The sequence below is a fragment of the Cytobacillus sp. FSL K6-0129 genome (genome assembly GCF_038007625.1).
GTDB lineage: Bacteria > Bacillota > Bacilli > Bacillales > Cytobacillaceae > Cytobacillus > Cytobacillus kochii.
Window position 1 is genome coordinate 1,557,127 of the sequence record NZ_JBBOXM010000001.1, and the last position, 57,671, is coordinate 1,614,797.

Sequence of the window (57,671 nt, forward strand, 5' to 3'; positions counted from 1 at the left end):
GGTAAAGAAACTTGCGTAGAAGTAACACCTGAAAGATCTTTTTTCGCTTTTTCAGCTGCATCTTTCAAACGTTGAAGAGCCATTTTATCTTTAGCTAAATCAATACCATTTTCTTTTTTAAATTGTTCCACTAAGTAGTCAATGATCACTTGGTCAAAGTCATCTCCACCTAGTCGATTATCACCTGCAGTTGCTTTTACTTCAAATACGCCATCTCCTAATTCAAGGATAGAGACGTCAAAAGTACCACCACCAAGGTCATATACTAAAATCGTTTGATCTTCGTCCGTTTTATCCATACCGTAAGCAAGTGCGGCAGCAGTTGGTTCGTTAATGATACGTTCAACTTCTAACCCCGCAATTTTACCCGCATCTTTTGTCGCTTGACGCTCAGCATCATTAAAATAAGCAGGAACAGTGATAACAGCTTTATCAACTGTTTCTCCAAGATAATCTTCAGCATAGCCTTTTAAGTATTGAAGGATAGCTGCAGATACTTCTTGTGGAGAAAGCTCTTTACCTTCTGCTTCTACTTTATAATCTGTTCCCATATGGCGTTTAATTGAAATAATTGTATTCGGGTTCGTAATTGCTTGTCGTTTAGCTACTTCCCCTACTTGACGTTCACCATTTTTGAAAGAAACAACTGATGGCGTTGTTCTATTTCCTTCAGGATTTGGAACTACCTTTGCTTCGCCGCCCTCAAGCACAGCAACACATGAATTTGTTGTTCCTAAGTCAATACCAATAATTTTGCCCATGATCTATACCTCCATTACATAATATGTAGTTATTGATTTACTTTAACCATTGCCGGTCGAATGACACGGTCTTTCAGTAAATAACCTTTTTGAAATTCTTCAACGACTACATTAGAATCGTAGCCTTCTTCTTCCACCTGCATAACAGCTTGATGGAATTGAGGGTCAAATACTTGGCCTACAGCTTCAATCTGTTCAACGCCTTCTTTTTTCAACGCCTCGATTAAACTGCGATAAACCATTTCCATACCTTGTAGCAATGATTGCACGCTACTATCGTCTGAATTAGATTGCAGTGCTCTTTCAAAGTTATCAAGGGCTGGTAATAAATCTGATACTAAGCTTTGCGCTCTATATTTTTCAGACGCTTCACGATCTAACTTCGCACGACGTCTGCTATTATCAAAATCCGCTTGTAATCTTAAATAACGATTATCGGCCTCTTCCACCTTTTTCTCAAGCTCTGCCACCTTAGCTTCCAGCGCAGAAACCTCACTATTTACTTCAGATGAATCACCTTCAGATTGAGTGTCAGCAGCTTCACCAAAAACTTCTTCTGGTTGAATGTTTTCTTGCTCGGATTTGTTTACCTCTTCTTGTAGAGTCTCTTTTTCTTCTGCCAACTTTTTCACCTCCCTTAAATGCTATTGGGTTCATAGTTAAAGGGGTGGAAGCGAATTCCACCCTTATTCAATATTTCCAGGGTTATTCGTTTTGATACAGCCTTGTCAACTCATAAGATAAGCCTTTACTTAAAAATTGTAGCAAACTGATGACTCTGGAATATTCCATTCTGGTTGGTCCTAATATAGCAATCGTTCCCAATTGTTCTGCACCAATAGAATAGCTTGCGGTAATTAAACTACAATTATCCATCGCAGAATTTTTATTTTCGGTACCAATTTTCACTCGAATACCTGAGGAATGATTACGTATTAAATCATATATTCCTTCTTCCTGCTCAATCATATAAAGTAAGTCCTTTACCTTGTCTATATCATGAAACTCGGGTTGACTTAATATATTCGTTTTCCCACCAAAGAACAATTTCTCATTTGCAGGCATTTGAATCGTATCGATAATTGAGTGGTAAAGAAAGTCATAATGTTGGATATGCTGGCGTAAAACTATGGCAACTTCTTTATAAATCGTTTGATTTAGATGTTCAATTGGTACACCCACTAAACGATCATTTAAAATATTTACCATCATTTCAATATCTGCTGGGTTCATGGATTCAGGAAAATGAAACATTCTATTTTCCACATGCCCAGTATCTGTCACAATTATTGCAATGGCTGTGTGATCATTCAATGGAACGATTTGAATTCTTTTTAACCTATTCTCCTTCACTGCCGGACCTAAAACGATTGAAGTGTAATTCGTCATTTCTGAAAGGATTTTAGCTGATTTTTGTACAATTTTTTCTAATTCGTACATCTTATCACTGAAAATACTTTTCATTTGTACTACTTCACGTTTATTTAGTCGCTGCGGGGATAAAAGATGGTCGACATAGTATCTATACCCCTTCTCAGAAGGTATTCGTCCTGATGAGGTATGTGTTTTTTCTAAAAAACCAAGCTCCTCTAAATCAGCCATTTCATTCCTAATTGTCGCCGAGCTAAAAGAAATTTCATCTTTCTTAGATAATGTTCTTGAGCCAACCGGCTGTGCCGTCTGAATAAAATCATCAACAATCACTTGGAATATCAACAATTGACGATCTGTTAACACAGTAATCACCTCTGTTAGCACTCTCATTTAATGAGTGCTAAATCTAATAATAAATTATCAAATCTAGGAGCGAGTGTCAATCATTTGCGCCTTATCTCCATCATAATTATTAAAAGAAAGACAACAAACCATCATTCAAGGAAGAATGTTGAATGTACCACTCGTTTGATCATTGTTTAGAATACAATGATTTCAACATATTTTGCTTCTTTCTACGTACCACCTGATCAACGAAATAGAGCGGTAGCTTTTACCGTTCTAATCATTTAATAAATGATTGAAAAACTTCATTGCCTAACAGTCGGCCTTGCTTTGTTAATTGAATAGAATCACCTTTTATTTCTAGTAAAGACTTCTGTTCATGTCCTAGTAATTCTTCGCGAAATACCTCCATAATATCTATATCGTATTTATCCTTAAACTCTTTCATAGAAACACCTTGTGTTTTCCGAAGTCCAAGAAACATTTCTTCCTCCATTTTCTCCTTCTTCGTTACTTCATGTTTATCCATAATAGGCAACTCATTTTGATCTAATGGTTCCATATATTTTTTTAAAGGACCGTAATTCGAGCGACGATAACCTTCCACATAGCTATGGGCACCAGCACCAAACCCAAAATAAGCTTCATTATTCCAATAGGTCAAATTATGTTTACTTTCAAAGCCAGGTTTAGAAAAATTACTAATTTCATACTGCTCAAAGCCATTCTCTTTCATTTTTTCCATTAATAACTCATACATGGCTGCCTCAACATCCTCCCCAGGGGTATGAAGTTTACCTTTACGCATAAGGTTATAAAATACTGTTTTTGGCTCTATGATGAGAGAATAAGCAGAATAATGCTGAACATCTAATTGAAAGGAAGTGGTTAAAGTTTCTTGGAAGTCTGCCATCGTTTGAGTAGGCAAACTATAAATAAGGTCTATACTCATATTTTTAAAGCCAGCTTTTTTTGCTGATTCCACTGACTGATATACATCTTTCGCCCGATGTACTCTACCAATTTTCTCTAACAATTGATCATTAAATGTTTGTACACCTAAGCTTAATCGATTGACCCCATAATCATACAAAAGCTTAAGTTTTTCGTATGACAAGTCCCCTGGATTAGCTTCAAACGTAAACTCATACTCACCAGCAAGAGGTAATCTTTTGCGAATTGACTCTAGAAAAGTTGCAAGTTGCTTTTCATTCAAAGCAGTCGGTGTACCTCCTCCGACAAATATAGTCTTAAAAGGAGCGTAGTCGCTGCTGTTCATCGTAATTTCCATTTCTTTATCTAAATATTGTAGATACTCATCTACTGGTTGTCCCTTTAAGAACACTTTATTAAAATCACAATAGTGACAGATATGCTCACAAAACGGTATATGAAGGTATGCCGCTTGAATCATTACTTTCACAACCTTACTTTTTTAGGTTTCTCATCATCTAGTGATGAGTCTAGCAAAAACAATCTTTATACTCTCCAATTTTAGTCTCTTTGTTTCTGCTTCTATTTTAAAATTAAAAACGGAAAAAAATAGGCTAGGATACGCCTATGGGAAAGCATACCTAACCTATCCTAATAAAGCAATTTATTTTATTTCTTTGTATTATTATCATCCATTTTTAATACAGCCATAAATGCTTCTTGCGGTACTTCAACCGACCCCACTTGTTTCATGCGTTTTTTCCCTTCTTTTTGCTTTTCAAGCAATTTTCTTTTACGGGAAATATCCCCACCATAACATTTTGCAAGGACATTTTTGCGCATCGCTTTTATTGTTGAACGAGCAATTATCTTTTGTCCAACAGCTGCTTGAATAGGGACTTCAAACTGTTGACGCGGAATAAGTTCTTTTAATTTTTCAACTATCACTTTTCCTCGTTCGTAAGCAAAGTCACTATGAACAATAAAGCTCAAGGCATCAACTTTCTCTGCATTTAATAAAATATCCATTTTCACTAGCTTGGATGGGCGATAACCGATTAATTCATAATCAAAAGACGCATACCCTTTTGTATTTGATTTTAATTGATCAAAAAAGTCATAAACAATTTCTGATAAAGGAATTTCATATACAATATTCACGCGTGATTCATCCATATATTGCATATCAATGAAATTGCCTCGTTTTAATTGACACAGTTCCATAATCGCCCCAACATATTCATTTGGTGCCATCATCGTTGCTTTTACATAAGGTTCTTCTACTCTGTCAATTTTTTGTGCATCCGGCATATCTGATGGGTTATCAACTTTCAACTCTGTCCCATCTGTTAGCATGACGTCATAGATTACACTTGGTGCAGTTGTAATCAAATCAATCTTAAATTCGCGCTCAATTCTTTCTTGAATAATCTCCATATGCAATAAACCTAAAAATCCACAACGGAACCCAAATCCAAGTGCCTGGGAAGTCTCAGGCTCGTACTGAAGAGCAGAATCATTCAGTTCTAGTTTTTCAAGTGCTTCACGTAAATCATTGAACTTCGCACTATCAATCGGATAAAGTCCACAATAGACCATCGGGTTCAGTTTACGATAACCAGGCAACGGGTCTGTTGCACCATTCTTTGCACTTGTAATCGTATCACCAACACGTGTATCGCCTACATTTTTAATTGCTGCCGTTAAGAAACCAACATCTCCAACGGAAAGCTCATCCATTGGTGTCGATTTAGGTGTAAACACACCAACCTCGGTCACTTCGAACTCTTTACCAGTAGCCATCATTTTAACTTTGTCGCCTACTTTAACCGTTCCATCAACGACGCGGATATAAGCAACAACCCCACGATAAGCATCATATAACGAATCGAATATTAACGCTTTAAGGGGTGCATCGGGATCTCCAGTAGGTGCCGGAACCTTTTCTACCACTTGCTCTAGAATATCTTCAATCCCAATTCCCGCTTTGGCAGATGCTAAAACAGCTTCAGAAGCATCGAGTCCAATGACTTCTTCCACTTCATTTCTCACACGTTCTGGATCGGCACTAGGTAAATCTATTTTATTAATAACAGGTAATATTTCTAAATCATTATCTAATGCCAAGTATACATTAGCTAACGTTTGCGCCTCTATTCCTTGAGCAGCATCAACGACTAATACTGCACCCTCACATGCAGCTAAACTTCTGGACACTTCATATGTAAAATCGACGTGCCCTGGCGTATCAATTAGATGGAAGGTATAAATTTCTCCATCCTTAGCTTTATATTTGAGTTGTACAGAATTTAATTTAATCGTAATGCCACGTTCTCTCTCTAAATCCATAGAATCTAGGAGCTGGTCTTTCATTTCCCGCGCAGTAAGTGCATTTGTTTTTTCCAAAATACGGTCAGCCAACGTAGATTTCCCATGGTCAATATGAGCAATAATGGAAAAATTACGGATCCTAGATTGCCTATTCAGTCTCTCTTCTCTGTTCATGTAACTTTCTTCACTCCTATATAAAAGCGCAAATCACACATATGTGTATGGTTCACAACAGTTTTCACTAGTAAGTACACTAATTGTCTGGGCTCCACAAAGTCTCTATACGATACGATCCTTCTCTCAACGATTACCAATCATTATTGTTAGCCAAGTTTCTTAGCACTTAAAAAGTGGATGATATGTACTTCATTTATTTACTCGCTTCTCTTTCTAATCGAAAAGACATACATATTGTTGATTATAGCAGTACAAAATGGAAGATTCAACGAAATTCATGAATGGGTGTACAGATTCAATCGGAGTTTCATTTCTTGTGTAAGAATTGAAAAGCTAGTTGGGGAATTGTTTCATCTGAGATTATTGAACTTTTTTATTAGGCCTAGGCGGATCCTCGAATCCACCTAGGGAATGCTCTATTACTCCTCATCTTTTTCTTGTACCTTATCAACTACCATATCAATACCTGTTCTTGTAATGGCTTGAGTTCCTTCTGATATGGACTTACCTATAGATGAAAAGAGATTAAAGGACTTCATCTCCTCTAATTGTTTTTGCTTACCTTGTAAGTCGTGTGTGGATGCGCCCGTATCGTCCCCGACTGTAAGCGCACTCATCTCTACCATTGCATGATTCGCTTGCTTCATACCAAACAAAACAGAAATGAACATAAGAGATATAATTAATATAGTTGCGACCATGAATCTTTTCATTCGAATCACCTTTCCCTCATTCTAGTAATAGATTGTATGAAAAGAATAGAAAAGATAGAACCTTTTTATCGCGTATAAAAGCCTGTATTCTCTTGATTTACTTTAGAATGGAGAGCTGCATTTAATCCATTAGCTAGTAAATTAGCCATATCTTCTATAAATACATCTACTTCTTTTGGGGTCACCATCAAGTTATGTCCCAATGGAGATAATACTTCTCCGATTAATTTACGTTTTTCTTCCTCAGGTAAAGTACCCACAATACCCATAAATGTTTGTCGCTCTTTCTCCTCGGGTAAATCTTCTTCAGATAGCTTTCGCTTTTCTCCAAATGTCATTCCGGCCGGTATTAGTGAGCGAGAAGGCTTGTCCCCTTCTTTCAGTTCCTTTCCGAAATGCTTGAGGATAAAATCAATTGTGTCACTTGTAATTGAAACGGCATCAACAACAGTTGGTACTCCAATTGCAATAACAGGTACACCTAAAGTTTCTTTACTAATTTCCTTTCGTTTATTGCCTACACCTGATCCGGGATGAATCCCTGTATCAGAAATTTGGATAGTAGAATTGACCCTTTCAATTGACCTTGCTGCTAGAGCGTCCAAGGCAATGACAAAATCCGGCTTCGTTTTCTCAACAATGCCAAACAAAATGTCACTCGTTTCAATACCCGTTAAACCCATTACACCAGGCGAAAGCGCACTGACAGGACGATAGCCATCTTCTACACTCTCTGGCTGTAACTCAAATAAGTGCCGAGTAATTAGTAGGTTTTCACATACTTCGGGTCCAATCGCATCTGGGGTAACATTCCAGTTCCCTAAACCAACAATTAAACATGAATCATTAGGGCCAATACCTAGGTCTTTAATAAAGTAGGCCATTTCTTTAGCAAATAGCTTTTCCACTTGCAGTTGCGTTTCCGTATCTTGTTGTCTAATCCCCTGTACCTCTATTGTTAAATATTTACCTGGTTTTTTCCCTAGCATTTCACTTCCTTGTTCAGTCACTTCAACATAAGAGATTTTCATGCCCTCTTTTTCTTTTTCTTTAATAATAACGCCTTCGATTTGGGACTGATTATCTTCACCTTGTATTCCTTGGTTTTCTAATACGACCTCACGAGCTTCTATTGCTAAGTCCGTTCTTATCCCATATTTGCTTAGATCCAACTTCTCATTCAAAGCCAAACGACCACCTTTTTTGCGTATTATTGTAGTTTTAGGATGACCACCACTTGTTCAAATCATGCATGTTTTATATGTGAACAATATGTTTCTACAGTGAAGGAGAAGATGGATTTCCTCGTTTTGTATTGATTTATTGTCTCAGTTTTGATAGAATATCACTTGTTCTGAATTTATATTAATGATGAATACAAATATCGAGTTCATAAAAATTCGATGCCTTTTTTGTAGGAGGTGAATGGAATGCCAAATATTAAATCTGCTATCAAACGTGTTAAAACAAACGAAGCACGCTATGCACGTAACATTCAAGCTAAGTCTAACATGCGTTCTGCAGTGAAAAAATCTGAAGCTGCGATTGCTAATAACGATGCAAATGCTGCTGAAAGCTTTGCACTAGCTGCAAGCAAACTAGATAAAGCTGCTGCAAAAGGACTTATCCATAAAAATGCTGCTGCTCGTAAGAAATCTCGTTTAATGAAAAGAATGAATACTGCAAATGCTTAATTTGTAGAAATCATAAAAAGCTATCCGCATGATGGATAGCTTTTTTTCATTACATATAAAAGATTATTTATAGAACTTCCATATCCCGTTTATTTAATTTAAATAAGAATAACTCAATTAATAATTGCTTGTTCATTCCTCCGGTTTTCATTTGATAATCCGCATCTGCGAGAATATCCATGATTTGCGATAACTCTTCTTCACTAAAAAGTCTCGCTTGACCGGCGGCAAGTTTCACTCTAAAAGGGTGCGTTTTAATATATCCAGCTATCTGATTTTGTCCGTAACCTCTTCTAGACAATTCTTTCACTTGGTAAATGAGACGAAACTGATTTGTAATGACTGCCAAAATTTTGATAGGTTCCTCATTTAACTTCAATAAATCATAAAAAATTCTTAATGCTGCTTCTATATCTCTATGGACGACTTTTTCTACAAGTGTAAAGATATTTTGTTCTAAAGACCGCGACACTAATTGATCCACCATTTCAACCGTAATACGTCTTTCATCACTTCCATATAAAGCAAGCTTATCCATTTCGCTCGTTAACATAAATAAATTCATACCTGATAGTGTAAGTAGAAGATTGATTGCTTCTTCATCAATCTGTACGCCATTTTTGGATGCACGATCACGCATCCAAACATGTAGCTCTTTCTCATTCAATTGTTTCGCTTCTAACACTGCAGCGCTTTTTTTGATTTGTTTCGTTAACTTTTTACGTTCGTCTAGCTTTTCATATGCGCCTGAAAATACGAGAATCGTGTAAGGAGCAGGATCTTTCAAATAATTCTCAAGTGCATTTAATTGATGCTCTACCTTCGCTTTCCCTTTATCCGCTGTTAGAAAATAGGGATTATGTAAAATAATAAGACGGCGCTCCCCCATAAAAGGAAACGTTTCAGCGTCTTCAAGCGCAACTTCAATAGGCGTTTCTTCTAAATCATAGGTAGACAAATTGAAGTCAAGTTCTTCTGGCAGTAACGCATGATTTATTAATAATTGTTTCGTTTCATTTATAAGGTAAGGCTCGGTACCGTATAATAAATATACAGATGAGAAGCTTTTTGCTTTAATTTGCTTCCATATATCAAAAACCACTTTTTCTCGCTCCGATCATTTTTTATAAGTACTATCTATCCTATAGAAGCAAATCGATTTTGACAAGTGGAATGAAAAGAATGTACGCTGCTTATAATACCAATAAATATAAAGAAAAGCGCTTTTTAAGGCGCTTCTCAAACAATCTATATAGAAACGCTTGCAAGCAAGAGGCCTAGGATACTCTTGCTGAAGCGGTGCACCCTTATACTTATAATATGTCATGACAGTCGCTGAATTATCGCTGTCAACTCATGTAAGTAAAGGAAAAGCATTTCTAGAAGTGTAGATTTTTTCATGGAAATCACTTATACTAATTAAGGAAATAGGAGGGTTGACTGTGAACGAATTTGAAAAAAATGTCCAATCGAAACGTCACGATATTGGTGACTCCGCAATGGGATTCGTTGCTTCTTTCGGATTCTTTACCATTCTATTTGTCATTGCGGTCGCAATTAAAGCAATCGGCGCATAACCCTTGAAGGCTCATTAGCAGATACATACTTCTGCAATTTTGCATTGACATCGAGCTTTCGGAAGAGACTGCATTACGCTTGCAGTCTTTTTTATTTTTTGAAAAGAAAGTTAAGTTGTTTTCTATTGTCTGGGCATAACATATCCTATGGTAGGACAGTTGAAAAGGTTCCGTTACCTTTGAAAAAAACATAAGTAATTCCGCCATGACGATCAGTTCTTACTATTGGAATTTGATGATTTCTTAACCTCTGCAACACTTCCTCTGTTGGATGACCGAAACGATTGTTTCTACCAACTGAAATAACTGCCAGTTTAGGTTTTACTCCATCAAGAAACTTCTCAGTCGTCGAAGTTTTACTTCCGTGATGTCCCACTTTTAATACATCAACAGATAACCTTTCATATTTATTGACTAGCTTCGCTTCCCCAGCTTCTTCTAAATCACCAGTAAATAACCATGTTAATCCTCCTATGACAGCATAAAGCACGATAGACCCATCATTTTTATTATTTGTTGTTTTATCAAACGGCATAAGAATTTGAAATTCCTCAGTCTTCATACGCCAACGTACTCCAGCACTTACCTGCCGTACATTAACCTGTTTTGTGTGAGCTATCTTTATTATCTCTGTTTCTAACGCACTTCTTTCCTTCGTAATCGGGAGTAATATCTCACTTACTTCAATCATAGACAAAACAGCTGGTGCACCACCCATATGATCACTATCACCATGTGTAAGAATCAGTTTATCAATTTTCCTAATGCCTTTACTTTTCAAAAAAGGCACAACGATATCTTCCCCAGGATCAAATGCGCCGGTTCTTTCCTGCCATTCCTCTTTATCAAACGAAAGTACTCCCCCAGTATCAATTAAATAATTCCCCCTGTTATGAGGTAAACGAATGAAAATACTGTCCCCTTGCCCTACATCAATAAAGGATACTTCACCTGTAAAATAAAAATAAGGAGTGAGATAGTGAATGAAAAAGACGAAAAAAGGTGCAATGCTTGCTAATAGAAAATTCTTTCTCCCCTCCCCTTTCTCCCATTGTAAGAAGAAAAGATTGATTGCAATTAAATAGAGCAGAATAAGCCACAAAGAGGGTCTTCCTAATGTTAATACAGCCTGGGGAAAATCCGCTATTGTTAAACTCAAATCATTCATTCGCTCTAGTAATGTATTTATCCATTGAATCGGAAACCAAGCCCAAGTTCCAACAATCATATGATAAGCCAATAAGAACAGAAATAGCGGGAGAATAACAAAAGAAAAAATGGGTACAAAGAGTATATTAGCGACGAGGGAGAAGATTGAGATTTCATAGAAGGAATAAAGTAATATTGGCGTTGCTGCTAATTGACAAATAAAGGATATTATAAAAAGAGATCTTATAGGAGAGGTACGTCTTTGGAGGAGAGAATAAGAAGACAAAAGTAAAACATAAGTAACTGTGAAAGAAAGCTGAAAACCAACGTCATAAAGAATAAATGGGTTAATTAATAAATAACAAACAAATACAATACATAACACATCTTGCGTTCTCATAGCTGACAAAAAAATCTTAAAAAGCGCTGCGAACATAAGCATTGCTACAGCTCGAATCACTGAAGGTGTTCCTCCGGCAAGGATGCCATAGATCGGTAACAAACCCACTAAAATCATCAACATATGCTGTCTTGTCACACCTAGCCTTAAGCCCACAAATAAGAGCATTCCAGCTAATAAACTTACATGCATACCTGAAATAGCTAATAAATGAATAATGCCTAATCTTTGATAAGCTGTTTCAACGGTTTCATCTAATTGCGATCGGTCTCCATAAACTAGAGCATTCACTAGTGGTGCGGTCTCATTTGGAAAATACTTACTCACGTATTGGATCCCTTTTTCCCGCAATTGCCAAATTTGTGTAACGATATTCGTATTGCCCATTTGGCAGCTTCGTAAATCAAATTGGTCAGTTTGAATTTGCCAGTGAATACCTTTGCGCTCTAAATATTGTTGGTAATCAAAGCTATGAAAATTTGTTGCTTTTTGCGGAGTTTCTAGTTTGCCCATCACATTACATATCAGACCTGTACTCGTTACCTTCTCCAGTGAGTCTTTCTCTTCCTTAGATGGAATATAGTATGTAAATACGAGCTTTTCATTTGAAGGTTGATCGATCGCTTGAGCAGAGAGATGATCTCCATCAATGACCCATCCATGAGTAAAGGTCAGCGTGAAATCAGTCCTTTCACTTCTTATATCAGTCCCATTATCATAAGAAGCAACATAACCTCTAATGAAAAATAACACACTACATAAAATAAATAATAATGTCAGTCTTCGAGAAAGATACCTTGTAAAAATACTAAAGAGAAAAAATAGGAAAAGGGGAATGAAATAAAAATAAGAGGAGAAAGAAGATAAGAGTGAAAAAATCGCGACAAGGGAGCAAAAAAACCATTTCCCTGGCAAAGAAATCTCACCACCCATTTAGAATAGTATTGTACACCAAGAGGATGAAACGGCTCGCTACCTAATAAACCGTTTCATCCATCAATTATTTTAAAATTGTTTCTACTTCTTCTTTTAATTGAGCATCTAGAGCGTTCTCACCTTTTAAGTCTCTAATTTCAACCAATAACTTCTTAATTAAGTCGTTCTTTTCTGTTGCTTTTGCATCTAACTGTTGTTGATCGAAAGGTACTTTCTTTAACGAGACTCCAGCTTGTTGAAATAGCTCGATCCCATATGGATGATTTTTATAGTCCTCTGCATAGTATACCTTTTTAATGCCTGCTTGAATAATCGCTTTACAGCATTGTAAGCATGGAAAATGAGTTACATAAATTTCTGCATTCTCTGTTGGTACACCAAATTTCGCGCACTGTAAAATCGCATTCATCTCCGCATGTATTGTTCTAACACAATGATTGTCAATGACGTAGCACCCTTCATCAATACAATGATCGCCACCTGTGATTGACCCATTATATCCACCTGCGATCATTCGTTTATCGCGAACAATTGTTGCCCCTACAGTTAATCGTGTACATGTACTTCTTAATGCTAGTAAATGGCTTTGTGCCATAAAATATTGATCCCAAGAAATTCTGTCCATTGTACGTCTCTCCCTTTTTTAAAAACATCCTCATATTTTAGTTTAATCACACCATACATGTATGGTCAAATCCATTTTCATCTAATCAATTAACACTTATTAGATCTTTTAGTTTTTCAAACGTTTTTTCTCCAATTCCTGATACTTCTTTTAAATCTTCAATAGCTTTAAAAGAGCCGACTTCCTCTCTATACGAAAGAATATCTTCTGCTTTTGAAGGGCCAATCCCTGGCAGTGTTTCAAGCTGTTCAATCGTTGCTTGATTCAAATTGATTTTCCCATCATTACCCTCGTTTAACGGCGGTAATGACGACACGCCCTCTTCCCCCACTTTTGGAATATAGATAACCATTTCGTCTGTCAGTTTCTGAGCAAGATTGACTTGTTTTTGATCCGCTTCACTTAGAAACCCTCCTGCAACTTGAATAGCATCTACAATACGCTGAGTGCTTTTTAATTCATAGACGCCAGGGTCTTTGACTTCTCCTTTAATGTCAACCATAACATCATCATCTGAATAATTCTCTTCTTCTTCTTGAGATATTCCCCCCCCTTCTTCAAAACCTTTATCATCAAGCAACCATTCATTTTCCACTTCAACCGTATTGTTTTGATTTAGAAGTGGGGAGAGCAACCACATACATAAAGCACCAACAATGAATCCAGCAGCTATTACAATATACAGGGCGTATTGCTTCACCCATTCCATTTTCATCAATTCCTTTCAATAGACATAATTTCAACTGGTGCTTCATATTTTTAATAGGAGTCATTTTTTGTTGGCGAAGGAGGGATGTATTTTGAATATCGGTATAATTGGCACAGGCAATATGGGGAGAATTTTGACAGAAGCCTTGCTTGATAGCAAAGCTGTTTCCCCTTCTTCCATTACCATTACAAACCGTACCATTGCAAAATCATTGGAGATAAAAAAAGCATATCCAGATATCAATGTGGCACGAGATGCACTGACAACTGCAAAGATGTCTTCGCTTATTTTCGTGTGTGTCAAACCGCATGATGTTTACGAAGTCATTCAAACCATTCAACCGAGTCTAAATAGAGACAAATGCGTCATCTCTATTACAAGTCCTATTGCAGTAAATCAATTAGAGTCTGTCTTGTACTGTTCAAGTGCAAGAGTCATTCCGAGTATTACGAACCGAGCATTAGCTGGTGTCTCTCTAGTCACATATGGAGATCATTGCTCAAAAGAATGGCGAGAAAGTATTCAATGGCTGTTTGAACAAATTTCTGTCCCTACCATTATTGAGGAGAATATTACAAGAGTGGCTTCAGATATCGTTAGCTGTGGTCCTGCATTTTTTAGTTACTTAACCCAACGATTTATCGATGCCGCCGTTAAGGAAACAAAGATAGATAATGATACAGCCACAAAATTAGCTAGTGAAATGCTGATAGGTTTAGGGGAATTGTTGCGCCAAGGACATTATACATTACCTACTTTACAAGAAAAGGTGTGTGTAAAGGGCGGAGTTACTGGCGAAGGCATAAAGATACTTGAAAAAGAGTTAGGAGATATGTTTGAACACTTGTTCCAAGCGACTCACTCAAAGTTTACTGAGGATATAAACCTGGTTAAAACGCAATATACAACTATTTAATAGTTCTATAAAAAATGCCATAACCCTTCTAACAAAAAAAGAGTCTCGGAATTTTTTCCGGGACTTTTCTTTGTTTATATTCTGTTTTTCAGCTTTTTACAAATAAAAAACAATCTTTCAGCATCGTTCATTTCTCTATTTTTCTCATTAAAATCAACGAAAAAAGTAGTTATTTCAAAACCTGCCTCTTTCAACCACTGTCTGTATACGTCAAATTCATACGTTCTCTGAAAATGGCATTCATCATATCGTTTGTATGTGCCTATTTTTTCATCAAGGACGAAGAATGACAAATCATGTTCCACACTATGAGGAAATTCCCCTTCAAAACTTTGCCAAATATAACTTACGTCTTCTTCATTCAGGGCAAACGTTTGATTAACAAACAAATCATCAATTTTATGAACGGTATGCACGTCAAACATAAACAAACCGTCATCAGCTAAATGTTCATATACACCTGAGAAGGTAGATTTTACTTCATCTTCTGATTGGAGATAGTTCAATGAATCACAAAAAATAGTAATGATATCATAGCAACCAATTTCATCTAATTGGGACATATCCTGCTCTAAAAATTGAATTGACAGGGCTTCGCTCGCTGCTTTTCTTTGTGCAACCGCAAGCATATTGTCTGATAAATCAGCCCCAGTTACTTCATATCCTTTTTTAGCCAATCGCAAAGACAGCTCACCTGTTCCACAAGCAAGATCTAGGAGGCGCTTACCTTTTAATTGATGAAGATTACACTGTGATGCAACAATGGATACCCACTTTTCATAAGGTGCATCTACCATTAATCCATCATAGAGATAAGCAAATTGCTGATAACTCATTACGGTTGCAGCTCTCTTTTAATATCTTCCGTTTTTGCATCGCCCCAAAGACGTTCTAAGTTATAATAACTTCTTTCATCACGATGGAACACATGTGCAACGATATCCCCTAAGTCAACTAAAACCCAGCGTGCTTCATCAAACCCTTCCATTCTTTTGACTTCATAGCCGCTTTCTTCAGCTTTGTCTTTTACCTCTTTAGCAATAGCTTGCACTTGCTTATCTGAATTCCCGTGACAAATAACGAAATAATCCGCTATTAACGAGATTCCTTTCATATTTAGTGCCACAATATCTTCTGCTCTCTTACTGTCTACTGCTTTAACAACTGTTGTAAGTAATTGTTTTTCTGACATATCATCAACCCTTTCTATTCATCACTAAATCATTGTACATCGTTAATGTGAGCGGATAGACTGATTGATTTTTTTTCATTAGAAAAAGAATAGAGTTTTTCACAGCTTGAATTAATGCTTCATCCAAATCACGCTGTGCAAGTTCTCTCACTTCTTCAACACCAGGAAAATGCCTACCCGGCTCAATATAGTCCGCTAAATACACAACTTTCTCTAATAATGACATATTAGCTCGCCCTGAAGTATGATAGCGTATTGCCTCTAATATTTCACGATCAGTAATACCAACTTTCGTTTCGACTAAATATGCGCCCACTGGTGCATGCCATAACTCACTATTATATTCTAGTAAGTCTGAAGGCATGTCTTTTGCTATGATACACGCTTTCATTTCTTCCTTAGGATGAAATTTAGCATAATCATGAAAAATGGCGGCTATCTCAGCTTTCTTCACATCTGCTCCGAATCTTTCTGCCAATTCAATGGCACTGTTCATCACACCAATAGTATGTTGATATCGATGGTCTGTTAATTGTTCTTTGACAATCTCTAATGCCTGTTCACGGTTCATATAGGTGATTCTCCTCCATGTATGTGCGGACATTTTCTGGCACTAAATACTTAATTGTCTTTCCATTTTGCATGCGTTCTCTAATCAAAGTAGATGAAATGCCAATCTCAGGAATCTCAACATAATCAACGGGATATTTGGTCGTTAATTGATAATCTGGTCTCTTTACACCTACAAAAGTAACAAGATCAAGTAAATAATCTATATCACGCCATTTATGCAGATACTCAACCATGTCCGCGCCAATAATAAAGAAAAATTTTGTATCTTTCTCTCTTTCATGTAAGATCTTGATCGTATCAACAGTGTAAGAAGGACCTTTTCTTTCTAATTCTACTAATTCTATTTGAAATTGTGGATGATCACTAACCGCTCTTCTTAATAATGCTACTCTATCTTCATTACTTAAAAAGTAACTCTTCTTTTTATGAGGTGGCTCTTGGTTAGGCATAAACCAAATCTCGTCTAAGTCTTTTGCATGCAATACTTCATTAGCGATAATTAAGTGACCTAAGTGAGGAGGATCAAATGTACCTCCTAGGATTCCTATTCTTTTCATCCTTTTCCCCCCACAGGATCGTTTAAGGTAATTTAATTTGTTTATTCTCTTTTGATTGTTTATAAAGCACAATCATATTGCCAATCACTTGTACAAGTTCCGCTTTAGTTCCTTTAACTAACAATTCGGCTACAGTATCCTTATCTTCATCACAGTTTTGTAAGATGCTTACTTTTAATAGTTCTCTTGCTTCTAATGCTTCCGCAATTTGCTTCACCATATTATCATTTACGCCGCCTTTTCCCACTTGGAAAATCGGGTTTAAATGATGTGCTTCTGATCTTAAATATCTCTTTTGCTTACCTGTTAACATAATTTCCTCCTAATTGTTGCTCCACATTTCTTCTCATTCGTTCCGTGTCTGGCATTTGAGAAGTCCATAACTCAAACGCTAACGCTCCTTGATAAACAAACATCTCTAGTCCATTTTGTACACGGGCTCCCTTTGCTTTTGCTTCTGCTAAAAAGGCTGTTTCAAATGGATTATATATAATATCGCTAACAAAAACGTCTTCACGCATAAGATTAAGATTAAGTGGTTTTTCATCCATTCTCGGTGACATTCCAATCGAAGTCGTTTGAATGATACAATCATATTCGTCCAGTTTATGTGCTGCATCATCCAATGTCAATGCTCGCATATCTACATCATACGGACAATCAGCAATCAATTGCGCTGCACGATTAACGGTGCGATTGGCAATTGTGATATGTGAAACACTCGCTTGTGCTAAAGCATAGACAATAGCTTTAGCAGCCCCTCCTGCACCTACTACCAATATTTTATTTTCACTAAACTGTGGTTGATGGTTTTTCAGCCCCCGGAGGAAACCCGTTCCATCCGTATTATAGCCAATTAACTTTCCATCCCTGTGAATGACAGTATTTACTGCCCCTATTGCTTCTGCTAAAGGATCTAGTTCATCTAAATACGCCATAATAGTCTCTTTATGTGGCACAGTCACATTAAATCCTGCAATACCACATGCCCTTAAGCCCTTTATGGCATCCGATAGATTTTCCGATTGAATATGCAACGGTAAATAATGCGCATCCATTTCGTAGTACTGAAATAAATCATTATGCATCACAGGTGACATCGAATGTGCAATAGGATCCCCAATTACTGCATAAAACTTCTCCACTCTTCTTCTCCCCTTTGACAATAAGGATTATATCAGTGATTTTCTTAGTGAAACATTAACACCCTTAGGTACATATGCTGCGATTTTGCACCCTGCTGTAGGTACTGTTATCCAACCTAAACCTGAATAAACGACATCTGTCTTATCTTCTTTTATTGTAAATTCATGACGAATGAGTTCAGGAAACTCGTCTAATTCATCCTTACGAGGTGGTGTCAACATTTCTCCAGCATGCTTTTCGTATAATTCATCTGCTTTTTCTAATTTTGTCCGATGAATTTGGATTTCATTAGAAAAATGACAAATAAATGATGTCCGGTCACCATGAATAAAATCAAATCGACTTAATCCACCAAAATAAAGGGTTTGACCATCATTTAATTGGTATACTTTCGGTTTTATTTCTTTTTTCGGTGTAATGATTTTCAAGTCACGTTTGTCAATATAATGTGCCATTTGGTGATGATTAATAATACCTGGTGTATCGATGAGGGCTTTTCCATCCTCTAAAGGAATTTCAATCATATCTAATGTTGTTCCTGGAAAATGAGAAGTAGTAATGATATCTCCTTCTCCAGTTACCTCTTTTATTATCCTGTTAACAAACGTTGACTTTCCAACATTCGTGCAACCGACAATATATACGTCCTTACCTCTTCTATACCGATCAATTTCTGCTGCTATTTCTTTCATTTGTTGACCTTTCGCAGCACTAACTAAAAAGACATCTTCAGGTTTCAAACCAAGTTCCTTCGCCTGCTGTTTCATCCAGTGAATTAATTTATTATGATTCACTGATTTTGGTAGTAAATCTACTTTATTACCAACTAATAATACTTTATTATTACCTACAAACCTGTGCAATCCAGGCAACCAACTGCCATTGAAATCAAAGATATCAACAATCTTTACAATTAAAGCATCTTTATTTCCTAAGCCATTTAGAATTTTCAAAAAGTCGTCATCTGTTAAACTGACATCCTGTACTTCGTTATAGTGTTTTAGGCGAAAGCAACGCTGACAAATAATTTCTTCTTTTTTTAATGCTGAATTTGGCGCATAACCTATTTCATTCGGATGCTCAGTTTGAATATGCACACCGCATCCTATACAAACGTATTCTTCTTTCAAAGTTAATCCTCCCAATTAATCATACCTTTTTTCTTAAACCAGTTGAGTATTCTTCTTTCTATCGTACGATTGATTTTCGTAAAAAACCCATCTGTTTTTGCAACAGGTACTACTAAAATCGTGTTAAATCCACTTCTATTTCCACCTAATACATCTGTTAATAACTGATCACCAACGACAACAACTTCATGCTTTTCCAGTTGCATTTCTAGTAACGCGCGTTTAAAAGCTCTTCCCATCGGTTTTCTTGCTTGATAAATAAATGGTGTTTTTAAAGGATCAGAGAAATTTTTCACTCTGCTCTCATTATTATTAGATACAATCGTTACTTTAATATCACTTAAGCGCATTTGTTCGAACCAATTAATTAATTTTGGAGTAGCATTAGGTCGATCCCATTCAACTAACGTATTATCTAAATCAGTAATAATCCCTTTAATTCCTTGTTCTTTCAAGATATCTGGAGTAATTTCAAAAACATTCTTTACATGTTGATCCGGTAGAAAATTCTTTAGCACGACCGTTTAAACACCTCATTCTTCATTATTTCAAGCTATCATCTTATTCTGACCTAATATGACATATCACAATCAAATGGTCAATTAGCATTATTCTATATTCGAAAATGAATAATCGAATAAATAGAACTAAAACTTTTCGACAAATTCCAACATTACCCTTTTTGTGGATAACTTTATACACATTATACACTGTGAGATTATTTACTCGTACAGAGATATGAACAGTTTAATCACACTTTATCCACTTTCCACTGTGGATAAACGAACGATTGTTCTATCTTACTCATTCTGCTATGGTAGAAGTAACAACAAGAACTTCTTTTAAAATAGCCCTGTTCTTTAGATAAACGAGAACGAATGAGACGTAATGGAGGTGTGATCCTACATGCGAAAGTTATCTGATGAGCTATTAATAGAATCTTATCACAAAGCTATTCAACTTCAATTATCATTGGATTTCATCCGCCTTATCGAAACTGAAATTCACAGAAGATCCTTATCAAATAGAATAAAAGCTTCTTCCTAGCAGAATCATCGCCCTCCACAATTGTAGGGCTATTCTTTTTGTCTACACAATATGACCAATTACTTCTCCAACTTTTATTGGGGCTGGAAACTGTATTGTCGGTACCAATTGAAAGGCATCTTTTTGAAATAACAAAATCACTGTCGAGCCAAATGAAAAATAAGCAACCTCTTCACCTTTTTTCAATGAGTCATTTTGATACGTCCGCTCAATTGAATTGACAAACATGGCCCCTACTTTGACCATTGCTAATTCGCCACCGTCATATTGAATTTCTGATATTTTGCGATAATTTTTAGATAAAGTATCTTTACCAAGAGTTAAACCCCATTTATTCACTGGGTAAGATTTCTTTCCTAAAGTCCATTGCCTCTTTACTTGACCATCTACGGGACTATGAATGCGGTGATAATGACTAGGACTTAAGTAGAAAATCATATACGTCCCACCTTTATATTTCTCCGCTTCTTCAACCCCACCAAGCATTTCTGCAATAGAGTAATCTTTCTCCTTCACAGTAATCACATGTTTACTATCCACCATACCTATATCCTCAATCATAGCATCAACAGGGCTAATAATTGTATCCTCCCCTTGATGAATAGGCCGGGCATCTTCCTTCAATAGACGTATAAAGAATTCATGTAATGTATGGAATTGATCCAAATCTCCTTTAATTTCATCTTCGTTAATACGATACGTCTTAGAAAACGGTTTAATTAAAAATCTACTCATTTTAGATCTTGCAAATTTATATAATATCGATGAGGTCATTCGACCATTCGTTAATTCAATCAAAGTTCGATATATCGCTTGCTTCATCTTTAACACCTTTCTATACTTTTTTTCCAAGGAATAAGCACCTATTTCGTAAAGGTGTCTCTCTTCATTTTAAATTTCTCTAATTCTACTACTCGTTCTTCATTTCTTAAAGTTCATCTATCGTCACTGAATATTTATCATAAATAAAGTCAATTATGTTTATGTTTTTTCTTTATGCATTAAAGAAAGGGGTGTCTTTCATATATAATAAACCCACCCTCACCGACTGCTATTATATCACTAGTTAACAGTCCAGCCTATTAAAATTATCGTAAGGAATGATGATTGTAAAGAGGAAAGAATGAATATGTTGTAAACTTGAGATGATTTACATAGATAGAAGGCATCATTCTAGAGATTTTCGAAGATAGTGAAGATTCATCTTTTGATAGAGGCTAAGCAAAAATCGTATATTAATTGGTCATACTATCCCTAGCCTCTATTCTTTCTTTTATAATGAAGTAGTCAACTGCATAAACTCCTCAATATCCTTTATACAAAGGCTCGCAGCGTTTTCCCAAAAGTCAGGTTTTGTTAAATCCTCATTTAGATGCTTCATCGCAAGAGATTCAACGGTCATAGAACCAGTATCTTTTAATAAATTTACGTATTTCTTTTCATAACTTGGGCCTACTTCTTGTGCTTGTTTATAGATACCCAATGAGAAAAGATAGCCAAATGTGTAAGGGAATTGATAAAAAGGTGTATGGGTATTATAAAAATGCAATTTGGAAGCCCAAAAATACGGATGATAATGTTCTAACGAATGACCATATGCTTGTTTTTGCGCACTTGTCATCAATTCATTTAATCGCTCTCGTGTGACTGTACCTTTTTTTCTTTCTTCATAAAAAGCGGTTTCAAACAAATAACGTGCATGTATATTCATAAACATCGTAACAGTCCGACTAATTTTATCATCCAGAAGAATCACTTTTTCCATTTTTGTTTCCGCCTGCCTTACTGAAGCATCAGCGACAATTAGCTCCGCAAAAGTCGATGCTGTTTCTGCTACATTCATGGCATATTTTCGATTAAAGAAAGGGATATCTTTCATTACAAAACTGTGAAATCCATGTCCAAGCTCATGCGCAAGTGTAGAAACATTACTAGGTGTCCCAGAATATGTCATAAAAATCCGTGACTGCCCACTGTCGGCAAAATATGTGTGAAATCCTCCTGGACGCTTATTCGGACGATTCTCAGCCTCAATCCAACGGCCTTCAAAAGCTTGTACTGCAAATGTTTTCATTAAAGGACTAAATGTACCAAATTGTTCAATGATAAACTTCGCGCCCGCTGTGAAATCTTTCTTTGTATCTACTTTACCGATCGGTGCATCTAAATCAAACCAGCTTAATTTATTTACCCCAAGTAATTTTGCCTTTCTTTCTAAATAACGCGTAACTGGTTCTTTATATTTCTCTACCGCTGCCCACATACTATGTAAGGTTTCTTCTTTCATTCGGTTATTAAGAAGCGGCTCTTTTAAAGGGCTATTCCAACCTCTTTTCTTATTTGCCATTAATCGATACCCTGCTATGTGATTTAATGCTTTTGCAAAGATAGGAGATTTCTCCTCCCATGCCTGTTCCATTTGATTAAAGACCTTTTCTCTTAATGCTGCATTTGACTGTCCCATTATATTATTCGCTTGTCCTACAGATAATGTTGTTTGGCCATTCTCATCTTCATATGGAATAGCAATCATACTAACAGTTGTATGATATAACTCTCCCCAACTGTGAAATCCATCCATACTTAATGATTGAATTAAATCTTCTTCTTGGATTGATAATTTTTCCTGAGCCATCTGTCGCCATTCGTCTAAAACAAAAGCTACCGGAGTAAGAGTTTTACTACTTACATATTGCTTCCATTCATCATTACCTATAAGTGCCAATTTATTTTGAAAGGTTAATAGCACTGTCGAAAAAGTGGATGATTGTTGCATGACTTGCATTTGTAACCGTTCAACCAAAGGATCTACCGTATTCTCAGCTTTTAAACAACTGACGAAGGCGCTTGCCTGCATGAGCTTTTTAAATACTTCTTCAGATGACCTTAAAACTTGTCCTATACTATTTATAGTATGTTCTTCATTTTCTGTTTATTCCATATCGTTAGCCAGTGAAGCGAATTCTTCCATCAAGATATCTATTTGCTCTAGATAATTTTGAAACGATTGTGATTGACTACCTCCTTCAAAAAAGCTTTCTAAATCCCAAACCTCAGTATAAGTTGTATGAGTCATTCTAATCTCTCCCTTCTAATATTTAAATACTATCAGAGGTTTCAGATTATTAATACTTTTTGGAACGGTTTATATGGCATAAAAATACTCCCTTATAAGTACCAAGCTTATTACTTGTCTACCTATAAGGGAGCGTATCCTAGTGTTTTTCCGTTTATTTTTACTTGACTATGCAAAATGTAGAAGGTTATTTTGCTTCGATTGCAGGTGTTTTAATTGTTTCAACATGATATAGACTGCCTTCAGTTTCTAGAATAAATTCAGGCTTTGGTTTTCCTCTACTTGCTTTATGTCCAGCAATGTGTGCTTCGCTTTTCTCCCAGTTCTTCCAATCCTGTTCCGATTCCCAACGAATTTGCAATATAACTTCTTCATTTCCTCTACGTACTTTTTTTACCATAACTGTGATGTCAATAATCCCTGGTTGTTCATCAATAATGCCTTTTTGGCTGAATTTTTCCACAAGGTGATGGGCATTACCTTCAGTTACAGTAAATTTTTTCATTTGAACGAACATATTTAAATCCACCTCTATATTTAATGATATAACTTCATTTTAATCGATAATGATTATCATCGTCAACCATATGATCTATTTCACTACAATCTTATCACTGTAGGTATAAGATACTGATTCATTGGTAAATTGTCTCTCTCTTTATAAGGAAAAGTTTTATGCATGTTGAGAAAATCCAGTCTGTGCAGCTCTCATTTGAGGTCTTGAACGCGCCGCTATTGCCGTTTACAGCATTCTGAGGAAAAAACGGAAATAAGTGCGCAGTCAACATTAAACAAAGCTTTATGTTGAGTTGAACATTCATAAAATAATCCAATCGATGCGGGGTTCCCTTGATAATCACACAGGTTACAGTGGTTCTTCATTTTGCGATACTCTCGACTTCCTTTACTCACTTGCATTAGGCAAGTTATATGCGGAAATCAATCATTAGAAATCCGCTTTTATGTGGGCAATCGATAATATTCACACATCTCAAATTCATATTATACTAGTAATTAAAAGTACTTGGTTTAAATTTATTGTGTCAATGATTAAACGACCCTTTTCTTCATAAAGCTCGTTCATTTCAATACTATCTTTTACATAGCTCCTACCTTACATTGCAGTCATTTTTCTATACTACAAAGAAACCACAGCATGGAAACTGTGGTAAATACATACGGTATTCTTAATTCTTCTTCTTCTCTTTTTCCGCTCGATAAAACTCATGAAACATTTTCATTAATGCTCGTTTTTCAATACGCGAAACATAGCTCCGTGAAATACCTAATTCTTTTGCTATCTCTCTTTGCGTCTTTTCCTTCTTTAAATCCAACCCAAACCGTCCCACAATCACTTCTTTCTCTCTTTCGTCCAATACATCAATGTATTCTCGCACCTTCTCAAGTTCCATATTTAGTTGAATCGTATTAATCACATCTTCTGATTCTGACTTTAGCACATCAATCAACGAAATTTCATTGCCTTCTTTATCCTGCCCGATTGGATCATGAAGAGAGACATCCTTCTTTGTCTTCTTTAATGCTCTCAAATGCATGAGAATTTCGTTTTCTATACATCTTGCGGCATAAGTAGCAAGCTTTGTTCCTTTGCCTTCAGAATAGCTTTCAATCGCTTTAATTAACCCTATTGTACCGATAGAGATAAGATCCTCAGCATCTTCTCCTGTGTTCTCGAATTTTTTTACAATATGTGCGACAAGTCGAAGATTATGCTCAATTAGCATATTGCGTGCGTGTGAATCCCCTTCTGCCATTTGCCTTAAGTATTTTTTTTCGTCACTTGAAGATAAAGGCTGAGGAAAAGCATTATTCTTCACATATGAGACAAGAAAAACAATTTCTTTAACTAAAAATCCAAGTGCTGTCATAATTCCAGACATAGAGCCACCCCCGCTAGTTTGAACTTTTCGCCTATTAACCATTTCTATGTAGTGGAAAAGCTGTTATTGTCTGTCCTAGCGTATTAATTTTCAATTACAGTGTTTATTGTTTAGTGGAATTGGACGAGGTGTATGCCAATCAGTTAATATGGAGATATAAGAAATGGATAGAAAGTGGGAACGCTAGTTTGGGAGTGAATCGTTTAGTATTAGGGATTGTTTTTCTTATCATCGCCATGGTTAGTATTGCTGAAATTATATTTGAAGGCTTTTCTTGGAAACCAGTTGTCATTTTTGTCATTAGTTTATTTTTAATTATGTTTTTATGGAAACGACCTGATAAATAAAATCATGATGGGACATCTAAAAGCTAGAGGTCCCATCAATTCTGTCTTTATATTTTTCACTTTTGATTTCTATATCTTTTTGTAAAATAAACTGTGAATAGAGTTATTTTTATCGCCACATACTCTCCCCCTACAAAACTACGTTAGGTTGAGTCCTTCTCAACCCAGAAATAAACCTTTCTTCCTTGTAATAAAAACATCATGATCTCCTCCACCTTTCTTTATTTCCTTTATCCTTAGTAAAAATTGCGATAGATTTCTTCTTGTCGTGCTTTATGGTCTTCAAGAAGACGGTTTACATATTCATCATGCATACGTTCTTCAACCGAGCGTTTTCTAGCTTTAATTGTCACCGTTAGAAAAATTAGATTTAATGTCATCCTGCAGCACCTCCTCTCTTTATCTATCCAAAAAATGCACACAAAAATGCCGCAAAGGGGCACTCACCCCCTTACGGCATTAAGAAATAAACATAAAAATGCCGCAGGAGATGACAATTCCTCCCTGCGGCATGGATAGACAAAAAATTAAATGAAGCGATCCATTCCAAATAGGTCGAAATTGATTTGTATTTGAGTTTCATTTACTGCTGTAGTTAAATTGCATAAGTTTTTCATTGTTTCCGACCTCCCTTTTCTTTAGAATATTTTCGCTTACATTGGTAAGTATATCCAAGAAATAGCCATTTGTAAACGGCTTTTTGCAAAAAATTTTAAAAAGGGCGAAAATAATTATTTTTCTCCCTAGAACGCCCTACCTTTCTTTGAGAACAGAAAAAAGCCCACCCCTTAGGTGAGCCTCAACTTTACTTTTCTAAAGCTAACTTTAAATCTTCAATTAAATCCTCAACATCCTCTAAACCAACAGAAATTCTTACAAGTCCGTCTGTGATACCTAGTTCATCTCGACGTTCTTTCGGTATAGATGCATGAGTCATTCTTGCTGGAACGGAGATTAAGCTTTCAACAGCACCGAGGCTTTCTGCAAGAGTAAAGTATCTCACATTTTCAAGTAGCTTATCAGCATTCTCTTCACTGCCAACATCAAAAGAAACCATTCCTCCAAAACCATCAGCCTGTTTCTTGGCGATGTCGTGATTTGGATGAGACTCAACCCCAGGATAATACACTTTTGATACTGCAGGATGCTGTATAAGAAACTCGACAATCGCCTTTGTGTTACTTTCCGTTTCCTCCATTCTGATTCCTAATGTTTTAATCCCTCTCATTAGCAACCATGAATCTTGTGGCCCTAACACTCCACCGGTTGAATTTTGAACAAAGTGTAATTCTTCTGCGAGCTTATCACTATTTACAACCACTAACCCTGCAACAACATCGCTATGTCCACCTAAGTACTTCGTCGCGCTGTGAAGCACGATATCTGCACCTAACTCAATTGGAGTTTGCCAATATGGTGTTGAAAATGTATTATCAACAATTGTTAAGAGATTATTTTCTTTAGCTAATTTTGCTGCTGCTTCAATATCCGTGATTTTTAGAAGTGGATTTGTTGGTGTTTCAATATATACAGCCTTTGTATTTGGCTTTATGGCAGCTGTGATATTGTTTAAGTTACTTGTATCAACAAATGTCGCTTCAATACCGAATCGATTAAGCACTTTCGTAATCACACGATAAGTTCCACCGTATACATCATCAGTGAGGATGATATGATCCCCACTATCAAAAAGCATCACAGTAGCAGTGATTGCTGCCATCCCTGAGCCAAAAGCAAAGCCTGCATGCCCAGCTTCTAAATCTTTAATAAGCTCTTCTAATGCATGTCTTGTTGGGTTACCTGTACGTGAATACTCAAAGCCTTTATGATTACCTACTCCGTCTTGTTTATAAGTACTTACTTGATAGATAGGTACAGATACTGCACCTGTTGTTGGATCACCAGCAATTCCGCCATGAATTAATTTTGTTTTTCTTTTCATATCAAATACCTCCTTCATAAATCTTTTTACTTAAATAACGCTCACTGCCATCTGGAAAAATCACCACAATATTCGTACCTGCTGGAGCTTGTTCTGCTTCTAATAATGCTGCATGCAAAGCTGAACCAGATGAACTACCGACAAGCATTCCTTCTTTTTCAGCTAATTGCTTTACTCTATTAAAAGCGTTCTCATCACTTATTGTATGAATGCTATTAAAATAAGTGGTATCCATATAATCTGGTAAAAATTCCATACCGATTCCCTCTGTTTTATGCGGACCAGATTCGCCACCATTTAAGATGGAGCCTTCTGGCTCAACAATGACGGTTTTTATTTGTTCTCTTTTTTCTTTCAAATAACGAGCAGTGCCCATAAATGTGCCACCTGTACCTGCACCGGCTACAAATATATCAACATTCCCATCAAGATCATCCCATATTTCAGGGCCTAAAGTTCGGTAATAAGTATCCGGGTTAGCCGGGTTTGCAAATTGCTGTGGACAAAATGCATTAGGGATTTCCTTTAAAAGCACTTCTGCTTTGGCAATGGCACCTTTCATGCCTTCTTCTGTAGGTGTTTGAACGACTGTAGCTCCTAAAGCTCTCATCAGATCTTGCTTTTCAATACTAAACTTCTCAGGTACACAAACAATCACATTCACATCTTCTTTTAATGCTGCTAGCGCTAGACCTATACCTGTATTGCCTGCTGTAGGCTCAATAACTGTTCCACCTTTTTTTAACTTACCACTTTCAAAGGCGTTTCTTAATAATTCTTGTCCTAGGCGGTCTTTTACACTGCCACCGGGGTTCATGTATTCTAACTTAGCAAATAAACGCACACCTTCTGGTAAGTCAAACTGCGAAATTTCTACCATTGGCGTTTGTCCAATTAATTCATGAATGCTTCGGTAAACCTTCATAACTTCCCGTCCTTTGTTGATTATTTACTTTTGATTCCTTCTACTATTTTCATAACAAGATTTGCAGAGTGTAGTGCTGCTTTCTCTAGGAATTGATCAAAAGAAATATTAGATTCTTTACCAGCAATATCAGATAAAGAGCGAATAATCACAAAAGGTGTATCAAAGGCATGAGCAACCTGCGCAATCGCTGCTGCTTCCATTTCTACTGCTTGCAATGCCGTGAATTTATCTTGTATTAGTGCCGTTTGCGCTGGGTTGCTAATAAATGAATCTCCAGTCGCAATCAGTCCTCTTATAACTGTTATACCTTCTAACTCTTTACCACTCTCTTCAGCAATTTCCAATAACGCCTCATGTGCAATAAAGGCAGGAGGTTGTTGTGGTACTTGACCATATTCATAACCAAATACAGTTGCGTCGACATCATGATGTCTAACTTCAGATGAAATAACGACATCACCTACATTTAATTCAGGGTTGAATCCTCCAGCAGACCCTGTATTGATAACATAATCCGGCTTGAACTTCTCCAAAAGAATGGTAGTGGACATTGCTGCGCTCACTTTACCAATGCCAGAACGAAGAAGAACAACGTCTGCTCCGTTCATTTTACCTTCTGTATATTCACAGCCAGCAATCACTTGCTGTTGCTTCTCATCCATATGGTCCCTTAAAATTGTTACTTCTTCTTCCATTGCTCCGATAATAGCTATTTTCATTACTTTCCCTCTTTCTAAGCTTTGACACCTTCCATAATCCAAACAAAATCATTGCAGCGATTAAATGAAACTGTAAAACCATTCACCCGCATAATCTCTCTTAATACGGGGATTGTCGTATAGTATTCTCGCTTTAAATCTTCAGCTAGATTATGATAACCCTTTTCAGTGGCATCAGTAATAGCCTTTTGATAAGCATCTACAGATTCATACATTGTATCCGCAAACACTATTTTACCACCTGAAGGTAACATCTTTCCATACTGTTCAATCGCCAAAGACTTTTCTTCATCTGTTAAATGGTGAAAGGCATAAGAACTTACTATAGTATCTACGTTTTCATCTATTTGAAAGTTTAAGAAATCACCATCGAGCACTTTTGCTTTATCTTGTAACTTGTTGATAGCAATCTCTCTCATTGATTTCGACGGTTCAATCCCGATAACAGTTAAATTACGTTTTAATAATTTTGCAGTTAAATTGCCTGTACCTGGGCCAAATTCTAATACATTACCTGTTGCTCTATCTGCCACCTCTTGTAGCAATTGATCATAGTATAAGAAAACATCCTTATATTCTTCATCATGGCCTGTTACTGTATCATCATATGTTTTAGCCCACTCTTCGAATAATTCAATAAACTCTTTCCCCATTTTGCACCCTCCTGCACGTAATTACAATAGCAATAATTCCTATGAGTATACTATGAATTAATTTGTAACATGTTCCCAATCTACCACACCCCTTCTTAAGTTTCAAGAAAAATCAATATCCACTTTTCTCATTGCACAGAAAATGAAATTTACTTAAAATTAGGAGTGATAGCGTATGAAGGGATGATTAACTTGAACTTTCAATTAGATTTTATTGAGGATAAAGTAGAATTTTTCGAAGCAACAAAGCTGGACGATTTAGAAAAGAAAATAAATGACCAAATTGAAACAAATAAAGCCATTATGCTAGAAGTTCATCATGTCGCTCACCAAATGCATATAGATGAAAACGGCAAAAGGTTCTATTCAGCTGTTGTTCATTTTAAACTGAAGAAAAAGTAGAATAAAAATTGCATGCGAAGCAAATGATCCTTTGTGGCAAGTGGACACTTAGAATTCACCACTTTCTAATATGCAGCCATATGTTGACTCTCGATGCAAAAAAACGCGAACAAATGAATGTTCGCGTTTCATTCTGGCTAGGAAAACCAGTTTTTCTTATATACTATTTAATTCTTCTACCTTCGTTGGTTTCCATCCTTTTCCGTCTACCCATTCAATATATACACGATACATTTCATCTTTATTAGGTGAAGCGACTGTACCAACAGAACGATTTACACCGTCATTACCAAGGAAATAAACAGTCATAGCTGAACGATCTAATCCAGTAGCATAAGTGATTGCACGAAGCATTTCATCCCAATCCACATGACTCTGATCATACACAGCTGTCGGATGGTCGTCTTGTACTGTACCTACAGGTTGCCAAGCCGGATTTTCTACCGTTCTATTGACATCAGCACTACTGCCGCCTTCAGTGACAATCTCTTCCTCTTTTACTTTTTCTTCATTGTTTTCTTCTTCATTACTTTCTTCATCTTTATTCTCTTCATTATCTTTATTTTCTTCTTCCTCACTGTTACCTTCTTGACTTCCCTCATTTGTTGCATCATCTTTCTCATCACTGCTATTTTCTTTAGAAGTTTCTTCATTATTTACTTCTTCATTCGCAGCAGAATCCGCTGGTTGATCCTCGTCTTTTCCACCGGAGAAAATAATCGTACCAACAACGATGATGAGCAGAATAACGACGCCAATTAAGCCATTTAAGATTATGTTTGTTTTTTTCCTTTTCGATCTTTTATCATAACGGGATGAACCATTATCAGTATTATTCAAAGGAATACCTCCTAATTTAAAAAAGAAATATCATAGCTGAAAACATTTTAACATGTCTTTTAAAAAACTTGAAGGGATAACCATTACGTGGAATGATCTAATCTATGTATTTCTTTCACAATATCAGCGAATAAAGAAAGTGGTGATGGGTCGGTACTTTTGGCATCTAACCGGACGGTTACTAGTGCATATCTTGGGTGATCATATGGAAAATAGCCAGCAAACCATTTATTTTCTAGTTGCTGCCCATTCACTTTTTTCCCTGTTTCCCCTGTTCCAGATTTGCCTGCTACTTGATACGGTAAATTTTGTAGTTGCCTACCTGTCCCCAAATCATGATTGACAACTTCAAGAAGAAGCTTTTGTAATGATATGGCTGTATATGGCTTAATATTTTTACCAACAATTTTTTTAGACTGAAAGCTCTTTACTTTCGTCCCATTTTTATATTCTAGTTGTGAGGCGACACGTACCATCTGCTTTTCTCCACCTCTTGCGATTGTTGCCATCATATTCGCCACAGCTAACGGTGTACTGCGGACATCTAATTGACCAATGGATGTTAGAGCAATTAGATTTGTATCTTTTCTATTTCGCGGATCACTAAAGACCTGGCCTTGTTCTTCATCTGCCAATTGCTGAAAGCCTTTTAAATGATAGAAATCTCCTTGCCATCCTACTTTTATCGATAGGCCTAATTTATTGGCATAGCTATCCACCACCAATGGTTCTATAGACATCAGCTCTTTGCCGACCGTTGCAAATGTATAATTACAACTTTTCGCAAAACTATCTTTAAAATTAAGCATGCCGTATTGATAATTTTCATCGATTTCTCCATTGATTGACCGATTACAATCAAACATACGACTTTTTGCATCTAGCCCATAATCTATCGCTGCTGCAGCGATAACAGTTTTAAAAATAGACCCTAGTACTTGATTTTGTACCATAAAATTATTTGTACCTTCTTCGCCATGAGCGAAAGGGTTGACTGGGTTCACTTTCGGACGAGAAACCATCGCGACAACTGAATTATCCTCAATATCTATTAACACCATCCCCCCTTTGGTAACCTCGTTTTTATCGACTAGCATTTCCATTCGTTGCTGCCATTCAAAATCAAGCGTCGTTCTAATATTCAATGGATAAAAAGGGTTCGCAGGGTGAACATACTTTACATTCGAGCCAAATAAAGGCCTTCCTTTTCCATCAACATGATAAATGAGCTTTGTTTCACCTTCTCCAGACAAAAGTTCATCAAAGCTTTTTTCCATACCAGTTGCACCTAGTCTTGTTATATTAGATAAGTGTTTATTAGGATATCTTTTGGTTAGTAAAAAATCCCTATTGGCAATCCCTAATAATTGTCCTGCTGGTCTCTCATAAATCGGGTATGATTTTCTCACTGCAAATACACCTGGTATTTGCAACTGATTAATCTCCTCCATTTGTTCATTAGACAAAATGAAAGGTTCTCGCTCACCATATACAATAGGATCCTTTATTGCTTGAACTATTTGACGGAATTGACTATTATCAACTTTAAGAATTTCAGCTACACTCGAGACATCCCATTCTATATCTTTCAGGAACGGAAAAAGGATTAAGACCGTTTTATAGGCTACAGTTAATTGTTTGCCATCTCTATCAAGCAAATTCCCTCTCTCGGCATCTATAGCTATTTCCTTAGAGCGTTGTGCGACACTTTGACTGATCAAGTTAATGTCTCTATTTGTAAAATGCTTTGTTTCAAACAACTGTATTTGAGCCAGTCTAACAATAAGTATTGATAAAATAATCATCATAACAGAAACAAACAGAATGACTCGTTTTCTTTGCATAAAAACACCTCGTCAAAAGTGTTGACGAGGTGTTTCTATTTCAAACGCTAAAACACAATAATTTTATTAGTTAATACTTGTTATCTTAACACTCATTTCTCCACCTGGTGTTTGCACAGACACTTCTTCGCCTACTTTTTTACCAATAAGGCTTTTAGCAATCGGAGAATCATTGGAAATTTTGCCCTCAAAAGGATCTGCCTCTGCACTACCTACGATAGAATAAGTCTCTTCTTCACCATCAGGTAATTCTACGAAAGTAACAGTTGAGCCTAAGCTAACTGCGTCGCCTTTCATCTCATCCTCAGTAATGATTTTAGCATTACGAATCATGTTTTCAAGAGTCGTAATACGACCTTCTACAAAAGCTTGTTCTTCTTTAGCAGAATCATATTCTGAGTTCTCAGATAAGTCACCAAAACTACGAGCTATTTTTATACGTTCAACCACTTCTTTTCGTTTAACGGTTTTTAGGTTTTCTAGTTCTTGTTCTAATTTCGTTTTACCTTCTTGTGTCATTGGAAATACTTTTTCTGTACTCAAAACACCCACTCCTTTACCATATATAACCAATTATTGGTCAAAAGTATGTATAAATTTTATAAACAATGCATTTACAGCGCGTCCTTTATCGAACGCGCCTATCTATGCAAACGTTTGTAGCCTTATTATTTTTCTATGCTATTGTGTCATAAAAAAGACTTTTCTTCAAGAATTGTTTGAATTTTTGTGACCATTAAATCAATCGCCACTTTATTTTGTCCACCTTCAGGAATGATAATATCGGCATATCTCTTAGTCGGTTCGATAAATTGATTATGCATTGGACGAACAACACTGACATATTGCTCAATTACTGAGTCAATGGAACGCCCTCGCTCCTTAATATCACGCATAAGCCTTCTAATAATTCTTAGATCTGCATCCGTATCGACAAACAGCTTCATATCCATTAAATCACGTAAACGCTCATCTTCAAGTACAAGAATACCCTCTAAGATAATCACATCTTTTGGTTCAACAACGATGACATCATCTGACCTCGTATGAATAGAATAGTCATATACAGGCTTTTCGATGACCTCGTGATTCGTTAAAGAGATGATATGCTCAATTAATAAATCTGTGTCAAACGCAAGTGGATGATCATAATTGGTTTTCAAACGTTCTTCAAACGGTAGATGTGCTTGATCTTTATAGTAATAGTCTTGTTCTAACATAAGAATAGAATGACCTTGAAATTGATTATAAATCGCCTTCGTTACACTTGTCTTTCCAGAGCCTGATCCACCAGCTACACCGATCACAATCGGTTTTCTCTTCATCTTTATCAATCTCCCTAACATCGTAGCTTTTTAGCTACTGTTTAACAATATACACCTTTTTGCTATGATTGCCAAACATATGGTACTTATACTAGTAATAATTCTTTATCACAACAAAACTTATTTCTTTCTACTAATCGCAACACCATCACCAATAGGCAAAATCACCGTATGGTAACGATCATTTTTCATAAGCCATTCATTAAATTGGTCAATTTTTTGCACTAGGTTGCGGATGCGTTTTTTTTCTATCTCTGCTTTTTCATAAACAAGGCCTTTAAATAACACGTTATCGGTAATAATTACACCTGTATCATTTAAATATTGACTATACATCTCGAAAAACTTCTTATACTGTCCTTTTGCTGCATCAATAAATATCATATCATAGTCACCTAATATTCGAACCTCATCTTCTTGCTCTAATGCATCGCCTTTAATTAAAGTGATTTGATTCGCCATGCCGCTTCTTGCAAAGTAGTTCTCTGCCTTTTCATAACGCTCCTGATCTCTTTCCAATGTAACAATATGAGCAGATGGACAAGCTTCAGCCATTCGTAAAGCGGAATATCCGATTGCTGTTCCAATCTCTAATATTTTTGTTGGTTGTTGAATTCGTACAATCTGTAACATGGCTTCAATACCTTCTAGTTCCATGATTGGCACACGATTTTCCCTAGCGTATTCTTCCATTTCCATGAAGAGGTTTGTACGATCCGGTATTAATTTTTGCATATATGTAATTAGCTCATCATTTAGCAATTACTTTCACCTCTATTAATTTAACTTCCATCCTTTGCATATGCAAGAAAAAAAGCGCTCACATTAGTAGATTGTCAACAAGAGCTTGGACCATCTACGCTATCTGCATGATACGCCACATAAAAAAATATATAAAATGCTTGTGCTATTTTACCACATAAAAAAGAGGAAAGCTATGAGATTTTATCATAAATGATGATCTAACATCATTCACACCTCTTTAGCTTCCTCTATTTTTTAATTATTACTAGTTATGTGCTCATTTTTCTTCACATTATGTTCATCCAATGTTTTAGAGAATAAAACTTCTCCTTCTGGTGTAGCTAGGAAATACAAATAATCCGTTTCTTCAGGATTCAATGCAGCTTCAATAGAAGTTGAACCTGCATTAGCAATCGGTCCAGGTGTTAGGCCATTGTATTTATATGTGTTATATGGGTCATCTATTTCTAAATGCTTATACAATGTCCTTTCCTTATGCTCACCATGTGCATATAAAACGGTGGGATCTGTTTGTAAAGGCATATCTTCATCCATACGATTATAAAAAACGCTGGCTATCTTATCGCGGTCCACTTGTGCAGTGGCCTCTTCTTCGATTAATGAAGCCATTGTGAGTAATTCATGGACAGACATCTCTTTGTTCTCCATTGCATCTGTGTACTGAGCAAGCACTTCACTTGTCTTCTTAATCATTGGTGTTACAATTTCTTCTAACGTTGCATCTTCTTTGTAGTAATCATATGTGGCAGGGAATAGATAACCCTCCAAAGGGTATTTAATATTCTCCGCAAAAACATCATCAGAAATGACACTTGGAAATTTCTCCTGCATTTTCTGTACAAATGCTTTATCATTTAATTCTGCAAAGACTTCGTCTGCGTCCATGCCTGCTTTTTCTGCTATAATTGCTGCAATTTGCTCCAACTGCTTGCCTTCAGGAAGTGTGACTTTAAACACGACTTCTTGATCAACATTTCCAGTTTTCAGCTCTGATATGACTTGACCTAAAGTCATCGCCGGTGCCAGTTCATAAGTTCCTGCCATAAAGCCTGATTCATTCTTTAGCTTCACATAGTATTTGAATACTCTAGCATCCTTTATTATCCCATTCTCTTCTAATACTTGTCCGATCCCTGAAACGGATGAGCCTATAGGGATTTCGACATTTTTGACTTTGTCGTTATCTGGATTAACAGGTTTTAAAGCAGAATTCACATAAAGGAACCCACCTAGCCCTCCAACACCTATGATTACAAATAATATTATGGCTGTAATTAACACGATTTTACGCACAACTTTCGCCTCTGTTTGCCTCTCTATCAACTGTTTTTTCATCTTACCTTTTTTATCATCTGTCATGGTAAACCTCCTTGCAACTATTTCCCCTTACTATTCATACTTCCTTTTCGCCTCATGTTGCTACTGTATTAATAGCTGGAAAATAGCTCTCATACATCTCGGATTATTATACTATACTTTCTGTCATAGGATAGCATATTTAGACAAAATTCTTCTACTATAGAACGAATCAGTTATACTGAAAGCGTTAATCAATAATACCTCTCCCTTAATAATGAATGAGTTAAGTTTATAGAGAATGAGATAGAAATGAGGGCAATGCTGAAAGTGGAGGGTTTTTTTGAGATAGGTTATATTTTGCTAAGTCTTTTTTTACTTAATGTTTTTTTGTTGTGTGATATTAATTCTGGGTTAGCCTTAGTCGCAAGTTCACCTGCGAAGAATGATAGAACATAAAAAAAAGACCCACTAAATACGCGGGTCTTTTCAAATTTATTCTTCTTCGTTTTCTAAAAATGTATTTAACATCTCTTCGATAAGGTCCCATTCTTCGTCCGTTTCAATTGGCATTAATTCACCATCAGTATTATCTTCACTTGGAACGAATGCAGATGCATGAATTTCAACCTCTTCTTCATCCTCATCTGCACCAATTGGATAATAAAGAACATAAGATTTGCCAAATTCTTCAGAGTCAAAAGTAAAAAGCACTTCGCAAAGCTGCTCGTTACCTTCCTCATCTACTACTGTGATATTGTTTTCTCCGTGATCCATTTCTTTCACCTCTTAATTCTGGCTATCTAAATAACCTTGTAAAATCATGACTGCCGCCATTTTATCAATCACTTTTTTCCTTTTTTTGCGACTGACATCTGCATCAAGTAGGACTCTCTCTGCAGCGATTGTAGTGAGACGCTCGTCCCAATAAATAACCTCAACACCGAAACGTTTGTTAAGTTCATTACCATAGAACTGACTCGCTTCACCTCTAGGCCCTATTGTACCATTCATGTTCTTAGGAATGCCAACAACAACCTTTGTTACTTCATATTCTTTGAGCAGCTCACCAATACGTTTAAATCCGTACTGATTCTGTTCCTCATTTATTTTCACTGTTTCGATGCCTTGGGCTGTCCAACCAAGACCATCACTAACAGCCACGCCGACCGTTTTTGAGCCGACATCTAATCCCATTGTACGCATATTATCCCTCTCGTTGCTGTTTTAAATACGACTTCACAAGTTCTTCAATAATTTCATCCCGTTCTAACTTGCGAATCACATTCCTTGCATCTTTGTGACGGGGTATGTAGGCAGGATCTCCAGAAAGCAGGTAACCTACAATTTGATTAATAGGATTATACCCTTTTTCCTGCAGGGCATCGTGAACATGGAACAAAACTTTATTGACATCTTGTTCAAATGGTTCCTCAGGAAAATTAAATCTCATCGTTTTGTCAAATGAGCTCAATTGCTACACCTCACTATTCTGTTCTTAAGCGATTAAGCTACCTATTCAAAAAGAGAAGGATGGATAGCTACACCAAGTTCATGAAGAAGAGGTTATATAACCTCTTCTTTTTATGATTCGCTTTTGTTTACCTACATTTTACACTAAACTATTCGGGAATCAAACGGATTTTACCCATTCCTCTACAAATTGTAACGCTCCCTCTAATTTTGCTGGGTCTTTTCCACCAGCTTGCGCCATATCTGGACGTCCACCGCCACCGCCTCCACAGCGAGTAGCCACTTCCTTAATTAATTTACCCGCATGATAGCCACTTTTAATCAAATCATCTGTCACACCGGCAATTAAATTCACTTTTCCTTCATTCGCACTACCTAGTACAACCACTGCTGAAGCAAGCTTTTGTTTTAATTCATCTGCCATATTACGCAAGTGGTTCATGTCTGTCGCCTGAACTTTTGCAGCTAATACTTTTACACCGTTCACTTCTTTCACTTGGTCAATCAAGCTTCCAGCTTCAATATTACCCAATTTAGTTGCTAATGATTCATTTTCTCTTTGTAATTGCCTGATTTCTGCATGTAAGCTGTCAATTTTTACTGGTACATCTTTTATATTTGATTTTAATTTAGCCCCAGCCTCTTTTAATACAGAGATTTGCTCTGTCATCATCTTATAAGCACCTTCACCTGTGACTGCTTCTATTCTTCTTGTGCCTGCACCAATCCCGCTTTCAGATTGGATTTTGAACAAACCAATGACTGCAGTATTTGCCACATGACAGCCACCACAAAGTTCTAATGAATAATCACCGATTTGAACAACTCGTACAATTTTCCCATACTTTTCTCCAAATAAAGCCATTGCTCCCATTGCTTTTGCTTCTTCAATATCTTTCAGGTCAATTTGCACATTTAAGCTATTCCAAATTTTCTCGTTAACAATGGCTTCGATTTTCTCTAACTCATCTCCTGTTACTTGTCCAAAGTGAGAAAAGTCAAATCTTAGTCGATCTGGTTCAACGAGAGAACCTGCTTGATTTACATGCGTACCTAATACATCTTTCAATGCTTGGTGAAGAAGATGTGTCGCAGTATGATTTTTTACGATTTTATTACGATTAAAATAATCTACAGATGCTTTAACCGATGAATGAGCTTTTAATTCTCCTTCTGTGACAACTGCACGATGGAGGTTTTGTCCATTTGGAGCTTTTTGCACATCTTTTATTTCAACCCTCACGCCACTTGCTGTTAGAGTTCCCTTATCAGCGATTTGCCCACCACTTTCAGCATAGAAAGGAGTAGCTGTCAATATTAATTGAACCTCTTCGCCTTGACCAGCTTGGTCTACTAGCTCGCCACCACTTACAATTGCAGCTACTTCAGTATCAATCGTCAATTGTTCATACCCAACAAACCTACTGTCTACCGTAATTTCACCTAGGACACTATCCTGGACTTGCATACTATCTATATCTTGACGAGCAGCTCGAGCGCGATCACGCTGATTTTCCATCTCTTTTTCAAAGCCATCATGGTCGATGCTCATCCCTTCTTCTTCTGCGTACTCCTCTGTTAATTCAACGGGGAAACCATACGTATCATAAAGACGGAAAACATCTTTTCCATCGATTACAGTATGTCCATTAGCTTTTTCTTTTTTCATTACTTCTGAAAGAATAGCTAAACCCTCGTGTAACGTTTCATGGAAGCGTTCTTCTTCGTTTTTAATGACTTTTTGAATAAAAGCTGTTTTTTCTTTTACTTGTGGATAATAATCAACCATTATTTCTGCAACCACTGGTACTAACTCAAACATGAACGGACGATGAATATTGATTTGTTTCGCATAACGAACCGCGCGACGTAATAATCGTCTAAGAACATATCCTCTACCTTCATTTGATGGAAGAGCACCATCACCAATTGCAAATGCTACTGTACGAATGTGGTCAGCAATCACTTTAAATGCGACATCTTGTTCCGCAGTTTTCCCATATTTCTCAGCAGAAATATCTTCTGTTCCTTTAATGATTGGCATAAATAGATCTGTGTCAAAATTCGTCTTTACATTTTGCACAACTGAAGCCATACGCTCTAAGCCCATGCCCGTATCAATATTTTTCTTTGGTAGTGGAGTATATGTTCCATCTGGATTATGGTTAAACTCAGAAAATACAAGGTTCCATACTTCCAAGTAACGTTCGTTCTCTCCCCCAGGATAGAGCTCAGGATCATTTAAATCGTTACCATACTCTTCTCCCCTATCATAGAAAATTTCTGTGTTCGGTCCACTTGGTCCTTCACCAATATCCCAGAAATTCCCTTCCAAACGAATAATTCGTTCTTCTGGTACACCTACTTTTTCTCTCCATAATTTGTACGCTTCATCGTCCTCAGGGTGGATTGTCACAGATAATTTGTCTTCTTCAAAACCAATCCATTTTGGACTCGTCAAGAATTCCCAAGCATATAGAATCGCTTCTTCTTTAAAGTAGTCACCGATAGAAAAATTCCCAAGCATTTCAAAGAATGTATGGTGACGTGCTGTCTTCCCAACATTTTCAATATCATTGGTACGTATTGATTTTTGTGCATTAACGATCCTTGGATTTTCGGGAATCACTCGACCATCAAAATATTTCTTCAATGTAGCTACACCACTATTAATCCATAGTAGTGACGGATCTTCATGTGGTACTAAAGAAGCACTTGGTTCCACTGCGTGACCTTTTTCTTTAAAAAAATCTAAAAACATTTGTCTAATTTCTGCACCAGTTAAATGTTTCATAAAAAAACCTCCTAAAAAATTTATGTAACCATAAAAAAAAGCCCTCATCCCCAATACAGGGACGAGAACTTAAGCTCGCGGTACCACCCTGATTGTGAAAGAAAACTCTCACCTCTCAAAGCACCTTAACGCGGTGAACGGCAGTAGTTAACTGCACTCCGGATTAGCTTTCTGTTATCCTTCATCGAGAAATTCTCTCAGCCATGGAATTTCCTCTCTTTCGAATGGACTATAACATACTTCTTCCATCAACATCTTACATTATTTAAATAGATATAGTCGAATTATAGCTAGATTTTTGCTCTTTTGTCAATATCAATGTCTAACAGTATCAACAAATTCAGCTGAAACTATACCTTATCTGCCCTATGTCGGTTCATTAATAGTTTACGTGCATGTATAAGACTAATTTTTAGGATTGCCAAAATCGGAACAGCCATAATTAAACCAATGATACCGCCAGCTTCTCCACCAGCTAGTAATGAAAGCATAATAATGAGGGGGTGCATATGTAAGCTTTTCCCTACAATTAAAGGAGATAATATATTCCCTTCCACAAATTGCAATACAACTATAATAATTAATGTGATAATTACCATTTTGACTGACAGGGTCGCTGCAATAATCACCGCTGGGACTGCACCAATAATTGGACCAAAATACGGAATAATATTGGTTATTGCAATGATAAAACCAAGCAACAATGGATACTTCATACCGAACACCCAAAATAAAGTAGCTGAAATCACCCCGATTACTAAACATACAAGGAGCTGCCCACGAATATAACCTCCGAGTGACTTATCAACATCTCTTATAAACAAAACAGCTTCTTTTCTCCATCTTCTTGGCGTTAAGTACCAGACTGCTTTTTTTACATCCGTATAATCTTTTAAAAGGTAAAAGGAGATAAATGGGATAATAGCGATGATTAAAGCATAATTAAGAATCTCAAGCAATATATTAATTGCCTTTGTTAATAATTTATCTAATGCTGCTTCAATATTGTTAATCCCATCCTCTACACGTAATTGTAATGTTTCTGGCCATTCAGATGTGCGTTCTTGAATCAAAGCAATAAAAGAGCGATATTGCTCGGCAAACTCTGGCGCATGATCAACTAAATCATTTAGTTGATGAATAAAAGCCGGAATCCCTTTATACAATCCGTAGCCAACACCACCAAAAAATAATAAATAAATTCCTAAAGCTGCTAATCCTCTGTGCATACCCGTTTGATGTAACTTTTCAACAATAGGGTGTAAGAGATAAGTAAAAAACGCCCCAAGTAAAAACGGAATCAGCACAACAAGCAGTAATTTTAAAAGAGGGAGCCATAATTCTTTTAATTGAAAAAAGATATAAAGTAAAATGAGAACAAGCAAAACAAAGCCTAAACGGTACAACCATTTCATACGAACGTCCATGCACTACGCCTCCCTTTACTATCTTGAGAAGAGAGCATATGAATTATACATACAAGTTAAACAAGGGACGGAATGGATTCATTTATTGACATAGCACAGGTACGAAAAAACGTCCCCAATCTATTTGATTGAGGACGCCAAAACATTTAAAACATTTTCATTACTTTTCTTTGTATTTTTTTCATATCTCTTTTTGAGACGATGTTATTTTTCTGCATATAGCTATATGCGGCTACACCTGCGCCTATGACAGCTGCTGAGGTTAACATTTTATTCATCATATGACACCTCTCATAAGAATTTTTATGAAGAAAAACGACGCTCTTCTTCATCAAATAAGTCATCTAAAGAACTTAAAGACCCATCTTCTTCCACTTGGTGAGTGTGAATAATTCCTTTAGACAATGAGAGTTCGATAAAGCAATTCCAACAGTAATATTGATTTATGCCAATCTTACCGACATCTTTGCTTTGACAATTAGGACATTGAAGCATCATGGAAAGGACACCTACCTTATTCTACATTTACAATAATGGCATCCTTTCCAATCGCTGGTGCGCAACTAGCTTTAACTACTTTCTTTCCTTCAAGTACATCAGAAAAGAAGCCATCTGATAGTTCATACCCTACGATTGTGCCCAATTCTTCATTGAAATATACATCTTGAAGAAGTCCTAAGCGATCGCCCTCTCTTGTCATCATCATTCGGCCAGCCAGACGATTTTCACTAGCAATTGTAAAATCACTATGCTTTGGTATAGCTGTTAATACATCACAACTCTCAATCATCACACCATCCCAACCAAATGAGTACACATCTTTAATATCTAGAAAAAAGGATTTACGAATAAATGAGTGGTTCTTCACCCATAGTCCCTTCACTAATCCTTCGGGTGAGATGAAGAGATCATTCACTTCACCTATTGCCCTACCGTTATTCAACACGATTACCGACAAGCCTCTTAATAAGGAAAATGTTCGCAAAAGTTACTCCCACCTTCTTTGAACATTGTTATTTTGTTCAAAGATGGTGCGAGTCATTCTTTTTCCAGGTTGGCAATTTGTTTTATGTATATAGGTAAAAAAATAAGATGAGAAAAATCTCTCATCTTAGTCTAATCAGCCTCTAAAAAATCATAAGGTGTGATATTTTCCATTCCTATCAACGGGTCGACTTTCATCAAATAATCTTCATATGTTAATGATTCATCTATAGCTTCAATGGTCTCTCCTTCGAAGATTTCATCTTGTAACTTCAATCGTAAGTTAGATCGCCTCGATTGATCATCCAATCGTTGTATACCCATTTTTAACGCTTCTTCATCACCGCATAATATAAGGAACTGCTTGCTTCGTGTAATGGCAGTATATAATAAATTCCTCCGTAACATCCGATAATAACTTTTAACGACCGGAAGAATAACAATCGGAAACTCACTGCCCTGTGACTTATGAACGGAACAACAATAGGCATGAGTGATTTGATTTAAATCCTGTTTTGTATACGTTGCTTCCACTCCGTCAAAAGAAACAATAACCATATCTTGTTTCTCTGTGTTCTCTTTTGCATAAAATATGGAAATAATTTCACCCATATCACCGTTATAAACGTGGTTTTCAGGTTGATTGACTAATTGCAACACCTTGTCTCCAATGCGATAGACAACATCACCAAAAGCAATTTCCTTTCTACTACCATCTTCATTAGGGTTGAAAATTTCTTGGATCATTTTATTAAGGCGATCAATACCTGCAGGACCACGATACATCGGTGCAAGTACTTGAATATCCTTTGCTAAATACCCCTTTTTCTTTGCATTTCGCACTACTTGCCCGATAACCGTGCCAATTTGACCTGGTTGGCATTGAAAAAAGGAACGGTCTTTTTGTTGCTGAGTAATATTTTGCGGCAATCTTCCCTTTTTCATTTCATGTGCTAACTCAATAATTGACGAGCCTTCCGATTGCCTATAAATATCTGTCAACATAACCGAAGGGATACGTTCAGAAAGTAATAAATCTCTTAATACTTGACCTGGGCCCACAGATGGTAATTGATCTTCATCACCAACAAGTATGACTTGCATTTCTTCAGGGATCGCTTTAAAAAGTTGATTGGCTAGCCATATATCAACCATGGAAGTTTCATCAACAATAAGAATTTTCCCTTCAAGCGGGTTTTCTTCATGATGGTCAAAACCCTCACTTCCATTCCAACCAAGCAATCTGTGAATCGTCACAGCTGGTAATCCTGTAGATTCTGCCATTCTTTTCGCCGCTCTTCCAGTAGGTGCAGCTAATAAGAAAGGAAAAGGCTCTTCTTTTTTATAGTCTTTCGGATTTAAACTACAGCCATGTAATTCACCATACAATTCAACAATTCCTTGAATAACCGTTGTTTTGCCCGTACCTGGACCACCAGTTAAGATCATCATTGGCGACATTAACGCTTTTTGAATGGCATCTTTTTGAGATGGCGCATACTGTACCGAAAGTCGCTCTTCTAATTGTCCCAAAGCAAGGAGGAATTCCGATTCAGGAAACTGTTCATTAAATTCCGTTTGATTGAGTATACGTTTGATATTTGTAACGATTCCCTTTTCAGAAAAGAAAAGAGAAGGTAAATATAACTGCTGTCCTTCTGCAATCACTTTTCTCTCTTCTCCGAGCTTTAAGATTGCTTCACTAATCGCCTCGTAAGGGATTACCTCAGTCGCTTTTTCCTCTAATAGTTTTTTGACAGCAGGGAGTAATTCTTCTGCTTCAGCATATACGTGACCTGCCTGTGCACTTTCACTATCAAGCACATACAAACATGCTGCTTTAATACGGTCAGGATGACTACCTGACATTCCCACTTGTTGTCCAATCTCATCTGCCCGATGGAAGCCAATCCCTTCAATATCCTCTACGAGTTGATAAGGTTTTTTTTGCAAAATATCTATTGCTTGATCTTTATATGTTTGAATAATCTTCATAGATAGTTGTGGACCAAAACCAAGTTGATTGAGGTGAATCATGACTTGTTCAATTCCTTGATTCTCCACAAGTGTGTCGTATAAAACTTTCGCTTTTTCACTTGCTAATTTTGGTATCCCATCTAATAATGAAGGATTATTTAAAATGCTATTGATCGCATTTTCTCCAAGCTCGTCCACAATACTTTGTGCCGTTTTCTTACCAATTCCTTTAAAGAGGTCACCTGATAAATAATTAACGACACCTTCTTTTGTTTGAGGCATTTCTTTCTTGTACTGCTCTACATGGAATTGCAACCCAAACTTTGGATGTTCCTTCCATTCCCCTATAAATGTATAGGTCTCCTCTTCATGGATTTTCGGTATGTAGCCAGTAATGACCGCTTCTTTCTCTTCATATTGTGCATTTGTCTCTAGCACCCGAATACGTAAAACCGTATAAAGATTACTCTCATTATGGAAAATAGTCACAAGATGCTTGCCCTTTACATACGTTTTTTGTTCAGCAAATAAATCTAAAGAATTCTGCTCATCCATCCCATATGCTCCTTCCTTTTTAAGCGCATCTTGTTTTTTATCTTATGCTTGTTTTTCAATCATTTTCTTACCGTAGCCGGCAAGCATATGATCCGGTTGTATATCCAATGCACGATTAAAATGAGCGAGTGCCTTTTGCACGTCTTCTTTAAAACCATAAGCGACACCGAGATTATAATGAGCATCTGCATGTTCCTCATCTAATTCAATACATTGTTGTAGTTGCTTAATGGCTTCATCTATTAATTCTAATTGTGCTAAGCAAAGACCATATTGAAAAGCCGCTTCTGCATCCTGTGGATTTAATTCAGTTGCACGTTGCAAGTATGGTAATGCTAATTTCCCTTGCTCTAATTGCATAAGGGAAATACCTAACATAAAATAATTGTCTCCATGGTCGATTCCTTTTTGCATCGCTTGTTCAAACATATTTTTAGCCTCGTCAAATTGTTCTTTTTCAAAAAGTAAATTTCCGACACTATAATAAGCAACACCCGCGTTTTCATCAAGTTCAATTGCTTTTAGAAAAAACTTCAATGCTCGTTCTCCGTCGCCAACGGCTGATAAAACATTACCAAAATTGATATAAGAAACCGCATCCTCAGGGTTTTCATCAATGGCTTCCATAAAAATCTTAGCTGCTTCTTCCCATTTACCTTCTTGCATATATTGAATACCTTGTTGGTTTTTATCCATTATTTATCGACTCCATTTCTATCTCTTTACTCTTCGAAATAGTATAGCATATTTTTCGTTATGACTTCATTCACAGGCTAAACGTTCAGGCATAATTTGTTGAGGTTTTTAGAATTGAACATAATATAGTTGGTACACGGCTTGATTTTCCAGCTTCTCCAAAGAATGAGAGGAGAAAAGTTAACTTCGATGATTTGCGGCATTTGTGCGTATCCATTCTAGACTCAGTAACTTGTTGAAGATTTATCATAAAAACGTGGGAAAAATAAAAAATCAGGCAATCAATTTGCCTGATTTTTTATCCTACATATGTGAGTTGATTACTATTAATATATACTTCATCAATTGTTGCTCCGCCTAAGCATTCGTCACCGTTATAAAAGACAACTGATTGGCCAGGGGTAATCGCTCTACTTAGCTCATGAAACTTCACTCGAACTTTATTGTCCGCTAAGCGTTCCACCGTTACATTATTGTCTGTCTGACGATATCTAAATTTAGCTGTACATTCAAATGTTTGTGGCATTTCTTTTTCAGATACCCAACTTACATTCACAGCTACAAGGGAATCGGAATATAATTTTTCATGGTGAAAGCCTTGTCCTACATAAAGAACATTCCTTTTCAAGTCCTTACCAATCGCAAACCAAGGCTCACCTGCGCCACCGATCCCTAGACCATGTCTTTGACCAATTGTATAATACATTAAACCATCATGCTTACCGACTACTTTACCATCAAATGTCTCCATATTACCTGGTTGAGCTGGTAAATAGTTACCAAGGAATTCTTTAAAGTTTCTTTCACCAATAAAACAAATACCTGTACTATCCTTCTTAGTAGCTGTTGCTAAATTCGCTTTTGCCGCAATTTCCCTTACCTCTGACTTTTTTATATTGCCGATTGGGAACATTACTTTTTTTAATTGTTCTTGCGAAAGCTGATTAAGGAAATACGTTTGATCTTTGTTTTCATCAAGACCACGAAGCATTTTTACTTCGCCGTCTCTTTCTTCTACACGCGCATAATGACCAGTTGCTAAATAATCAGCACCTAAATGCATCGCATGTTCTAGAAACGCTTTAAATTTTATTTCCTTATTGCACATGACATCGGGGTTCGGTGTTCTACCTGCTTTATATTCTTCAAGAAAGTAGGTGAACACTTTATCCCAATATTGCTTCTCAAAGTTGACAGCATAGTATGGAATACCGATTTGATTACATACGCGGATTACATCTTCATAGTCTTCCGTCGCTGTACATACACCGTTTTCATCGGTGTCATCCCAGTTTTTCATAAAAATGCCGATGACATCATAGCCTTGTTCTTTGAGAAGGAGTGCAGCTACCGATGAATCAACGCCACCGGACATCCCAACAACAACTCGCGTATCTTTTGGCGCTTTTGTCATTGTATTCACCTCTCTTTGCTATACTTTATTTATGCCTGAAATCGTTGCACGATTTTACTTACTTCTTTTCCAGCTACACCTGCTTGTTCTAATGTATTACCATAGCCAAAGCTGAACCTTATAGAGTTAGCTAACCGCTCATCTCCTTTACCAAACATCGCGACCAGTACATGCGATGGGTCTATAGATCCTGCTGTACATGCAGAACCACTAGATGCGGCAATCCCTACCAAATCCAAATTAACAAGCATAGCTTCCACATTTGTTCCTGGAAAGCTTAAGTTTAATACATGAGGAAGTGTTTCAGCAAGCGAACTGTTTTGCTTAAACTTTATTCCATTTTCTATCAATGTTTGCAAGAACATTTCTCTTAATTGTTGAAAGTGCGTACTTTTAGCCACTCTATTTTGTTGACTTATTTTCACTGCTTCTAAAAAACCAGCAATGGCAGGTACATTTTCCGTTCCAGCTCTACGCTTTCTTTCTTGCTCGCCCCCAAACAATCTTGAAGGAAGGGAAATGTCTTTCCGGCAATATAGAAATCCAATCCCTTTTGGACCATTTATTTTGTGAGCTGAAACAGAAAGTAAGTCAATATTTGCTTCATTCACATCTATAGGCAATAGGCCATAAGCTTGTACCGCATCTGTATGAAAGACTGCTTGATGATTAACGAGCAGTTTACCTATCTCAGCGATGGGCTGAATGGTACCAACTTCATTATTCGCATACATGATGGTAACTAAAATTGTATCATCTCGTAACGCTTTCTTAACAGTGTCTACCTCAATGACCCCTTCATTGTTGACTGGTAAATATGTTACTTCAAATCCTTCTCTTTCAAGCTCTTCGCACGCATGTAGTACTGCATGATGTTCAATTTCTGAAGTGATGATATGCTTACCTTTATTTTGATTCGCTCGAGCTACTCCAAAAATAGCATGATTATCGGATTCGGTTCCACCACTTGTGAAAATAATCTCGTTTGCAATAGCTCCAATACTTGATGCCATTACTTCTCTTGCCCGATCAAGTACTTGTCTTGCTTCTCTACCAAAAGAATGAATGCTTGATGGATTTCCGTAATCCTCTTGCATCATTCGCATCATTACTTCAATTACTTGAGGATGCATCGGACTTGTTGCCGCATGATCCAAATAAATTCTTTCCACTTTTTTCACCTTCTTGCCAATCTGTTAAATATAAAACATATAAGCATTGGATTCACCATTATCTTTATGGTTTGCTAAATCCTCAATCGTTGTATTATCCAATACCTCTTTCACTGCGTCACGTATACGCATCCATAATTCTCTTTTAGCTGGTTCTTCATTTTCTATCCCTTCAACTGGACTAATCGGACCCTCTAATACGCGAATAATATCGCCTGAAGTGATCTTTGATGGCTCATCTCCAAGTATATATCCGCCATAAGCTCCTCTTATACTTTTCACAAAACCAGCATTTCTTAAAGGAGCAATTAATTGTTCTAAATAGTGTTCTGATAAATCATTTGCTTGTGCAATTGTTTTTAATGAAACGGGACCTTCCCCATATTTCTTAGCGAGTTCTATCATAATCGTTAATCCGTAACGACCTTTTGTCGATATTTTCATTCCCGACACCTCTATTCATCTTTATTCTCTCTATAAATTCCATCGTTACCTGTTATGAGGCAATCGATACTTTTCTTTCCTTCATTCGTGCAAGTAACTTATTCGTAAATCGTTGACATTGTGGTAATGCTGCACCGACTATTGGACCAGTAGCCAAGCTTAAAACGATTGTCCCCCAAAAAACAGGACCGCCAAGCTGCCAACCGATAACTAACACAATAATTTCCATACTTGACCTTATATAGGCAACTTTCCAACCTGTTCGATTCATTAATGCCATCATTAAACTATCCCGTGGCCCAGTACCTAAACGAGCTGATATATACAAGCCCATACCATAACAATTAATTAAAAGACCACAAGCAAACATAATGAACTTTCCCCAAATCGTTTCAGGAGTGGTCATAAACGGTAATAATAAATACAAATCAATAAAGATTCCAATAAGAATCATATTAAGATAAGCACCTGCTTTTGGCATCTCTTTACCAATGATTGCCGCAATGGCAAGTACAAGAATACCAACAATAATAGACCAGGTGCCAATTGATAACCCTAATTGATAATACAAACCTACATGCAATACGTCCCAAGGTGTTGCGCCTAAATCTGCAACAATAAGGAGTACAATTCCTAAACTCATTACTAATAAACCGAGTAAATAGATAATAAACCTCGGTCCTGTTTGCCCTATTTTATTATTATTGATCATTTGACAAGCCCTCACAGGATAGATTATTTTTAATCTTTTTTCTTACGCCCTCCATTAAATGGTAGAATACTCTTTAATAAGTAGTTGGATAGGTTAAAAACATTTTTCTTCACAACATATAAATAGACCTTGCTATTATAGCACATTTGCAAGCGTTAATCATTTTAGCTATTTTAATTTTATGATATGTTATCAAAAGGAACAGGATAAGCCTCTTATCTAATTAGGAGTGATATAGTTGAGTATCAAACCGTTAGCTTTTCGAATGAGACCAAGAACAATCAATGAAATTATTGGTCAACAACACCTCGTGGGAGAAGGTAAAATTATTCATAGAATGGTAAAAGCGAAACAACTATCATCGATGATATTATACGGACCACCAGGAATTGGAAAAACCTCTATTGCTAGTGCAATAGCTGGTAGTACTAAATTCGCTTTTCGCACTTTAAACGCAGTGACAAATAATAAAAAGGATATGGAAGTCGTAGCAGCCGAAGCAAAGATGTCAGGTAAGGTTATTTTATTATTAGATGAGGTTCATCGCTTAGATAAAGCAAAACAGGATTTTCTTTTACCTTATTTAGAAAATGGCATGATTACCTTAATAGGTGCTACTACTAGCAATCCTTATCATGCAATTAACCCCGCCATCAGAAGTCGATGTCAAATTTTCGAACTAAAGCCATTAGAAGTGGAAGAGATTAAAACCGCATTAAAAGTAGCTATTGCTGATGAAGATAGAGGGCTGGGTAATAAGACAATAGACATAGAAGATGAGGCATTAACTCACTTTGCAACTGCATCTGGAGGCGATGTTCGTAGTTCGCTAAATGCGCTTGAATTGGCAGTGCTTTCAACTGAACCAGATGACTCAGGTACTATCCTCATCACACTTTCAGCTGCCGAAGAATGCATGCAAAAAAAGAGTATGGCACATGACAAAGATGGTGATGCACATTACGATGTTTTATCTGGATTTCAAAAATCCATTCGTGGAAGTGACGTGAATGCCTCCCTTCATTATTTAGGCAGATTAATTGAGGCAGGAGATATGGTTAGTATTACAAGAAGACTATTGGTTATCGCTTATGAAGATATCGGACTTGCCTCCCCCCAAGCTGGACAAAGAACATTATCAGCCATTGAATCAGCAGAGCGGTTAGGTTTCCCTGAAGCAAGAATTCCGTTAGCTAATGCAGTGATTGAGCTATGCCTTTCACCGAAATCTAATTCAGCTATTATGGCGATTGACCGGGCTTTATCAGATATACGTGCAGGCATTAGCGGTGAAGTTCCAGATCACCTAAAAGACGCCCATTATAAAGGGGCGAAAGAATTAGGTAGAGGCATTGACTATCAATACCCGCATGATTATGAAAATGGATGGGTAAAGCAACAATACTTGCCTAATAACATTAAGCAGAAAACTTATTATGAGCCAAAAACGAACGGTAAATTTGAACAAGCTCTTTCCAATGTTTACAAACGGCTACAACAGTAAGATTCTGGCTAAAAAAGATAGTAAATCCACTCAGTTCTAAATGTTTGAGTGGATTTTCCTCATTTGTTAACAATAAAATACTTGGCAATGCCTTATCTATCTCTTGTCACTCTGATAAGTAACGCAGAACATATCTTTTCATCATATTGCCACTCAAAAAAAATAGAAAACCTGTTATTTTGCATCGAAGATAGTTGTTGGAATCTCTTGTGAAAGTAAAATAAGCTCGGACACAGTTACCCCTTTAAATTCAATATTTTTCATTGTTTTCAAGATTTCCTCTAGTGCAAACACTGTCTGTGAACGATCACCACCAGCATCATGTAAAACAATTATATCTCCAGGTTTCATCGCAGTAGATACGTGATGAAAAATAGGATAAACACCAGGGTTCATCCAATCTTTAGGATCTTGATGCCAAGACCACATCGTTACTAAATAACCTTGTTTTGTAGCTGTATTCATAATAGTATCATTGTATATCCCTGCAACTGGTCGATATAACGTCATTGATTTAGAAGTAATGGCTTTCACAACCTCCTCTGTCTTTATAAGTTCTTCTGTCAATTTATCTTCTTTAATTAAAACATCATATCCGTGGTTATACGTATGATTAGCAATTTCATGACCTTCTTTATTTATACGCTGTATCACCTCAGGGAAATCCTTTGCTTTTTTCCCCACGACAAAGAAAGTCGCCTTTACTTGATATTTTTTTAATAAATCTAAGATTTGCGGCGTGTATACAGGATCTGGTCCATCATCAAATGTAAGTGCTACATAATTTCCTTTCATTTGGCAAAAATCCCAAATGGCTAGGCCCAATTGTTCGTATTCATCTCTTTCCTTAATCGAAGCCTCGCTAATACGAAATGGTATAAATAAAATCATTATAAAAACGAGAAAAAACCACTTTATCCTCATGACCCCACACTCCTTCAATGATTATTTTGGCCATTTTACCCATAAAAATAAGCTGCTGGAAATTTCCAGCAGCTTCTAGATTTTATCCAGCTATATCTCTTTTCTTAAATATGATAAATGCAATGATTTGGAATATCAGAAAATAAACAATCAACATGATAACGGAAAAAGTTAACGTCATTCCTGGTAACATCGGTGTTCCTTCAAAGTACTGAAACAGATCGGTATTAGCAAATAAACTATATTTCGCCCAATCATACTTCATCGCAATGAGGTGAGTAATTTGTCCACCAGCAAACATAAGGAAAATAGATAAACCAATTGCTAATGAACTACTTCTGAATGCTGATGAAATCATAAAGGCCATCGTTGCTAGCATAATGTTTTGAATGGATGATAAACTATACACATTGATTAAATGCAAAATCATTGACTGTTCTTTTACTACTCCATCTTGATATAAGAGATACGGTTCACTACCACCTAAACCAAATAGAACGAGGCCTAATATGCCAGAGAACATGAAAAGTAAAAAGAGCAAACTGAAACCAAATAACAGCACAGTTATGTACTTGGAGAGAAGAATTTTACTTCTAGTAATTGGGCGAATGAGTAGCAGTTTAATCGTTCCCCAATTAAATTCACTTGCTACAATCCCTCCAGCAATAATAATCATAAACAAACCGGCAAAATCTATTAGCGAAGACATATCAGATATAAAACTCAGTGCCTCGTAATCTCCATTTGGTGATATATTGTTTTCGATGCGATATTCATTAATGGCAATGATCTTTTCATAGCTTTCTTTTACATCCTCTGGAAGCATATCTCCGGAATTCTCCAGCTCCTTCTCATAGGAGTCTATCTCCATTTGTAACCCTTTTTGCCATTGCTCATTTGGAGGGACTGATCCTTGTACATCTTGGTATTTCATAAAAGCACCTGCTACAGCGACGATAAAAAGAAGAATGCCAATCATTACATAAGTGCCACTTCGTTTAAAGATTTTCACCCATTCGTTTCTAATTAATGAGAACATCGCTTATTCCGCCTCCTTCTGTAGTGTTGTCACTTCAAGAAAGCGGTCTTCCAACGTTTTCGTCGTTTCTTGAATACGATATATATTAATTCCATCATGAACCCACTCTTTCACCAATAAAGGGATATCCTCTTTTTGTGCTCGCAGCATAAGCGTATTTCCCTTCACTTCTGCTTGCTGTTGTGGAATTAATCTATTGACAGCAAACATTGCTTCTGTTGGATGATCGACGTCAATTTCATATTCCTTTGCTCCTCCTTCTACTTGCTCATGGACAGACTGAATCGTAATTAATTTACCTTTTTGAATAATACCGACTCGATCACACATCATTTCCATTTCTGATAGTAGATGACTAGATACAATGACTGCCATTCCTCTTTCTCTTGCTAACTTCCTTACATGGTCACGGATTTCACGAATACCAGCGGGGTCTAATCCATTTGTTGGTTCATCCAGAATTAACACTTTAGGGTCATGTAACAAACATTGAGCTAACCCTAGTCGTTGCCGCATACCTAAAGAATAAGTCTTCACCTTATCATGTATTCTCTCAGTCAAACCAACAAACTCTACTGTCTCCATAATTTTTTCTTTTGTAATTCCCTCTGCCATTTTTGCGTAATGGAGGAGATTTTGATATCCACTCATAAATTTATACATTTCTGGATTTTCAACAATCGCTCCTACATGTTGGATTGCCTTCTCAAAGTTTGTTTGCACACTATTGTCAAGAATTTTAATATCACCTTCACTAATGCCAATTAAGCCAACAATCATCCGAATAGTGGTTGTTTTACCCGCACCATTAGGGCCTAGAAACCCAAAAACCTCTCCTTCCATTACTTCAAAACTTAAGGAATCAATAATTTTTCTCTTTTTAATGATCTTTGTTACATTTTCAATTTTAACTACTGCTTTCATTTCTTTTCCTCACCCCTTATATGTTTCTTTCATCCATTCTTTGATAGACAGCCCTTTTTCTTCTCTTATTGTTTCTACATGATACTGACCAAGAAATTTCCCATCTTCTATCATAATCAATTCGTCAAGGACTGTTTCAACTTCTTCTATTTCATGTGTAGCCATTAGCACTGTTTGTTTCTCAAAATCAATAAAGCTTAATAATCCTTGAACCAACGAATCCCGAACCATTGGATCTAATCCAGAAAATGGTTCATCTAAAAGTAGAATAGGTGCTCTTCTAGCAAGAGCCAATACTAACTTTAACCGTCCACGGTTTCCTTTCGATAATGACCTAATTTTTACTGAATCATTTAAGTTCATAAATTGAAGTAGTTCCATTGCTTTATCTTGTTCAAAATCAGCAAATTGGCTCTCATAAAAATTCAGCATATCTCTAACCGTAAAAGAAGGATAAAAACTGTCTGCCTCTGTTAAATAGATGACTTTGGACGCAATTCTTCTATTAGCAGGCTCGCCTAATACATTGACTTCACCACTTGAAGGATAAGTTAGACCAGAGATGAGTTTCAATATGGTGGATTTTCCACTTCCATTCGGTCCCACTAGGCCGATGATTTTCCCAGGGCGTATTGTAAAGCTGATATCTTTCAAAACCTGATTAAAGCCATATTTCTTATTCACCTTATGAATCTCAATCATCATGATCCTCCTTCAGGAATTGAGATAGCCCTTGTTTCATTTCCTCATTAGAAAAGCCTAACTCTCGCAAATTATTTACATAGGATTGGATGATCTGCTTTTGCATATCTCTTTTTAAGTTCATTAACTTGGCTGTATCTTCTGTTACAAATGTTCCTTGCCCACGCTTCGCCAAGGCGACTTCCATCCTTTCTAGCTCTTGATACGTTCTTTGAATTGTATTTGGATTCACCCCAAATGTAAGTGCCATCTCACGAACAGAGGGTAACTTTTCCCCTGGAGCTAACTCTTTTCTCACAATCTGTTGACAAACCCGTTCCATGATTTGGAGATATATCGGCTGTGATGAATGAAACTCTTTCGCCATTATTACACCTCAACCTTCTTTTCGAGCAACCAAGTCGAGGTAATGAATAACAGACTAGCTGTAACGAGGTATAAAAGGATTTCTACAATGGAGATTGTACTATCAGCCATATTGAATGTGAACCCGTCTGATTGAACAAAAAAGTTGAAATGCAGCCAATCTACATTTAAATCAAGCTCACTCATATGGACTAATTGTTTGTACCAATCGCTTTCACCTATTAAACCAGAAATGAACATTTGCACAACTACTATGATAAATAAAGATACTGAGCGCACCCTTCCTAAGATTGGTACATTTTTTAAGCTATAGTAAACGAACCAATAAAAACAGAACCATAAACCAAAATAGAAAGACAAACAAGTGATAAATAATAATAAGTAAAGCGGAAGAACAACTGGTATGTTGTCATAGAATGAGACATTAGGATTATAATAATAGCTCCCTATTGCTAAGAAAATGGTAATGACTATCGACATTACAAAATAAATACTAATGGCCACTAGCTTACTACTCAATAAATAAGAACCCCGATTTGGGTTATGCAACCACCCTTGCGTCTTTGTCTCTAAATTTAAGGAATACAAAATAAAAATAGGGTAAAACAGAATATGCGCAAAAAATAAGAAGAACAGAAAAGCAGGTAAAATATTACCTTCCTTAAAATAATGAGTCAATGCTAAGCCTATTAACACGGCAAAGAACACGGTTAAAATTACGCCATAAAAGTGAGATTTCATTATCTTTAATTCTTTTACGAGCAAGCCACGAAAAGGATTCATTTTTTCCTCCTTTTTACATCTAGTGTATTAGTTAAATAGTACACCGGTACTTTGTTTCCGTCAAGCCTAATGTATGATTCTTTTTTTAAGGTAGAGGATAATAATAAATGTTTTGATAAGGAGGCTTTCGATGACACATGCATCTTGGCAAGAATCCGACGATCAACTATTAGAAGAATTGGTTAATGAGTATAGCCAAAATGGTGATTCTAAAGCAGATGCCTTTCGCATGGCAGCAAAAAAATTAGGTAGAACAGAATCAGCCTGTCAAACTAGGTATCACAATATGAAGAAGACTAAAGAAGACGCTACGAGCTTATCTATACAGAAAGTGATTGAATACTTAAAAACAACCCCTGACCTTTTATTATTATCTGAGAACAAGGCACTTTTACTGGAAAATGAGCAATTAGAGGAAAGAAATAAAGAACTTAATCAAAAATGGGAAGAAACTAGCCATCAATTAGAAAACGAGCTTTCACTTTACGAAGGACTAATGTCTGTTATGAAAGAATATCGCAAATAAATGAAGAAAGCTTGTAGTAACAATAACTACAAGCTTTTTTTTCATTTATTTACTTTCGTCATTTACACGACTAATAGGAATGTCGGCTAATAATTCCTTAACAACATAACTTGCCATAATAAGTCCTGATACAGATGGCACAAATGCATTAGAAGACGGCGGCATTTTCGCCTTACGGATTTTTGCATCATCTTTCCCAACGGTTTTTCTCACATCTTCACGAATAACGATTGGACTTTCATCAGAGAAAACGACGGGTATACCTTTACGAATGCCTTCCTTTCGTAAACGAGTACGAATTACCTTAGCAATTGGGTCAGTATGCGTTTTAGAAATATCAGCGATTTGGAATCTTGTCGGATCCATCTTATTAGCTGCACCCATACTAGAAATAATCGGTATATCTCTTTTCAAGCACTCTTTCATTAAGTGGATCTTATAAGAAATCGTGTCTGAAGCATCAATGACAAAGTCAGGGTTATAACTAAAGAAATCTTCATATGTTTCTTCTGTATAAAACATTTTCAAAGCAATGACTTCACATTCTGGATTAATATCCATAATTCTCTCTTTCATAACTTCTACTTTTTGTCTACCGACAGTAGAAAGCAACGCAATAATTTGTCTATTGACATTGGTAATATCCACATCATCTTTATCAACAAGCACAAGTCTGCCCACACCTGAACGAGCAAGGGCCTCAGCTGCAAATGTCCCCACTCCCCCGATACCTAATACAGCCACTGTACTATTTTTCATTGTCTCTAAACCATCTTTACCAATGGCAAGCTCATTTCGCGAAAACTGATGTAACATGCTATTTCAACTCCATTCCATATCTATCCTACAAATAATCATACCCGTAAAAAAATATATCATACTTTCCGTTAAATACAAGTAAATCACTGGGATTTCTCATTCCTTCTTTTGAA

Annotated in this window: 64 protein-coding genes and 1 other annotated feature (1 of these 65 running past the window's edge); of the genes, 8 read left to right on the forward strand and 56 right to left on the reverse strand. The window is 36.6% G+C overall.

The annotated features are described in order from the left end of the window. The 7 genes from dnaK to gpr form a co-directional block, all read right to left on the reverse strand. Positions 1 to 761, reverse strand: the 5' end (the start) of a protein-coding gene (gene dnaK, locus MHI57_RS07645) for a molecular chaperone DnaK (protein ID WP_095372509.1). The gene continues 1,075 nt to the left of window position 1, outside the view; 761 of the gene's 1,836 nt are visible here — the first part of the coding sequence; the start codon lies at positions 759 to 761; its stop codon lies beyond the left edge, outside the window. 29 nt (positions 762 to 790) lie between these two features. Then, a complete protein-coding gene (grpE, locus tag MHI57_RS07650) occupies positions 791 to 1,384 on the reverse strand; it encodes a nucleotide exchange factor GrpE (RefSeq protein ID WP_095372508.1) in 594 nt (197 codons plus the stop codon). An 82-nt stretch (positions 1,385 to 1,466) separates the two neighbouring features. Beyond that, positions 1,467 to 2,498 (reverse strand): heat-inducible transcriptional repressor HrcA, encoded by a 1,032-nt coding sequence (hrcA, locus tag MHI57_RS07655; protein WP_095372507.1) that lies wholly within the window; start codon positions 2,496 to 2,498, stop codon positions 1,467 to 1,469. Positions 2,499 to 2,760: 262 nt separating this feature from the next. Continuing rightward, positions 2,761 to 3,894 carry a radical SAM family heme chaperone HemW gene (gene hemW, locus MHI57_RS07660; RefSeq protein ID WP_095372506.1) on the reverse strand — a complete coding sequence of 378 codons (1,134 nt, stop codon included), beginning with the start codon at positions 3,892 to 3,894 and terminating at the stop codon, positions 2,761 to 2,763. Between the two features lie 188 nt (positions 3,895 to 4,082). Beyond that, on the reverse strand, positions 4,083 to 5,918 hold the full coding sequence (lepA, locus tag MHI57_RS07665) for a translation elongation factor 4 (protein WP_095372505.1): 1,836 nt from the start codon (positions 5,916 to 5,918) through the stop codon (positions 4,083 to 4,085). Positions 5,919 to 6,340: 422 nt separating this feature from the next. After that, the gene (locus MHI57_RS07670; RefSeq protein ID WP_340975668.1) at positions 6,341 to 6,634 is read right to left on the reverse strand and encodes a DUF3679 domain-containing protein; all 294 of its coding nucleotides are present in this window, start codon (positions 6,632 to 6,634) and stop codon (positions 6,341 to 6,343) included. Between the two features lie 65 nt (positions 6,635 to 6,699). Continuing rightward, positions 6,700 to 7,818, reverse strand: a complete 1,119-nt coding sequence (gene gpr / locus MHI57_RS07675; RefSeq protein WP_095372503.1) for a GPR endopeptidase — start codon at positions 7,816 to 7,818, stop codon at positions 6,700 to 6,702. A 246-nt stretch (positions 7,819 to 8,064) separates the two neighbouring features. On the opposite strand from gpr, the gene rpsT reads away from it, so the two are divergent. Beyond that, positions 8,065 to 8,328: a 30S ribosomal protein S20 gene (gene rpsT / locus MHI57_RS07680; protein ID WP_095372502.1), complete on the forward strand. Its 264-nt coding sequence runs from the start codon at positions 8,065 to 8,067 to the stop codon at positions 8,326 to 8,328. 67 nt (positions 8,329 to 8,395) lie between these two features. Here the strand turns inward: rpsT and holA are convergent, their stop codons facing one another. Continuing rightward, positions 8,396 to 9,430: a DNA polymerase III subunit delta gene (holA, locus tag MHI57_RS07685; protein WP_095372501.1), complete on the reverse strand. Its 1,035-nt coding sequence runs from the start codon at positions 9,428 to 9,430 to the stop codon at positions 8,396 to 8,398. A 340-nt stretch (positions 9,431 to 9,770) separates the two neighbouring features. On the opposite strand from holA, the gene MHI57_RS07690 reads away from it, so the two are divergent. Then, positions 9,771 to 9,905 (forward strand): YqzM family protein, encoded by a 135-nt coding sequence (locus tag MHI57_RS07690; protein ID WP_095372500.1) that lies wholly within the window; start codon positions 9,771 to 9,773, stop codon positions 9,903 to 9,905. 145 nt (positions 9,906 to 10,050) lie between these two features. Here the strand turns inward: MHI57_RS07690 and MHI57_RS07695 are convergent, their stop codons facing one another. The 3 genes from MHI57_RS07695 to MHI57_RS07705 form a co-directional block, all read right to left on the reverse strand. Next, the gene (locus MHI57_RS07695; protein ID WP_340975672.1) at positions 10,051 to 12,369 is read right to left on the reverse strand and encodes a DNA internalization-related competence protein ComEC/Rec2; all 2,319 of its coding nucleotides are present in this window, start codon (positions 12,367 to 12,369) and stop codon (positions 10,051 to 10,053) included. Positions 12,370 to 12,454: 85 nt separating this feature from the next. Then, positions 12,455 to 13,015, reverse strand: coding sequence for a ComE operon protein 2 (locus tag MHI57_RS07700; protein WP_095372498.1), 561 nt, complete (start codon positions 13,013 to 13,015; stop codon positions 12,455 to 12,457). A gap of 85 nt (positions 13,016 to 13,100) precedes the next feature. Further along, the gene (locus MHI57_RS07705; protein WP_340975674.1) at positions 13,101 to 13,730 is read right to left on the reverse strand and encodes a helix-hairpin-helix domain-containing protein; all 630 of its coding nucleotides are present in this window, start codon (positions 13,728 to 13,730) and stop codon (positions 13,101 to 13,103) included. 85 nt (positions 13,731 to 13,815) lie between these two features. Here MHI57_RS07705 and comER point away from each other — a divergent pair, with 85 nt between their 5' ends. Continuing rightward, on the forward strand, positions 13,816 to 14,640 hold the full coding sequence (gene comER / locus MHI57_RS07710) for a late competence protein ComER (RefSeq protein ID WP_095372496.1): 825 nt from the start codon (positions 13,816 to 13,818) through the stop codon (positions 14,638 to 14,640). 74 nt (positions 14,641 to 14,714) lie between these two features. On the opposite strand, the gene MHI57_RS07715 is transcribed toward comER, so the two are convergent. From MHI57_RS07715 to MHI57_RS07750, 8 genes are read right to left on the reverse strand one after another with little or no spacing between them, the layout of a single operon-like run. Further along, positions 14,715 to 15,476: a class I SAM-dependent DNA methyltransferase gene (locus MHI57_RS07715; RefSeq protein ID WP_095372495.1), complete on the reverse strand. Its 762-nt coding sequence runs from the start codon at positions 15,474 to 15,476 to the stop codon at positions 14,715 to 14,717. Next, positions 15,476 to 15,832 carry a ribosome silencing factor gene (rsfS, locus tag MHI57_RS07720; protein ID WP_340975678.1) on the reverse strand — a complete coding sequence of 119 codons (357 nt, stop codon included), beginning with the start codon at positions 15,830 to 15,832 and terminating at the stop codon, positions 15,476 to 15,478. Before rsfS ends, MHI57_RS07715 begins: the two co-directional genes overlap by 1 nt. Before the next feature lie 4 nt (positions 15,833 to 15,836). Then, positions 15,837 to 16,403, reverse strand: coding sequence for a bis(5'-nucleosyl)-tetraphosphatase (symmetrical) YqeK (yqeK, locus tag MHI57_RS07725; RefSeq protein WP_328199716.1), 567 nt, complete (start codon positions 16,401 to 16,403; stop codon positions 15,837 to 15,839). Next, on the reverse strand, positions 16,393 to 16,962 hold the full coding sequence (locus MHI57_RS07730; protein WP_328199717.1) for a nicotinate-nucleotide adenylyltransferase: 570 nt from the start codon (positions 16,960 to 16,962) through the stop codon (positions 16,393 to 16,395). Before MHI57_RS07730 ends, yqeK begins: the two co-directional genes overlap by 11 nt. Before the next feature lie 22 nt (positions 16,963 to 16,984). Then, complete coding sequence (yhbY, locus tag MHI57_RS07735) at positions 16,985 to 17,275, reverse strand: ribosome assembly RNA-binding protein YhbY (RefSeq protein ID WP_095372491.1); 291 nt, start codon at positions 17,273 to 17,275, stop codon at positions 16,985 to 16,987. Then, positions 17,262 to 18,107 (reverse strand): shikimate dehydrogenase, encoded by an 846-nt coding sequence (gene aroE, locus MHI57_RS07740; protein WP_307312833.1) that lies wholly within the window; start codon positions 18,105 to 18,107, stop codon positions 17,262 to 17,264. The genes yhbY and aroE overlap by 14 nt, the downstream gene beginning before the upstream one ends. Before the next feature lie 27 nt (positions 18,108 to 18,134). Further along, entirely contained in the window at positions 18,135 to 19,238 is a 1,104-nt protein-coding gene (gene yqeH / locus MHI57_RS07745; protein ID WP_095372489.1) for a ribosome biogenesis GTPase YqeH, read from the reverse strand. 2 nt (positions 19,239 to 19,240) lie between these two features. Continuing rightward, a complete protein-coding gene (locus MHI57_RS07750; RefSeq protein WP_095372488.1) occupies positions 19,241 to 19,756 on the reverse strand; it encodes a YqeG family HAD IIIA-type phosphatase in 516 nt (171 codons plus the stop codon). A gap of 388 nt (positions 19,757 to 20,144) precedes the next feature. Between MHI57_RS07750 and MHI57_RS07755 the strand changes: the two genes are divergently transcribed. Further along, positions 20,145 to 20,285, forward strand: coding sequence for a sporulation histidine kinase inhibitor Sda (locus MHI57_RS07755; RefSeq protein WP_095372487.1), 141 nt, complete (start codon positions 20,145 to 20,147; stop codon positions 20,283 to 20,285). A 42-nt stretch (positions 20,286 to 20,327) separates the two neighbouring features. Here the strand turns inward: MHI57_RS07755 and MHI57_RS07760 are convergent, their stop codons facing one another. The 5 genes from MHI57_RS07760 to sigK all read right to left on the reverse strand — a co-directional run bounded on the left by MHI57_RS07760 (position 20,328) and on the right by sigK (position 25,262). Then, positions 20,328 to 21,107 (reverse strand): phosphatidylserine decarboxylase, encoded by a 780-nt coding sequence (locus MHI57_RS07760; protein ID WP_340978574.1) that lies wholly within the window; start codon positions 21,105 to 21,107, stop codon positions 20,328 to 20,330. Positions 21,108 to 21,558: 451 nt separating this feature from the next. Beyond that, on the reverse strand, positions 21,559 to 23,196 hold the full coding sequence (locus MHI57_RS07765; protein ID WP_340978577.1) for a M3 family oligoendopeptidase: 1,638 nt from the start codon (positions 23,194 to 23,196) through the stop codon (positions 21,559 to 21,561). Positions 23,197 to 23,217: 21 nt separating this feature from the next. Beyond that, complete coding sequence (locus tag MHI57_RS07770; RefSeq protein ID WP_340975686.1) at positions 23,218 to 23,361, reverse strand: hypothetical protein; 144 nt, start codon at positions 23,359 to 23,361, stop codon at positions 23,218 to 23,220. A 187-nt stretch (positions 23,362 to 23,548) separates the two neighbouring features. After that, positions 23,549 to 23,878 (reverse strand): antibiotic biosynthesis monooxygenase, encoded by a 330-nt coding sequence (locus MHI57_RS07775; RefSeq protein WP_307312826.1) that lies wholly within the window; start codon positions 23,876 to 23,878, stop codon positions 23,549 to 23,551. Between the two features lie 670 nt (positions 23,879 to 24,548). Continuing rightward, entirely contained in the window at positions 24,549 to 25,262 is a 714-nt protein-coding gene (gene sigK, locus MHI57_RS07780; RefSeq protein WP_095372484.1) for an RNA polymerase sporulation sigma factor SigK, read from the reverse strand. 113 nt (positions 25,263 to 25,375) lie between these two features. Here sigK and MHI57_RS07785 point away from each other — a divergent pair, with 113 nt between their 5' ends. After that, positions 25,376 to 25,609 (forward strand): hypothetical protein, encoded by a 234-nt coding sequence (locus MHI57_RS07785; protein ID WP_340975687.1) that lies wholly within the window; start codon positions 25,376 to 25,378, stop codon positions 25,607 to 25,609. Positions 25,610 to 25,845: 236 nt separating this feature from the next. Here the strand turns inward: MHI57_RS07785 and MHI57_RS07790 are convergent, their stop codons facing one another. From MHI57_RS07790 to MHI57_RS07810, 5 genes are all read right to left on the reverse strand, one after another. Continuing rightward, positions 25,846 to 25,989 carry a YrzI family small protein gene (locus MHI57_RS07790; RefSeq protein WP_095372483.1) on the reverse strand — a complete coding sequence of 48 codons (144 nt, stop codon included), beginning with the start codon at positions 25,987 to 25,989 and terminating at the stop codon, positions 25,846 to 25,848. A 425-nt stretch (positions 25,990 to 26,414) separates the two neighbouring features. Then, complete coding sequence (locus MHI57_RS07795; RefSeq protein WP_322909611.1) at positions 26,415 to 27,551, reverse strand: bifunctional cystathionine gamma-lyase/homocysteine desulfhydrase; 1,137 nt, start codon at positions 27,549 to 27,551, stop codon at positions 26,415 to 26,417. 1 nt (position 27,552) lies between these two features. Continuing rightward, positions 27,553 to 28,476: a PLP-dependent cysteine synthase family protein gene (locus MHI57_RS07800; RefSeq protein ID WP_095372481.1), complete on the reverse strand. Its 924-nt coding sequence runs from the start codon at positions 28,474 to 28,476 to the stop codon at positions 27,553 to 27,555. Between the two features lie 20 nt (positions 28,477 to 28,496). Further along, on the reverse strand, positions 28,497 to 29,198 hold the full coding sequence (gene mtnN / locus MHI57_RS07805; protein ID WP_095372480.1) for a 5'-methylthioadenosine/S-adenosylhomocysteine nucleosidase: 702 nt from the start codon (positions 29,196 to 29,198) through the stop codon (positions 28,497 to 28,499). A 14-nt stretch (positions 29,199 to 29,212) separates the two neighbouring features. Next, the gene (locus MHI57_RS07810; protein ID WP_095372479.1) at positions 29,213 to 29,851 is read right to left on the reverse strand and encodes a class I SAM-dependent methyltransferase; all 639 of its coding nucleotides are present in this window, start codon (positions 29,849 to 29,851) and stop codon (positions 29,213 to 29,215) included. A gap of 183 nt (positions 29,852 to 30,034) precedes the next feature. Between MHI57_RS07810 and MHI57_RS07815 the strand changes: the two genes are divergently transcribed. Then, entirely contained in the window at positions 30,035 to 30,253 is a 219-nt protein-coding gene (locus tag MHI57_RS07815; RefSeq protein ID WP_322909612.1) for a DUF2536 family protein, read from the forward strand. A gap of 156 nt (positions 30,254 to 30,409) precedes the next feature. Here the strand turns inward: MHI57_RS07815 and MHI57_RS07820 are convergent, their stop codons facing one another. The 20 genes from MHI57_RS07820 to MHI57_RS07915 form a co-directional block, all read right to left on the reverse strand. Next, positions 30,410 to 31,093, reverse strand: coding sequence for a DUF1510 family protein (locus tag MHI57_RS07820; RefSeq protein WP_233435217.1), 684 nt, complete (start codon positions 31,091 to 31,093; stop codon positions 30,410 to 30,412). Positions 31,094 to 31,176: 83 nt separating this feature from the next. Beyond that, complete coding sequence (locus MHI57_RS07825; RefSeq protein ID WP_340975694.1) at positions 31,177 to 32,937, reverse strand: peptidoglycan D,D-transpeptidase FtsI family protein; 1,761 nt, start codon at positions 32,935 to 32,937, stop codon at positions 31,177 to 31,179. A 66-nt stretch (positions 32,938 to 33,003) separates the two neighbouring features. After that, positions 33,004 to 33,480 carry a transcription elongation factor GreA gene (greA, locus tag MHI57_RS07830; RefSeq protein WP_095372476.1) on the reverse strand — a complete coding sequence of 159 codons (477 nt, stop codon included), beginning with the start codon at positions 33,478 to 33,480 and terminating at the stop codon, positions 33,004 to 33,006. A gap of 146 nt (positions 33,481 to 33,626) precedes the next feature. After that, positions 33,627 to 34,262 (reverse strand): uridine kinase, encoded by a 636-nt coding sequence (gene udk, locus MHI57_RS07835; protein ID WP_095372475.1) that lies wholly within the window; start codon positions 34,260 to 34,262, stop codon positions 33,627 to 33,629. 120 nt (positions 34,263 to 34,382) lie between these two features. Further along, entirely contained in the window at positions 34,383 to 35,024 is a 642-nt protein-coding gene (locus MHI57_RS07840; RefSeq protein WP_095372474.1) for an O-methyltransferase, read from the reverse strand. A gap of 237 nt (positions 35,025 to 35,261) precedes the next feature. Further along, entirely contained in the window at positions 35,262 to 36,386 is a 1,125-nt protein-coding gene (mltG, locus tag MHI57_RS07845; protein ID WP_340975698.1) for an endolytic transglycosylase MltG, read from the reverse strand. A gap of 432 nt (positions 36,387 to 36,818) precedes the next feature. Continuing rightward, the gene (locus tag MHI57_RS07850; protein WP_095372472.1) at positions 36,819 to 37,100 is read right to left on the reverse strand and encodes a DUF1292 domain-containing protein; all 282 of its coding nucleotides are present in this window, start codon (positions 37,098 to 37,100) and stop codon (positions 36,819 to 36,821) included. 12 nt (positions 37,101 to 37,112) lie between these two features. Further along, on the reverse strand, positions 37,113 to 37,529 hold the full coding sequence (ruvX, locus tag MHI57_RS07855; protein WP_095372471.1) for a Holliday junction resolvase RuvX: 417 nt from the start codon (positions 37,527 to 37,529) through the stop codon (positions 37,113 to 37,115). Between the two features lies 1 nt (position 37,530). Then, positions 37,531 to 37,797, reverse strand: coding sequence for an IreB family regulatory phosphoprotein (locus MHI57_RS07860; protein ID WP_095372470.1), 267 nt, complete (start codon positions 37,795 to 37,797; stop codon positions 37,531 to 37,533). A 159-nt stretch (positions 37,798 to 37,956) separates the two neighbouring features. Continuing rightward, positions 37,957 to 40,590: an alanine--tRNA ligase gene (gene alaS, locus MHI57_RS07865; protein WP_340975701.1), complete on the reverse strand. Its 2,634-nt coding sequence runs from the start codon at positions 40,588 to 40,590 to the stop codon at positions 37,957 to 37,959. A 54-nt stretch (positions 40,591 to 40,644) separates the two neighbouring features. Continuing rightward, positions 40,645 to 40,851: a binding site (T-box leader), on the reverse strand. 89 nt (positions 40,852 to 40,940) lie between these two features. Continuing rightward, positions 40,941 to 42,017 (reverse strand): AI-2E family transporter, encoded by a 1,077-nt coding sequence (locus tag MHI57_RS07870; RefSeq protein ID WP_307312804.1) that lies wholly within the window; start codon positions 42,015 to 42,017, stop codon positions 40,941 to 40,943. Positions 42,018 to 42,163: 146 nt separating this feature from the next. Beyond that, the gene (locus MHI57_RS07875; protein ID WP_095372467.1) at positions 42,164 to 42,295 is read right to left on the reverse strand and encodes a DUF3918 family protein; all 132 of its coding nucleotides are present in this window, start codon (positions 42,293 to 42,295) and stop codon (positions 42,164 to 42,166) included. Positions 42,296 to 42,320: 25 nt separating this feature from the next. Beyond that, positions 42,321 to 42,512 carry a hypothetical protein gene (locus MHI57_RS07880; RefSeq protein WP_095373640.1) on the reverse strand — a complete coding sequence of 64 codons (192 nt, stop codon included), beginning with the start codon at positions 42,510 to 42,512 and terminating at the stop codon, positions 42,321 to 42,323. A 19-nt stretch (positions 42,513 to 42,531) separates the two neighbouring features. Next, positions 42,532 to 43,002 carry a PRC-barrel domain-containing protein gene (locus MHI57_RS07885; RefSeq protein WP_095372466.1) on the reverse strand — a complete coding sequence of 157 codons (471 nt, stop codon included), beginning with the start codon at positions 43,000 to 43,002 and terminating at the stop codon, positions 42,532 to 42,534. A 131-nt stretch (positions 43,003 to 43,133) separates the two neighbouring features. Next, the gene (gene recD2, locus MHI57_RS07890; RefSeq protein ID WP_340975707.1) at positions 43,134 to 45,533 is read right to left on the reverse strand and encodes an SF1B family DNA helicase RecD2; all 2,400 of its coding nucleotides are present in this window, start codon (positions 45,531 to 45,533) and stop codon (positions 43,134 to 43,136) included. A 42-nt stretch (positions 45,534 to 45,575) separates the two neighbouring features. Next, entirely contained in the window at positions 45,576 to 46,229 is a 654-nt protein-coding gene (locus MHI57_RS07895) for a tetratricopeptide repeat protein (RefSeq protein WP_095372464.1), read from the reverse strand. A gap of 298 nt (positions 46,230 to 46,527) precedes the next feature. Further along, positions 46,528 to 47,643, reverse strand: a complete 1,116-nt coding sequence (mnmA, locus tag MHI57_RS07900) for a tRNA 2-thiouridine(34) synthase MnmA (protein ID WP_340975712.1) — start codon at positions 47,641 to 47,643, stop codon at positions 46,528 to 46,530. A gap of 29 nt (positions 47,644 to 47,672) precedes the next feature. Then, entirely contained in the window at positions 47,673 to 48,815 is a 1,143-nt protein-coding gene (locus tag MHI57_RS07905; RefSeq protein WP_340975715.1) for a cysteine desulfurase family protein, read from the reverse strand. A 24-nt stretch (positions 48,816 to 48,839) separates the two neighbouring features. Beyond that, positions 48,840 to 49,259: a cysteine metabolism transcriptional regulator CymR gene (cymR, locus tag MHI57_RS07910; protein WP_340975716.1), complete on the reverse strand. Its 420-nt coding sequence runs from the start codon at positions 49,257 to 49,259 to the stop codon at positions 48,840 to 48,842. Between the two features lie 52 nt (positions 49,260 to 49,311). After that, complete coding sequence (locus MHI57_RS07915; protein ID WP_307312797.1) at positions 49,312 to 49,971, reverse strand: YczE/YyaS/YitT family protein; 660 nt, start codon at positions 49,969 to 49,971, stop codon at positions 49,312 to 49,314. A gap of 238 nt (positions 49,972 to 50,209) precedes the next feature. On the opposite strand from MHI57_RS07915, the gene MHI57_RS07920 reads away from it, so the two are divergent. Next, positions 50,210 to 51,475, forward strand: coding sequence for a replication-associated recombination protein A (locus MHI57_RS07920; RefSeq protein ID WP_095372459.1), 1,266 nt, complete (start codon positions 50,210 to 50,212; stop codon positions 51,473 to 51,475). Positions 51,476 to 51,649: 174 nt separating this feature from the next. Here the strand turns inward: MHI57_RS07920 and MHI57_RS07925 are convergent, their stop codons facing one another. From MHI57_RS07925 to MHI57_RS07950, 6 genes are all read right to left on the reverse strand, one after another. After that, positions 51,650 to 52,399 (reverse strand): polysaccharide deacetylase family protein, encoded by a 750-nt coding sequence (locus MHI57_RS07925; RefSeq protein WP_322909622.1) that lies wholly within the window; start codon positions 52,397 to 52,399, stop codon positions 51,650 to 51,652. 82 nt (positions 52,400 to 52,481) lie between these two features. Continuing rightward, on the reverse strand, positions 52,482 to 53,438 hold the full coding sequence (locus MHI57_RS07930) for an ABC transporter permease (protein ID WP_095372457.1): 957 nt from the start codon (positions 53,436 to 53,438) through the stop codon (positions 52,482 to 52,484). A gap of 3 nt (positions 53,439 to 53,441) precedes the next feature. Beyond that, on the reverse strand, positions 53,442 to 54,362 hold the full coding sequence (locus tag MHI57_RS07935) for an ABC transporter ATP-binding protein (RefSeq protein ID WP_322909623.1): 921 nt from the start codon (positions 54,360 to 54,362) through the stop codon (positions 53,442 to 53,444). Between the two features lie 9 nt (positions 54,363 to 54,371). Beyond that, positions 54,372 to 55,067 (reverse strand): ABC transporter ATP-binding protein, encoded by a 696-nt coding sequence (locus tag MHI57_RS07940; RefSeq protein ID WP_340975719.1) that lies wholly within the window; start codon positions 55,065 to 55,067, stop codon positions 54,372 to 54,374. Next, positions 55,057 to 55,431, reverse strand: coding sequence for a GntR family transcriptional regulator (locus MHI57_RS07945; RefSeq protein ID WP_095372454.1), 375 nt, complete (start codon positions 55,429 to 55,431; stop codon positions 55,057 to 55,059). The genes MHI57_RS07940 and MHI57_RS07945 overlap by 11 nt, the downstream gene beginning before the upstream one ends. 2 nt (positions 55,432 to 55,433) lie before the next feature. Next, positions 55,434 to 56,213 (reverse strand): hypothetical protein, encoded by a 780-nt coding sequence (locus tag MHI57_RS07950; protein WP_095372453.1) that lies wholly within the window; start codon positions 56,211 to 56,213, stop codon positions 55,434 to 55,436. Positions 56,214 to 56,343: 130 nt separating this feature from the next. Between MHI57_RS07950 and MHI57_RS07955 the strand changes: the two genes are divergently transcribed. Then, complete coding sequence (locus tag MHI57_RS07955) at positions 56,344 to 56,739, forward strand: SANT/Myb-like DNA-binding domain-containing protein (RefSeq protein ID WP_095372452.1); 396 nt, start codon at positions 56,344 to 56,346, stop codon at positions 56,737 to 56,739. Between the two features lie 45 nt (positions 56,740 to 56,784). On the opposite strand, the gene MHI57_RS07960 is transcribed toward MHI57_RS07955, so the two are convergent. Then, positions 56,785 to 57,555, reverse strand: a complete 771-nt coding sequence (locus MHI57_RS07960) for a tRNA threonylcarbamoyladenosine dehydratase (RefSeq protein ID WP_095372451.1) — start codon at positions 57,553 to 57,555, stop codon at positions 56,785 to 56,787. Positions 57,556 to 57,671: the final 116 nt, after the last annotated feature.

What these genes read in the sequence shown, in the direction of transcription:
- hemW (WP_095372506.1), bottom strand. Translation starts at nt 3,894, where the DNA reads ATGATTCAAGCGGCATACCTTCATATACCGTTTTGTGAGCATATCTGT.
- lepA (WP_095372505.1), bottom strand. Translation starts at nt 5,918, where the DNA reads ATGAACAGAGAAGAGAGACTGAATAGGCAATCTAGGATCCGTAATTTT.
- MHI57_RS07670 (WP_340975668.1), bottom strand. Translation starts at nt 6,634, where the DNA reads ATGAAAAGATTCATGGTCGCAACTATATTAATTATATCTCTTATGTTC.
- rpsT (WP_095372502.1), top strand. Translation starts at nt 8,065, where the DNA reads ATGCCAAATATTAAATCTGCTATCAAACGTGTTAAAACAAACGAAGCA.
- MHI57_RS07700 (WP_095372498.1), bottom strand. Translation starts at nt 13,015, where the DNA reads ATGGACAGAATTTCTTGGGATCAATATTTTATGGCACAAAGCCATTTA.
- MHI57_RS07705 (WP_340975674.1), bottom strand. Translation starts at nt 13,730, where the DNA reads ATGAAAATGGAATGGGTGAAGCAATACGCCCTGTATATTGTAATAGCT.
- MHI57_RS07715 (WP_095372495.1), bottom strand. Translation starts at nt 15,476, where the DNA reads ATGAGTTATCAGCAATTTGCTTATCTCTATGATGGATTAATGGTAGAT.
- rsfS (WP_340975678.1), bottom strand. Translation starts at nt 15,832, where the DNA reads ATGTCAGAAAAACAATTACTTACAACAGTTGTTAAAGCAGTAGACAGT.
- yqeK (WP_328199716.1), bottom strand. Translation starts at nt 16,403, where the DNA reads ATGAACCGTGAACAGGCATTAGAGATTGTCAAAGAACAATTAACAGAC.
- MHI57_RS07730 (WP_328199717.1), bottom strand. Translation starts at nt 16,962, where the DNA reads ATGAAAAGAATAGGAATCCTAGGAGGTACATTTGATCCTCCTCACTTA.
- yhbY (WP_095372491.1), bottom strand. Translation starts at nt 17,275, where the DNA reads ATGTTAACAGGTAAGCAAAAGAGATATTTAAGATCAGAAGCACATCAT.
- MHI57_RS07755 (WP_095372487.1), top strand. Translation starts at nt 20,145, where the DNA reads ATGCGAAAGTTATCTGATGAGCTATTAATAGAATCTTATCACAAAGCT.
- MHI57_RS07760 (WP_340978574.1), bottom strand. Translation starts at nt 21,107, where the DNA reads ATGAAGCAAGCGATATATCGAACTTTGATTGAATTAACGAATGGTCGA.
- MHI57_RS07770 (WP_340975686.1), bottom strand. Translation starts at nt 23,361, where the DNA reads ATGACTCATACAACTTATACTGAGGTTTGGGATTTAGAAAGCTTTTTT.
- MHI57_RS07775 (WP_307312826.1), bottom strand. Translation starts at nt 23,878, where the DNA reads ATGTTCGTTCAAATGAAAAAATTTACTGTAACTGAAGGTAATGCCCAT.
- sigK (WP_095372484.1), bottom strand. Translation starts at nt 25,262, where the DNA reads ATGTCTGGAATTATGACAGCACTTGGATTTTTAGTTAAAGAAATTGTT.
- MHI57_RS07790 (WP_095372483.1), bottom strand. Translation starts at nt 25,989, where the DNA reads ATGACATTAAATCTAATTTTTCTAACGGTGACAATTAAAGCTAGAAAA.
- MHI57_RS07795 (WP_322909611.1), bottom strand. Translation starts at nt 27,551, where the DNA reads ATGAAAAGAAAAACAAAATTAATTCATGGCGGAATTGCTGGTGATCCA.
- MHI57_RS07800 (WP_095372481.1), bottom strand. Translation starts at nt 28,476, where the DNA reads ATGAAGGTTTACCGAAGCATTCATGAATTAATTGGACAAACGCCAATG.
- mtnN (WP_095372480.1), bottom strand. Translation starts at nt 29,198, where the DNA reads ATGAAAATAGCTATTATCGGAGCAATGGAAGAAGAAGTAACAATTTTA.
- MHI57_RS07810 (WP_095372479.1), bottom strand. Translation starts at nt 29,851, where the DNA reads ATGGGGAAAGAGTTTATTGAATTATTCGAAGAGTGGGCTAAAACATAT.
- MHI57_RS07815 (WP_322909612.1), top strand. Translation starts at nt 30,035, where the DNA reads ATGATTAACTTGAACTTTCAATTAGATTTTATTGAGGATAAAGTAGAA.
- MHI57_RS07825 (WP_340975694.1), bottom strand. Translation starts at nt 32,937, where the DNA reads ATGCAAAGAAAACGAGTCATTCTGTTTGTTTCTGTTATGATGATTATT.
- udk (WP_095372475.1), bottom strand. Translation starts at nt 34,262, where the DNA reads ATGAAGAGAAAACCGATTGTGATCGGTGTAGCTGGTGGATCAGGCTCT.
- mltG (WP_340975698.1), bottom strand. Translation starts at nt 36,386, where the DNA reads ATGACAGATGATAAAAAAGGTAAGATGAAAAAACAGTTGATAGAGAGG.
- MHI57_RS07850 (WP_095372472.1), bottom strand. Translation starts at nt 37,100, where the DNA reads ATGGATCACGGAGAAAACAATATCACAGTAGTAGATGAGGAAGGTAAC.
- ruvX (WP_095372471.1), bottom strand. Translation starts at nt 37,529, where the DNA reads ATGCGTACAATGGGATTAGATGTCGGCTCAAAAACGGTCGGCGTGGCT.
- alaS (WP_340975701.1), bottom strand. Translation starts at nt 40,590, where the DNA reads ATGAAACATTTAACTGGTGCAGAAATTAGACAAATGTTTTTAGATTTT.
- MHI57_RS07870 (WP_307312804.1), bottom strand. Translation starts at nt 42,017, where the DNA reads ATGGACGTTCGTATGAAATGGTTGTACCGTTTAGGCTTTGTTTTGCTT.
- MHI57_RS07875 (WP_095372467.1), bottom strand. Translation starts at nt 42,295, where the DNA reads ATGAATAAAATGTTAACCTCAGCAGCTGTCATAGGCGCAGGTGTAGCC.
- MHI57_RS07880 (WP_095373640.1), bottom strand. Translation starts at nt 42,512, where the DNA reads ATGCTTCAATGTCCTAATTGTCAAAGCAAAGATGTCGGTAAGATTGGC.
- recD2 (WP_340975707.1), bottom strand. Translation starts at nt 45,533, where the DNA reads ATGGATGAGCAGAATTCTTTAGATTTATTTGCTGAACAAAAAACGTAT.
- MHI57_RS07895 (WP_095372464.1), bottom strand. Translation starts at nt 46,229, where the DNA reads ATGGATAAAAACCAACAAGGTATTCAATATATGCAAGAAGGTAAATGG.
- mnmA (WP_340975712.1), bottom strand. Translation starts at nt 47,643, where the DNA reads ATGACAAAAGCGCCAAAAGATACGCGAGTTGTTGTTGGGATGTCCGGT.
- cymR (WP_340975716.1), bottom strand. Translation starts at nt 49,259, where the DNA reads ATGAAAATATCGACAAAAGGTCGTTACGGATTAACGATTATGATAGAA.
- MHI57_RS07915 (WP_307312797.1), bottom strand. Translation starts at nt 49,971, where the DNA reads ATGATCAATAATAATAAAATAGGGCAAACAGGACCGAGGTTTATTATC.
- MHI57_RS07925 (WP_322909622.1), bottom strand. Translation starts at nt 52,399, where the DNA reads ATGAGGATAAAGTGGTTTTTTCTCGTTTTTATAATGATTTTATTTATA.
- MHI57_RS07930 (WP_095372457.1), bottom strand. Translation starts at nt 53,438, where the DNA reads ATGTTCTCATTAATTAGAAACGAATGGGTGAAAATCTTTAAACGAAGT.
- MHI57_RS07935 (WP_322909623.1), bottom strand. Translation starts at nt 54,362, where the DNA reads ATGAAAGCAGTAGTTAAAATTGAAAATGTAACAAAGATCATTAAAAAG.
- MHI57_RS07940 (WP_340975719.1), bottom strand. Translation starts at nt 55,067, where the DNA reads ATGATGATTGAGATTCATAAGGTGAATAAGAAATATGGCTTTAATCAG.
- MHI57_RS07945 (WP_095372454.1), bottom strand. Translation starts at nt 55,431, where the DNA reads ATGGCGAAAGAGTTTCATTCATCACAGCCGATATATCTCCAAATCATG.
- MHI57_RS07950 (WP_095372453.1), bottom strand. Translation starts at nt 56,213, where the DNA reads ATGAATCCTTTTCGTGGCTTGCTCGTAAAAGAATTAAAGATAATGAAA.
- MHI57_RS07955 (WP_095372452.1), top strand. Translation starts at nt 56,344, where the DNA reads ATGACACATGCATCTTGGCAAGAATCCGACGATCAACTATTAGAAGAA.
- MHI57_RS07960 (WP_095372451.1), bottom strand. Translation starts at nt 57,555, where the DNA reads ATGTTACATCAGTTTTCGCGAAATGAGCTTGCCATTGGTAAAGATGGT.